The organism is Bacillus thermozeamaize, from assembly GCA_002159075.1.
Classification (GTDB): Bacteria; Bacillota; Bacilli; order ZCTH02-B2; family ZCTH02-B2; genus Bacillus_BB; species Bacillus_BB thermozeamaize.
This window is the reverse complement of sequence record LZRT01000004.1, coordinates 1-40,752: the sequence shown is the minus strand read 5'-3', so window position 1 is coordinate 40,752 and position 40,752 is coordinate 1. Positions and strand designations below refer to the sequence as shown.

Here is a 40,752-nt window from a genome sequence, read left to right as displayed (position 1 = left end):
TTGTGTTATCATGGGAGTGAGCCATCGGTAATTCCTCCTGTTATGAAGGTTTTCGTCGACTTAATCATAACGGAATTACCATGGCTTTTGTTTATTTCTTTTGTTGCATTTGATTTTACAATGAACCAAAATATTACTTTAAAAAAGGGTTTCTCGTCAAGCAGCCTCAGAGACTATGATAAAACAAAAAAAGGAAAAAGGTGCCGCACCTGCCGAAAAAAATTCATTCTCAAGCCTTCATTGCCCTTACCGGACATGATATAGTATGAGGTGGATGATTGTTGGAGCGAACACACGCAGAAGGGGGAACACCATCTTGAAACTTCAAAAGTGGTTGTACAAAGCATCCGTTTGGTGCATGGCTGGGGCACTTGCATTGACGATGTCGGCAACCTCTGCGCAAGCTGAGACCAATGAATTGTGGACCAAAGCCGCACAAAAGGCCCTCGCAGAGGCCAATAAGGTAGAGCCGGAACAGGTGAAGATCTCCGAATGGACCGTGGTGCCCAATGACACCACAGCCCTTGAACAGGAGGCCCGGGACAAACAATCCCAAAAGCAGGCTGATCTTCAGGCCAAGCGGCAAGAACTGCGTGAGGCCGAACTGAAACTGCAATCGGTGCAAAACGAGTTGACCAGCATCCAGCAAGCCACCCTTAGCCAGGAGAGCAAAGCCCTGCTCACGGAAACCTACTCCAAACAACTGGATGAAGCCAAAAAGGCTGTCGAATCCTTGCAAAAAGAGATTGAAAGCCTGGAAAACGAACTGAGCAAGCCGGCGGAAACACCGGACTATCCGAAAGAAATCGCCTATGCCGTCGCTTCGATCAAACATTTCAGCTATACGCTGCATAAGCTGGTCTATGTGGATCCTTCCAACGGCAAAGTGATTCCGGAAGCGCAAGCCAACAGTTATCAGGCGGTCAAAGAGATCAATAAGCAAGTCAAAAATCCCGACGCAGGCTGGAAGGACTCCTCGCTCAATAACGGCATGGCCGTCACCTATCTTCTCATCTTCCTGATCGCCTCGTATCTCCTGCTTTTCCGCACGGAACGGCACAGCCGCCAGTCCGAGGCGCTCATCCGCGCACGGGGCGGCGTCCACAGCAATACGTTCACGGCGTGAAGGCCGCAACTTAAACATCGACGTAAAGACGCCAACATGAAAAGGGCCACCCCCAGTGGGGCGCCCTTTTTATTATTGTCTCCCGGGAATGAAGGTTTCACTTTTTCAAACGATGGTTCATGCAGTACAATAGAAAAACGGATACCGTTTCGATTGGGTATGATCAAACAGATGACAGGAGGTTCACCTGATGCTGTACATCAATGGAGAGTGGATCAGCACCTCAAAAACCTATCCGGTCACCAATCCGGCTACCGGACAACCAATCGCCGAAGTAGCGGACGGCCAACAAGCGGACGCCGCCAAAGCGATTGATGCCGCGTCTGAAGCCTTCCGCTCTTGGTCGAAACTGACCGCATACCAGCGTTCGCAATACCTCTACCGCGCCTGGGAAATCATGATGAAGAAAAAGGAACATCTGGCCCGCACCATGACAGAAGAACAAGGGAAGCCGCTTCGGGCAGCCCGCAATGAAGTGCAATATGCAGCCGATTTCCTGCTCTGGTACGCGGAAGAGGCCAAGCGGGTCTATGGCGAATGGATCCCTGCGCCGCGGGCCGATCAGCGCTTTTTGGCGATCCGCCAGCCCGTTGGCGTCGTAGCCGGGATCACGCCGTGGAATTACCCGATCTCGATGATCACCCGGAAAGTGGCGCCCGCGCTGGCAGCCGGCTGCACCTTCATTTTGAAACCGGCCGAACAAACGCCGCTTTGCGCCATCGAAACCTTTAAAGTATTCGAAGAAGCAGGCATCCCGGCGGGCGTCGTCAACCTCGTGCCGACCAGCAACCCGGTGCCTATCGGCGAGGAATTCCTGAACAACCCGAAAGTGAAAAAATTGACCTTTACCGGCTCGACCGAAGTGGGCAAAATGCTCGCTGAAAAAGCTGCCCGGCAAATGAAGCGGGTGTCGATGGAGTTGGGCGGGCACGCGCCGTTTATCGTCTTTGAGGATGTCGATCCGGTTCACGCCGCCAAAGGCGTTTCGCTGGTCAAGATGCTCAACACCGGTCAAGCCTGTATCAGCCCCAACCGGATCTTTGTCCATAAATCCATCGTCGAACCCTTTACCGAAGCGCTTGTCGCCAGCATCCGGAAGATGAAGGTGGGCAATGGACTGGATGAGGAGACCCGCATCGGCCCCCTGATCGACGAAGCGGCGCTGGCCAAAATGACCCGTCAGGTGGAGGACGCGGTAAGCAAGGGAGCCCATCTGGCATTGGGCGGTAAGCGATTGACGGAAGGCGGACTGGAGCGCGGCCATTTCTTTGCCCCGACCGTCCTGACCGGGGTGACGCCAGAGATGCTGATATACCGGGAAGAGACGTTTGGCCCCATCGCGCCGGTCATCGTCTTCGAGGATGAAGAGCAAGTGCTTCAGATGGCCAACGACACGCACTACGGCCTGGCCGCCTATGTCTACACCCGAGATCTGAGCCGGGCGATGCGGATGTTTGAGGGCCTGAACTTCGGCATCATCGGCATCAATGACATCAACCCGACCGCTGCCGCCGCGCCATTTGGCGGAATGAAAGAAAGCGGCCTGGGCCGGGAAGGCGGCAAAGAGGGAATTGAAGAATACCTTGAGACGAAACTGGGCGGATTTTCCATCTAGTCGGCATATGGTCATCTTCAAATGAATCATTTAATCATTTTGCCGGGGGTGCGTTTTGCGGCCTTCATCACGCAAAACGGCACCCCCTATCCGTCCCATCTATCCCTGCTCACACCCTCCTCTGCATATCACCGCTTGCATAAAACCGTTTGCCTGCCCACAGGCCGGACTTTTTCAAGCCTCCTCTCCGAACCGCATCTGCCCGCTTTTTTCCCTCACGTAGGCATCGTTATAATGGGCCATCATGTCATCACCCGGCAGGCAGCTGTCCAAGGGCACGACATGATTCAGGCCTCTTCCCCGCAAAAACACTTCCCTGTGATCCAAATACCCCACAACGTCTGTCTGATCCGGTCCGTTCCAAGATTCAATGTCCAAGATCGTCATCCCGTTGTCCCCGGCAATAAATTGGGTGGCCAAGCCGCTTCCCGCCGGTTTCACAACGATATCCCCTGGTTTCAGGGACGCGTTGCCGTGATTGGTCCGCAAGATCCCGGTTCCCTCCAAAACCACGTACATCTCATCGACATCCGAATGATGATGAAGCCGGTTGCCTGAAGCATGGGGAGCCAAACGGTATACTTGCGAAAAAAGCCGGTCCGATCCGAGCACTCCCGTCAGCCAGGTAAATGCTCCGCCGCCTTTCGTCTTACTCGTGCGTTCCAACAATGGGGTGCCGGCATCCGTTACGTTGACAACGGGGGCGATCCATCTTTCCTGGATGCGATCCACCGTTTCCCCTTGCAAAAACCGTTCCACCTCCTCCAAAACCGGATCCTCCGCGTTTTCAGCCGCATCCAGCACTCCCACTCCTCCAAAATAGATGGACATCATGCGGATCACGTATTCCAAAGCCGCAGGGCTACAGGAGCGGATGATGCCGATCACCGGCCGCTGCTTTTGAACGAGGGCATCTGTCAGCCCGCCCAACGTCTGCCGCACCCACAAGTGAAGCGAAAACCACTGAGTACGCGGATTGCCCGGGGGCAGATCCAATTGCCCCGCCTTATTTCTCCCTGCCTTCCGCAAGAATAATTCCCACGCCAAGTCAAAGCGGATGATCTCCGCCTCATATCTGTTTTCTAAAATTTCAAATAATGAATCTTGGGGCGCGTTTCTGGCAATGAACAATAATGGCTTCATCTTTCGGACCCCCCTTTTCAGCGTGATATGGACTAGCAATCTCATCCATTTTAGCATCAATCATCCGCTTTGGCATCCATCCTCCTCACCATGATATCCGCTCGGAAAGATCCGCCCTATTTCAGATCAAGACGGAGGGATACACGCCAAACGTGTATCCCTCCGTTTGCGCTTACCTAGAAGCACGCGATAAACTCCGCAAATAGATATTCCTCGTCAGCAGAAAATACACCAGTTGCAACAAGAAAAACACGGAAAAGATGGTCAACCCTGACATCCACAGCGTTCCCCAGCCGTCCATCGATCCACCCAGGATCATCAAGAGGTTCCCTATGGCCTTATAGGCAAACACGGCATGGACCACGCCAACAAAAAAGGGGATGAAGAACAGGAGCGCCACTTGAGACGTGACCACCCGCTTCAATTCTTTGCCTGTCATGCCCAACCGGTTCAGCATCCGGTACTGGCTGGTGTCATCCGGCAGTTCGGTGATCAATTTGAAATAAATCAGGCTGCCTCCGGCGATGAAAAAGAGCAGGCTGACAAAAGCGCCGATAAACAGCGTCAAGGCGTTGGCTTGCTTGCTAGACAGATAGAACTGAACGCCTGATGCGAAATGGTCACGCTTATCTTCCGGAATCTGCGCCAAGATTTTATCGATCGTCGGCTGGGCCGTTTGCCAATTTTTCAGTTCATAGGCATAGACGGCGTATTTCTCCTGTTCAGGAATCACCTGCATCCAGCGCTGGTAATCCGCATCGGAGAGGATTAAAAAGAAGCCGGCCCCGCGCCGGCCGAGTTCCGGAATGGTCAACAGCGGAACCCCAATCCGCTGGACCAGCCGGAAGGTGGCGCGCTCGCCCATGATCTGCGTGGTCAGCTGTTTCTCCCCTTGATCGAACGTGAGATAATCGGGCAGCACATAGCCTGCCTCTCCCGGTTTCAGCACCAATGGGACAAGTTCTGGCCTGTTGGCCGCCAGCCGGTTGTAATCCGAATTGGACATGACCGACAACTCCACATCCACCGATTTGCCGGACCACATATTGTCCGCCATGGTATTCTTGAGCCTCGCCGGAACGGCAAAGATCACCTGTTTTGTCTCGTAGGCCACCTCCGCCCCGTCCTCCTGCAGGATGGCTTTCACCTTCTCGGGGCGAATCACCTGATGGCTGCCTGCCCCTTTCTCAACAAAACTGAAGGTTTGAGGATACATTCCACGGTGCTGCCGTTCAATATCCTGATACGTAATGTACACCGCGCCCGTGGCGGTCAAAACCACCGCGTTGATGATCGACACCAGAAACAGGACACGCGCGTTGTCCCGCAACTTGAAGATCAGCTGGGAGATCGTGACGAGGCGCGGGCCCTGGTACGCAACATGGCGGTTTTTCCGCAGCCACCGGAAAAAAGCCACGCTGGCCTGGGTGTAGAGAAAATAGGTGCCCACCGTGGTCAAGATGACAATCGGCAGCACCAGGACAAGGGCGCTCATCAGCGTCACCGTGTACGCCATCGTATACCCGGCTCCGATGCAGAGCACCGCCACCAGCACGAGCCAGACGGAAAAAGCAGGCAGCGGGCGCATTTTGCGGGATTCCTTGAGCAGCTCCACCACTTCCTGCCGGCGGATGCGAAACAGCATCACCAGCGTGATCAGCTGGTACAGAATGAAATACCCTGCCGCTGTCAAGATCATCGCCTTTGGCACCAACTGAAAGCGCAGCGGGGCTTCCACATCCAGCAATTCCGTCATCCCCATCAAAAACAACTTCAAAAACAGCGTTCCCAGTGCCAAGCCGGCGAGAATGGCCACCGTCGAAACCAGCGTGTTTTCGTAATAAATCAGTTTCTGCAGCTGCCTGCGGGTCATGCCGAACAGCGTCAGGAGGCCGAATTCTTTTTTCCGCGAACGAATAAACGCCTCATTGGAATACAGGACAAAGAAAAACGAAAAAACCAGGATCACGACCTCGGCCGCCACCATCCCCTGCTGCACCAAAGCTCGGCCGCGGATTTTGCCGGCAATCACGTCCGGATGCAAGATAAAGGAGGCATACAGGTAAAAGACCGTCACGGCGAACACGCTGCTGAGAAAATAGGTGAGGTACCGTTGCCAATGTCCCTGGACGTTTTTAAGGGCGAACCGGCGAAAGGTCATCGAAGTTCCCCCCTAGCAGGCTCAGGACATCCAGAATCTGCTGGAAAAAAGCCTGGCGGTTGGTTCCCCGGCGGATTTCCGAAAAAAACTGCCCATCCTTGATGAATACAATCCGCTGGCAATAGCTGGCCGCAAAAGGATCGTGCGTCACCAGCAGGATGGTGGCCCCCTGTTCCTCGTTAAGCTGTTGCAGTGACGTCATGACTGCCCGGGCCGACTTGGAATCCAGGTTTCCCGTCGGCTCATCGGCCAGGATGATGGCCGGCTTGTGGATAACGGCACGGGCGCAGGCGGCCCGCTGCTGCTGGCCACCCGACACTTCGTAGGTCCGCTTGTCAAGGATATCGGTGATGCCCAGCAATTCGGCTATCTCGTTTACCCGTTCCTCCATCTCGCGAAAACTTTTTCTCTCCAGCACCAGCGGCAGGAGGATGTTTTCGCGGATCGTCAACGTGTCCAGCAGGTGAAAATCCTGGAACACAAACCCCAACCGGCGTCGCCGGAACAAGGCCAGTTCATGATCCTTCAGCATTTTGGGGTTGACCCCTTCGATCCAGATTTCTCCGGACGTGGGCGAGTCGATGGTGGCCAACAGGTTCAGCAACGTGGTTTTGCCGCTCCCGGAAGGCCCCATCACGCCGACAAATTCCCCCGCATCCACCTCCAGATCAAACTGGTTCAACGCCCGGTGAAACACTTTTCCTTTTTCGGCATGGTACACTTTGGTCAGCTTGTAGGCCGTCAGTACCTTCAACGCCTCTCATCCTTTCCACTGCGCCATCATCTGTTCCTGCACATGATGATACAGGGATCAGCCGCATGCTGCGATCGATTTGGCTTACAAATCAAGGGGGTCTTCTTACAAATTTGTCACCTGAGGGCCCCCTGGTGCAGGGTTGTGGATGAAAAGCGCACCGTGAAAGTGGTTCCCCGCCCGACTTCTGACTGCACAGTGATGTCATGTCCCAGCCGCCGGCACACCTGTTTGGCCAGGTACAGCCCCATCCCGGTGGATTGGCGGGTCAGCCGGCCGTTTTCTCCGGTGAAAAAAGGCTCAAAGATGCGTCCAAGGTCCTGTTCCGGGATTCCGATCCCCTCATCCGTCACCTGCACTTCCACCCCGTCCGGCATCTGCCGGACAGCAATCGTCACCGTTTTCCGGGCCATCTCGCCAGCCATATCGTCCTGTTCCACAGCCAGCCGCGAATACTTGATGGCATTGTGAATCAACTGCTGAAAGACAAAGCGGATCCATTTCGGATCCGTCTCCACGAACACTTCATCCTGCTCGGCAATCAGCCTGGGATAGAGACGGTGGCGGATCCACAACGTCCGTTCCTCGTTGATCACACTGCGCAACAGACCCAGCAATTCCACCCGCCGGGGGAGCAAATCCCAGGAAAATTTCTCGAGGCGGGCCAGATGAAGCATCATCTCCAGCCCGCGGGCCAGACGTTCATATTCCTTTTCCACGTTGTCAAACAATTCCCGGTACATCTCCTGCGAATGGGCATGCTGCGCCTGCTGCACCAGCAGATAAAGGACAGAAACCGGCGTTTTCATGTAATGCGCCCACTGGTTCATCAAATCCAGATGAAGCTGCTGCCGCTCCTGAAGGCGCGACAGCTCTGCCTTGTACAACTGATAATGCCGCTCGAGCAGGTTTTGAAAGACGATCTGTTCACGCGTGATTGGCCGCCCCAGATGAACCGCGAGATCAAGAGCAGGTTGCTGGAAAGCCTCTTCCACCCGCTTCCGGAAGGGACGCTGCCGCAAGTAATCGACCGTACAAAAGAGCAGGAGAAAAAAGGTGGAAAGCAGGAAGAGATAGAGGATGTTTCCCATGCCCAACGAACGGTCCTGCTGACGCATCGCCAGTTCCACAACCAACACGATCAGGAACAAATGGAAATAATACAGTCCGGCAAAAGCGAGCCGATCCCGAAGGTAAGAACGAAACATCATGCTTCCCCCTGCCAAGTCACCCGCAGTCTGTAGCCCTGCCCGCGCACCGTCTCGATGGCATCGGCAATCCCAAGTTCCGCCAGTTTCTTCCGCAACCGGGTCACATTCACCGTCAGCGTGTTATCATCCACAAAATCCGTCTCATCCCACAGCGCCTCCAAAAGCTCCTCTCGCGTCACCACGCTTTCCGCCTGCCTGATCAGGCAGTCCAGCAAACGGCACTCTTTCGGTGTGAGGGGAACTTTTCGGTCCTTCCAGGAAATCTCCTGTCTGTCTCGGTGGATGTATAATCCCGCCAGTTCCTGGACATCTGACAACGGGCGTGAGCCCGCATATTCCCCGTAAGCTCTCCGCAGCACCCCCTTGACCTTGGCAAGGAGCACTTCCAAATGAAAGGGTTTGGTGATGTAATCATCCCCGCCGCATTCAATCGCCAATACCTGGTTCATCTCATCCGACCGGGCCGAGAGGTAGATAATCGGAACGTGGGAGACCGCGCGGATCTGACGGCACCAGTAAAACCCGTCATAATACGGAAGATTGATATCCAGGAGCACCAGATCGGGCTTGACATCGAGAAACTCCCGCCGGAGATCTTGGAAATCCCGGGCGCACAAGGCCCGGTACCCGTAACGCTGAAGGTGTTCCTGCAGAATCGTGGCAATGGATACATCGTCCTCCACAATCAGAATGGTGTACATAGGAAACCACCTTTCATCATCCGTCCCCACTACCCATCCGTCCGGCAGCCAAGCCATCATGATGTCGCCCGGCCAATCCGTCCTGTCCATATCATCCAGACGAACATCACTTCTTGAATGTTTCATTCCGCGTATCCATCCAACATGCCATCCCATGCCGTTCGCCGTTCAATGGATCCCCTTCATCGAAAGGGATACCCGTCCCCTTTTCAGATCCACTTGAATGACGCGCACCCGGACAATATCGCCAATCACCACCACATCCAGCGGATGACGGACATAATGATCGGCCAATTCCGAGATATGGATCAGGCCATCCTGCTCCAGGCCAATGTCGACAAAGGCCCCGAAGTCCACCACGTTTCGCACCGTTCCCTGCAAGATCATCCCGGGCTTCAGTTCCTCCATGCGCATCACGTCAGTGCGAAACAGAGGCGGCGGCAATTCCTCCCTCGGATCACGCCCCGGCTGTTTGAGCGCAGACACAATGTCCCGCAAGGTGGGTACGCCAACCCCCAGCTCTTTCGCCTTGGCCGGCACATCCATTTCCTCCAGCTTTTGCCGGAGCATACGCCGTCCCTCTTTATCTCTCAACACCTCCGGGGAGAAGCCTAACTGTTCCAGCAGCTTCACCGCCACTTGGGTTGACTCGGGATGAATGGGCGTATTGTCCAACGGCATCTCGCCATCCGGAATGCGCAAAAAACCGGCCGCCTGCTCGAAGGTTTTGGGACCGAGACGGGGCACCTGCAGCAGTTGCTCGCGGCGGGTAAACTTTCCTTCCCGTTCCCGCCAAGCCACAATTTCCCGGGCGACAGCCTTTGTCAGGCCGGCAACATACGACAAAAGGGACACCGAGGCGGTGTTCAGATCTACCCCCACCGTATTGACGGCCGATTCGACGACAAAGGTCAGCCGCTCCTCCAGGCGCTTTTGCGACACATCATGCTGGTATTGGCCCACGCCGATGGATTTCGGATCGATTTTCACCAGTTCTGCCAGCGGATCCTGCAGACGGCGGGCGATGGAAATGGCGCTGCGTTCCGATACATCCAGGCCGGGGAACTCCTCAACCGCCAAAGGAGAGGCGGAATACACGCTGGCTCCCGCCTCCGAGACCACCGTATACACGACCTGGCGCGAACATTCCGGAAGCAATGAAGCCACAAACCATTCCGTCTCCCTTGAAGCGGTCCCGTTGCCGATGGCAATCACATCCACCGCGTGACGGCGGATCAATGTCAAAAAAACCTCCTTTGCCTCTTCCAGCCGGCGATGGGGCGGGTTCGGATAGGCCACCGCGATATCCAGCACTTTGCCTGTCTCATCGACGACGGCCAGCTTGCAGCCGGTTCGATAGGCGGGATCCACGCCAAGCACAACCTTTCCCCGCACAGGCGGCTGGAGCAGGAGATGACGGAGATTTTCGCCAAAAATCCGAATCGCCTGTTCTTCCGCCTTTTCGGTGAGCATGGCGCGAATTTCCCGTTCCACGGCGGGCGCAATCAAGCGCTTATAGGCGTCATGAATGGCGGCGGCGAGTAAGGAGCGGGCCTCGGATGATGCGCCTGCAGCAGCCATCTTCGCCAGATTCCGCTTTTCCAGAGACTGCAGCACCTCTTCGCCGGGAACTTCAATCGATACCTTTAACATCCCTTCCCGCTCTCCCCGGTTGATGGCCAGAATCCGGTGAGGGGGGATTTTCTGCACGGCCTCCTGATAATCATAGTAGTCCTCATAAACCGACTCTCTGTCCGGTTCTGCCGCGCGGCAGACCAAAACGCCCCGTTTCCACGTCCACTCCCGTACCCACTTCCGGTTTTCCGCGTCGTCAGATACCATCTCGGCGATGATATCCAGCGCTCCCTTCAGGGCTTCATCCGGCGTATGCACCGCTTTTTCCACAGAGAGGTACTGGGCAGCCACAGCCAGAAGATCTCCCGTACCATCCTTGATCAGCCATTCCGCCAAAGGAGCGAGCCCCTTCTCCCGAGCTGCAGCGGCTCGCGTCTTCCGCTTCGGACGGTACGGCCGGTACAAATCTTCCAGTTCCGTCACGCTTGCGGCCCGTTGAATCGCCGCGGCCAGCTCCGGCGTCATCTTTCCCTGTTCATCAATCAGCCGGAAAATCTCTTCCCGGCGTGCATGCAGATTCCGCAAACCTTGGTACCGTTCCTGGATCATCCTGATCTGCTGTTCATCCAACTCACCCGTCATTTCCTTTCGATACCGGGCGATAAAGGGAATTGTATTCCCACTGTCCAGCAGTTGTATGGTTTTCTCTACCTGGGTTTTGCGCAACCCCAGTTCTTCGGCTATCTGGAAAGCAAAATCTGGTGCAGCCATCGGTGTGCCCTCCGTTTCCACGCCCATTTTAACATAAGGCACATCAGTCCGGAGATGCCCACCCGCTCCAGGAACCTTCCAAAAACGGCAAAATCGATCCAAAAACGGATGGACAGAATAGACTGACTGGTCTACCATGTTAGAAGTTAGAATAATTAGGATAGAACGATGATAGAAATGGGGGAAATCATGAAGCCATCCCATATCCTCGCCCTCGATCAAGGCACCAGCAGTTCCCGCGCCATTCTCTTTGACCGGTCGGGACGGATGATCGGCATGGCACAGAAGGAAATCCGCCTGTCCTATCCGCGGCCTGGCTGGGTGGAACAGGACCCGATGGAAATTTGGGGCACCCAAATCAGCGTCGCCAATGAAGTTCTGGAAACCACTGGCGTTCGCCCGCAAGAGCTGGCCGCCATCGGCATCACCAATCAACGCGAGACCACCATCGTCTGGAACCGACACACCGGCAAGCCGATCTGCCCGGCCATCGTCTGGCAGGATCGCAGAACAGCCGAAATCTGTGAGACATACAAAGCACAGGGATGGGAGCCTGCCATCCGCCAGCGAACCGGCCTGGTTCTGGACGCCTATTTTTCGGCGACCAAGCTGAAATGGATCCTGGATCATGTGGAAGGGGCTCGGGAGAAAGCCGAAAACGGCGATCTGCTCTTCGGGACCGTTGATGCCTGGCTGATCTGGAACCTCACGCGCGGCCAAATCCATGCCACCGATCCTTCCAACGCCTCGCGGACGCTACTCTATAACATTCACGAAAAGCAATGGGACGACACGCTCTGCCAACTTTTCGGCATCCCCATGTCGATGCTGCCAGAAGTCAGGCAGTCCAGTGAGATCTACGGCTTGGCCGATGTCCAGCTGTTCGGAGGCGCGGCCATCCCGATTGCCGGAGTGGCAGGGGATCAGCAGGCTGCGCTCTTCGGACAAACCTGCTTCGAACCCGGAATGGCCAAAAACACCTACGGCACCGGTTGCTTTCTGCTGATGAACACAGGAGAAAAAGCCGTCTCCTCCCATTCGGGGCTCCTGACCACCATCGCCTGGACGATCGGCGGCAAAACCACCTATGCCCTGGAAGGCAGCGTGTTCATCGCCGGTGCGGCCATCCAATGGTTGCGGGATGGCCTGCGCTTGTTCAACCGGGCGGCTGACTCGGAAGTAGCTGCAAGAAAAGTTCCGGATGCCGACGGCGTCTATGTGGTGCCCGCCTTTTCCGGGCTGGGCGCTCCATACTGGGACATGTACGCCCGCGGCGCCATCTTCGGGCTGACGGGACGGACGACCAGGGAACACATCATCCGGGCCACCCTGGAATCCCTGGCCTACCAGACAAAAGATGTCCTGGATGCGATGGAAAGGGACGCGCGGATCAGGCTGCAGTCGCTGCGGGTTGACGGAGGCGCGGTGAAAAATGAGCTGTTGGTGCAGTTTCAAGCCGATCTGCTTGGCGTGCGCGTCCTCCGGCCCGTGATCACCGAAACCACGGCGCTTGGCGCCGCCTACCTGGCAGGCCTGTCCTCGGGATTCTGGACGATGGACGACATCACAGACAGGCATCAAATCGACATCATTTTCGAGCCCCAAATGGATGAACCGACCAGAGCCTCCCTGTACCGCGGATGGCAAAAAGCGGTCAAGCGTACATTGGGGTGGGCCGCCGAAAACTGATCCACGCCGAAACCTGATTCAAGCGAAAAAAATCCGCGCTCCGCCTCGACGAGAAGCGCGTTTCCCGGGAAATGAAAAAGGATTTTGGCTTTTCGTGTCACATTTGCAATAACCTGGACATGAAAGCCCACAGGCTTCAGACACGGGAGATGGTCAGGTCAATCCCCTCGAGTTCGGGAAAAACATTTTGCATTGTTCCAACTTTAAAGATTGATCATCTGTGGTAGAATACTTCTGAATCCGACCTGAAAGAAGCAACCTGAAAGGGTGATGTGAAAATGTCTCTTCTGCATGACATTCTGGAATTCAACCGGAGCTTCGTCGAAAATCGGGAGTACGAAGGCCTGCGGACGACAAAATTCCCGAACAAGAAAATGGTCATTCTTACCTGCATGGATACCCGCCTGATCGAACTGTTGCCGCGGGCGATGAACCTTCGCAACGGGGACGTCAAGATGATCAAAAACGCGGGCGCCACCGTCTCCCATCCTTTTGGCAGCATCATGCGGAGCATCCTTGTCGCAGTCTATCAATTGAACGCCCGCGAAGTGGCTGTGATTGGCCATCACGACTGTGGGATGATCGGATTGGAAGCAAACACCATAGTGGAAAAGGCGCGGGAAAGCGGGATCCCGGAAGAGACCTTCCAAACCCTGATCCGCGCCGGAATCCCTATCAAACAGTGGCTGACGGGGTTTTCCAGTGTCGAGGAAAACGTCACCCACAGCGTCCAACAGATCAAACAACACCCGCTGTTTCCTTCCCATATCCCGGTTCACGGCCTGGTCATCCACCCCGAAACCGGCAAGCTGGATCTGGTGGTGGACGGATACTCGATGGAATGAAAGGTGCCTGAGATTGAAACCGACAGAATCAAAAAAACGGCAACTCTAAATCAAAGGCGAAAACAACCGGGCAAAGGAATTCCGGAACCGCACCCACCACGGCATCCGGATCAATTCATCCAGCGTGACTTCCCGCGCGTGCCGCAAATCCTGGGAAAACTGGGTGCGCAATACCAGAATGTCTTCGGGGCTGTAAAGCAGCGCGTTGATCTCAAAATTGGTATAGAGGCTGCGAAAATCCAGGTTGGCGGAACCCACCGAGGCCACCAGGTTGTCACAGACCATGATCTTGGCATGCAGGAATCCCCGCTGGTATAAGTAGATTTTGACCCCCGCTTGCAGCAATTCGTAAAAATACGAGGAACTGGCCCAATAGACAAACAGGTGGTCAGGCCGCGCGGGAAAAAGCAGCTTCACCTCAACGCCTCGCAGGGCGGCTGTTTTCAGAGCCATCAGGATGGCATCGTCGGGGATCAGGTAAGGGGTGGTGATGAGCAGCTCCTCTTGTGCCTCATTGATCATGGCAAAATAGGCCTGGGCGATGCTCTCCCATTTCTGGTCAGGCCCGCTCGGCACAATCTGGACGCCGCGCCTGCCCTGAACCTCTGGCAGCGGGAAGTAGGTGGGTTCAAACAAATACTCCTTTGTGGCGGTATACCAATCGATTAAAAAAACCATCTGCAGCGAATGGGCAGCCCCTCCGTGAATCCGCAACTGCGCATCCCGCCAGGCAGAAAACCGCCCTCCCGCCACGTATTCATCGCCAATATTCATGCCGCCCGTATAGGCGATCTCCCCGTCGATGACAACGATTTTCCGGTGATTCCGGTAGTTGATTCGGATCTGGATGAAGGGAATCCGCGTCGGGTAAAACCAGGAAAAAGAAACGTTGGGATGAACCAGCAGCGGCTTGAGAAAGCCACGGTCCAGATAGGCAATACGCCAACATCCGAGCCGATCCAGCAAGATTCGAATCTGCACGCCTTCCCGCGCCTTTTCCAATAACGCATCCCTGAGCAAAAGTCCGGTCGCATCCGGTTTCCAAATAAAAAATTCCAAATGAATGTGGTGCTTGGCTTGCCGAATATCGCGCAGCATCTGCTTCAGCCAGGGTTCACCCGAAAAATACAGTTCCGTCTGGTTTTGGTAGGTCACCGGCTGAAAGCAACTGCGGTAGACAAATTGCTCAAACGCCGCCGACTTGCGAGTGGAATCATAGCTCTTCGCATCCTGCATCGGATTGCTCATGTCAGGAAAAATATTGGCGTCAAACAGCTTTTGATACAGGCGGTTTTTGCGGTAGTTTCTGCCAATCAAGAGATACAGGATCAAACCGATAAGCGGAACAAAAATAATCACAATCAGCCAGGCGGTCGTGGCTACGGGGTTTTTATTGTTGGATATGACGACCACACAAACAGAACCAACGATGAAGAACAACAGGATAGAGAGGAACAATTCCATCTTTTCACCTTTCAAAAAAATCGTTAAAAAGCCACCTTGACTCTATTTTCCCTTGCCTCCGGAAAAACGTCAAGGTGGCCTTCGTCAGGCGATTCAGTTATTCGTTAATCACTTCTTCTGCCTTGCTCCGCATCGAATCGGTGATCGTCACGCCCATCTTTTTCGCAGCCTCGGCATTGATCACCAGTCCCAACTCATCCGGGTATCCGACCGGAATGTCTCCGGGTTTCTTCCCGTTTTTCAGAATGTCGACAGCCATCTTCCCGGTTTTGTAACCCAGTTTTACATAATCCAGACCATAGGAGGCCAGTGCCCCTCTCTTCACGGAGTCCGTCTCGCCGGCAAAAATTGGCACCTTTTTCTCCTCGCCGACCTGAAGGACTGATTCGAGCGCTTGCACGACGGTGTTATCTTTGGGAATGTAGATGGCATCAACGCGTCCCACCAGGGATTCAGCCGCCTGTTTCACTTCCGCGCTGGAGGCCACGGTCACCTCTTCAGACTTCAGGCCAAGCTTTTGCAGCTCTTCCTTGGCGCGCGTCACGTTGACAACCGCGTTCTGTTCCCCGGCATTGTAGATCATTCCCACTGTTTTGATGTCAGGAAACTCTTCCTTGATGAACTTCATCAGGAGAGGAATGGCATCCGGGTGCGTATCGGAGGTCCCGGTGACATTTTTGCCGGGCTTCTCCATGTTGTCCACCAGTTTGGCGCCCAAGGGATCGGTAATGGCCGTAAAGAGAACCGGGATGCCTGCAGGTTCCGCTTCCTTCACCACCGCTTGAGCGGTTGAGGTGGCGATGGCGAGAATCAGATCTTTTTTGTCGGCGACAAATTTCTGTGCGATGGTGGTATTGTTGGTCGGTTCGCCCTGCGCCAGCTTTACCTCGATATCTTCTTTACGAAATCCGTTGTCCAACAGGGCCTGAATAAATCCTTCCCGTGCGGCATCGAGGGAAGGATGCTCCACCAATTGCGCAATCCCTACTTTAAATGACGTTTTGTTGTCCCCGGACGCATTCTCCTTCTCCTGTTCCTGCGATTGATTTCCGTCTGGCTGCCCGGCGCCACAACCGGCGAGAAGCAGCGCAAGGCTGAGGCCGAGAATCAGCCAAACCCCCCATCGATTTTTCTTCATCCTGTTCCTCCTCTGTCTTCATCGTTGCATTTCTTTAATGCGGCAAAACATTAATCTGGTTTTATGTTATAGGGAAAGAAAAATTCTGTCAACTGCTTTCTTGCTGGGCAGATCGCGGCAATACCACATCCATCATCTCCCGGTCAAAAGTCTCCTTGTCGCCGGGAAAGATCACTTCAACATTGGGATACACCTTCTTGGCCCGGAAAGTTCCTTTCAGCGAAACGGTTGCCTTCGTGCCGGAACGGGTACCCACTTCCGAACTGTACACATCCCCTTCCGCGTAAATCTCGGAAGCCCTGATGGTACCCTGACAGTGAACGGAGCCTCGGGCATAAATCCGGCTGTAATAGACCGACTCCTTCACCTGGACATCCCCGCTGGCCTCGACGGTGGTGTTGTTGAGACTCCGGACGAACACCGACCCCTTCCGCCTGATTTCATCCGACACGGCTTGCAGGCGCTCACTCATCTCATCCGCAAGTTGGTCCAGATTCAGGCGATCCAGCATGGATAGGGCGGCAGGTTTGGCGAATCCTTGCAATTGATCCTCCAGCCCGGCGCTCCACTCCTGCAACAGGGCATTGTTCCTGACCATTTGGCAGAATTGGTCCACAAGCTTTGGCAATTGCCGAAACTTATTTTCGATCAACAGGAAAGCCAATCTGCCGTCACCTTCCCGAACCACCTCAGGACGATGCATGCGCAAGTGCTGAATGCTCTGGCGCAACTGCAAGATCTGCTGGTGGATCTGCTTCAGCAGCTGTTCCGCCTGCAAGAGCGCCTCGGCAGCCACCCCGGCGTTCAGTCTGCCGCCGAACACTACCTTCTCCGCATGGATGTCGCCCTGCGCCGCAATCCTGGCGTGGCTGACGTTTCCATAAAGGTATACGTTTCCCACCGCCTCCAATTCCACGCCGTCCAGGACATCCCCCTGAACCACCACGTCTCCTTGAAAGCGAATGCCTCCCTCTTTAAAGGTCAAATCCCCGTTTACCGTATGAACCGGCAGGATACTCACGGTCGTCCGGTTAAGTATAGGCCGGCCAGACATTTCCGCAATCGCTTCCGTCCCCTCCTCGTTGAGCCGCACCCCTTTTCCGGCTTTCATCTGGATTTCTTTCCCTGGCGTGTGCGGAATCACTTTCCCGGTAACCGTCTGACCGTCCCGGCCCGGCTGCGGGGGGTGCAAACGTGCCACTACCTGCCCCTGTTCCGCTGATTCAATTTCCCGCACCATTTGTTGCCGAAATGGAGAATCCGGGCTGTTCAGCATCCGGCGTGGCGCCCGATGGTAGATCAATTCAATCCGTCCGTCCACGCCATGCATCGGCGGCACCCCTTCCGCGACCACCACCCATTCCAGAGAACCTTCCTGTGCCAAACGTTCCAGCCTTTCCTCCAGAATCCCCACCGTAACACCTTTTGCCATGAGCGCCGCTCGAAGTTCCTCCACACGAAAGCGTTCCGGTTCCACTTCCTGAATCTCTGCCCGCAAGGTCAGAACTGCCCGTGGTTCAGGCTGTTCCAGCAAAGCGGCCGTATACCCTTTGATATACTCCACGCGCATCAGCGCCTGTAACTCATCCTTGGAAAGTTCCACGTCAACCCGGCGCTCCGGTGCTTCTTCCACTGCCTGGACGATGACCTGCCGCTGGCCATCGTATATAAACGGAAAATCCTCAACAACCTGGCCATCCGCAATCAGCTGCACCCCTTTTGCGACGCGAATGGACGGAAAACGCCCCTTGCCCACCGGCGCCACAAAGCGCAACTGTCCATCGACAAAACTCAACGTGCCATCCCTGTCCATTTCCAACGCGGGTTCCCCAGCCAATGGCTGGGGATTCCCCTCCTCCGGCTGACGCGCCTCCGCTTCACCCGAAACCGCTTCCGATGCCGCAGCTGAAGGAGCTTGACGCAGGTGCAATTCCACCTCCACCCACCTGGGACCAAAGAGGCTTTTCTTCTCTTTGATCACCCTCACTTCCACATCCTCTTGCTTCCATCCCGTCTGGGCAAGCCCCTGTTGCACCGCTTCCTCCACCGTTTTTGCCCTGACTTTCAATACCATAACAGCACCCCCTCTTTCCATTTCATCGCCGCAGCACGCCCTTTATCCATACATGTTCATTACATGTTCATTTGAACCTGCCGTCCCTTTTCCCAACCCCATTCCCATCCAACAGCATAGCTATCCGAATCAATCATGGCGCTTTCTCGTATAATCATAGCATGACGAACACCCGTTGTGGCATTTTTATCCACTTAATTTTCGAACATTCACGGCATGCTCCTGCCGCCTTTTTGACGTCACATGCTTCTAAAGTTGATTCTCCCTATTCCGGCTGTTACAATGACGATGATCAACGGGTCTGGAAAACTCAAGCCGTCCATAAAGGGGTGTGACGGGTCATGCAACGCGAAAAACACGCGGCCCAGTCGACCGGAAAACAAGTCGTCCAACCGCGCAAAACCCAGCTGATCAACCGCCTCAAGCGCATCGAGGGTCAAGTGCGGGGCATTCAGCGGATGATCCAGGAAGACCGGTATTGTGTAGACATTCTGGTGCAAATCGCCGCCATCAAGTCGGCCATTGAACAGGTGGCGCTGGTGTTAATCGAGGATCACACCCGTCATTGCGTGAGCCAGGCCATCCAAAACAACCAACAAGAACAGGCCATCTCCGAATTGATGGATGTCATCCGGCGCCTCACCAAGTAAACAGAACCAGATTTTGCGGAAATCGACCCGTTTCACCCAAAAACGTGGCGCAATCATTGGGCTGCCCTCAACCGGCAGCATCTTTTTTGATCCATTTTAACGCCGTCAAAGGCGCCTGACGGGGGAAATGTTGGAGAAATATTAAAAAGAGCGTGACATGATTGTTGCACAAAAAAAGAACCGCCCTTTGCCGGGCAGTTCTGTGGTTCAGCAAACAGGCCACGGAACCCGTGGGCTTCGATCAGCCCATTCATGAAAAGCCGGAAGCGGCACCGCAACAGACAGGCCCTTTGACGTTGGCTTTGAACACTTGCTCCTTCTCCTTGCTGCCGCAGGAAGGACAAGACACTTCGTCCCGTTTGTCAAAAGCGACCATCTCCTGATACTCGGTGCCACACTTCAGACAACGAAAATCAAACAGCGCCATCTCCCCGTCCCCCTCCATTCGCGTGAAACTATACCCTATCATGTATATTATTACATGTCGGCACCTGGTTCAAGCCGGTTTCAAATCATTGCCGGAGAGAATATGGCCAGGCATGTCCAATTTTTTTTGCACCTGGATCCGGATTCGCGACCGCAGGGTTTTCATGATCCATTGCAGGAGCAACTCCCTCTTTTCCTGGTCACTCAAATAATAGCGATCTTTGGCGGTTTCACGAGCCCGTTTCGTCACTTCTTGCAGGACCAGGGCCGCTGCCACGGAAATATTGAAGCTTTGCACAAATCCATACATGGGAATGTAGAATTTCCCATCCGCCAGGCCGGCCGCTTCCTCCGAGATTCCCTTGTGCTCGTTGCCGAAAATGAGCACGGTGGGCTTGGAAAGGTCGATCTCCTGGACCGGGACCGCTCCCTCGCCGAGATAAGTGGCGTATATCTGATAACCCTTTGATTTCAGATCTGTGATCGCCGATTGCAGACCCGGCCGCTCCTTGATCGTCAGCCATTTGTCGGCGCCTTGGGTCACCTTCTTGTTCGGTTCAAACGGTTTGTTCCCGGCGACGACGTAAACATCCTGGATGCCGAAGGCATCCGCCGTCCGCAGCACCGCCGCCTGGTTGTGCCCGTCGTCAACCGCTTCCAGCAAAACCGAGAGATATCGCGTCCGTTGATTTAACACCTGGTAAAACCGCATCAATCGCTCAGGTTGAACCATCTCGCAAATCCAACGTTCTTTTTCCTGCAATAAACCCGTTTCGAACAGCCTGTGAATAAAGTCCACATTGCTGACACGTTCCACTTCTATCACCCCTCTCCCAAATCTTTCATGCACGCTGCTGGACGGATTGGGCTGAATAGAAGTTGTGACCACTGAAAATCTACTACAATTTCTTGATTTGCGCAAATACAGTTTCTGTATCATGAAAAAATACGTCCATTGTCCATCCGTTACAGGCCCATCTTACGGATAAAATAGGCATCTTCCAAGGTTGGTTCAACTGGTTGAAAGGAGGGAGAGGGAGGCTGTGGCGCAATCACCCTGATCAATATCCGGTCTGGTGAGGGTGTGGAGCGTATGATGCGTGCCGGGGGGAACAGCTTCAGCTCCTCCGCTTTGATCTTACCCTCCCAAACATGCAACACGTCCGCGTGCTTCCACTGTTCAGGCGAACCATAAAAACGCACGCGTCCCTCATCCATCCACAGCACATGATCGCAGCAGCCTTCCCATTCTTGAAGGTCATGGGTGACCACTACCACTACCCTGTTCCGGCTGTAATGCCGTCTCAAGATTGAGATCACGCGCCTTTTCTCCATACTGTCCAGAGACGTGAACGGTTCGTCCAGGAACAGAAAATGAGGCCGGCCCAACAAGGATTGGGCAATGGCCACCCGCTGTTGAGAGCCCTGAGATAAGTGCTTTAGCTTGTTATTTTGAAGAGGTTCCAAATCAAATAACTGCAACAGCTTTTCCATTTCATTTTGCCGTCCGGCTTTATCCAGACCTTTTAACTCGGCCAGATAGGTTAGTAATTGGTTCACCGTCATCTCCTGGTACAGTTCAATCCCCGCCGGCAGAAATCCAATCTTGGAACGGATCAGCGGCAAGGGGCAATCGGGGTCATGGGCATAGATGATGCGCCCCCGATCCGGTTCCAAAACAGTCGCCAGGATATGGAGAAAGGTCGATTTTCCTGCGCCGTTTTGGCCGACGACGAGAGTGGTTCCCGGGGCGAGGGTGAGATGATCCACACGAAGCTGAAAATGGTTCAGTCTTTTGCTTAAACCATGTATTTCAATCATAGCCTGGTGCTCCTCAGATTTGTTTCATTTCAGCAACAAATGGTCAAGTCTGTACAGGGTCAGCCCCTTCTTGTAAGACAGCCACATGAACCCGATGCCGCCCATCAACAAGAAGAAATGTTCGGCTAACAAAAGAGTTTCCCGCAACGCAAGGTCCCCAATCAGGGCGGGGTGCGCTGCCCATGCCGCCCACAACATAAATGCAATCACAAATCCGGTTTTTATCCCTTTCCAAAACATCACATAAGCCAAAACCCCCAGCAAGAAAAAGGCCGGGGCTATCCAACTCAATAAAAAGGCAGATAGTGGAATTCCTTCAGCCCGCAACGTCCAGTAGAGCGAACTGATCAATCCCAAACACAAATTGTTGCCCAATACGATCAACAAACGGCTGTAGATCAACAGTGCCGGTGGATAGGGGGTGATCATTTCCACCAGGCGCATTTCCCTGTTCCACGCCTGAAAATGAAACAGCGCACCGACCAGGATAAACAGCGGGACAAACAGGACAAAAGGCTGGTTCGCATACTTTATGGAGGAGCGGGACGGATCGGACATGAACGTCAGCATGGCGAACACAGCAATACTGATCATCCACAGGGGCCATTTATAAATGTGCAGCTGGCTGCGGCACAAGCGCCAAAGGGACGGCCGCGGAAGAAGGGGAGATGGATACCTGTCCAGCTCTCCTTCCAGTTCGGCCAACAGTCGTTGGGTATCTCCCGCTGAGACCGGTTTCACCTGATACCTTGACAAGGTTTCCGCCAGCTCCTTTTCCAGCTGCTCCAGCTCCAGGTCAAGAGGTTCTCTCTTCACGCCGTGCCCCCTCCTTTCCCTCTTCCAATCTGAATTTCAATGCTTTTAAGGCCCGATAGAGATAGGTTTTCACGGTGCCAAGGGGAATGTCGAGCGTCTCGCTAATCTCTTGCAGCTTCAGATCCTGATAAAACCTCAGGATGACAATCTGCTTTTGAATGTCAGGCAATTGATCCAGCGCCCGAATGATTGCCTGCCGTTCTTCCTGACGTTCACAGAGTTCGATGACGGAAGCGTTGGTGTCTTTTTGTTCGGGAATCTGCTCCAGACCCATGCTTTCCAATCGATAACCCGCGCTGCGCCAATAATCGCGGCACAAGTTGAGTGCCACCCGGTATATCCAGGGCCTGACCCTGACGGGCAGCTGTCCCTTTTGTACATGGCGGATGATCCGTATGAACGTCTCCTGCACCAGGTCTTCCGCCAGCTCTGCATCAAGCAGCATGCGCTGCAGAAAACCGAACAGGGGGGCGTGATAGCGGTAAACAAACGCTTCAAAGGCAGCTTTGTCCCCGCGCTTGAACGATAGGAGCAATTCTTCGTCTGATACCATGCACCCATCCCCTTTCTAGTTCGGCTCATCTGTAACGATCCACTTGTGCCGCTGGTTCGCCCAATAGATCGAAAACGCCAAGAGCGCGCTGCCTATCGCCAAAAGCAACATCCGGTTGACGGCAAATGGGATATCTTCCGGGAGATAAACGGTATACAGCGTCAAGGAATGCAACATTTCTCCCTTGGACAGCCCCTCCAGGAGCCACAGGGAAAATCCGGCCGCCAATCCCCCGTATATTTTCTTGGTGATCACCATGCCCGATAATGTCAGCATGATCATCACGACATAGGCCGGATAACTCTGGCTGATTAATTGGAGCCAGCTGATCTCTCCAAAATACGGCGCATCGCCGCGATAGGAATAAACGAGCGATTCCATTTTACCGAATGCCCCTAGGTAAATCGATGCCCAGGAAAAGTGAAATGCGGCAATGAACACCATCAACTGCCACAATTTGCGCAGGATCATCCGTGTCATGGAAACGGGCAACGTCGCAAAAATTTCCGAAAAGGTACTACCAAACTCCCGTTGATAAAACATGACGGTCGCCATGATGACCAAAGGCAGCATAAACATTTCATTCAAGAAAAACAAAAACAGATCGTGAGGCTCACGGGATGTGACGATCAGGAGCACATAGCACAGGTAATAGCCGACGATGGCAAGGAAAAAGGGGCCTTTTAACCCTTTTAAGTCCTGAACCAGGTTACTCATTCCCCATCACCTGCGCCCATTTTTCCTGCCATTCTTTCAGTCCAATCACCGGGTATGGAGTTTCAGATTTTGCAGATGCCATTTTCGCATAAAAATAGCCCAGGATTGATTTCAGTTCAGCTGTCTTGCCCTGCATCAAAGCATCGACAACCTTCCTTCTCACAAGCGCATCGGGATCCTGGCCGGCGTCATTGCCCGATCGTTCGTCCAGGTGTTCATATGGCTCAAGATCCGGTTCAACCCAGCGCATGAAAGCTTCGTTGTTCAGATGCAGCCCATCTTTCAAGTACAGGTAATAAAAGGCATCACTGATCGCCGGAGCGATGGTTTGATCACTTTGGACATAGCCACGAAAATCGAGGCCTTTAAACAGCCGGAAATAAATTATATCCTTTAAGGCTAAGGCGGCGTGTCTGTTCCTTGCGTACCGCTCGTCATGAATGGAATAAAGCCCCGTATCCTCTCTGACAATCAACGCATCATCCATCGCTTTTATGATTGTGCCGGCATATCTTTCCACGCCGATCGAATCAAAGGGAAGATGAAAGATGGTGCGGGAGACGGCAGGCATCTTCTCAAGCCATTGGCTGAAGTAGGCTTCCATTTGCTCCATATCCTTCAGAAAAAGATTGACATGTCCATCATACAGCGGAGAAGAGACGACGGTATATGCTCCCCCGGTACCGATCTCGGTTACATGGCCGCCAATCAGCGACACCCTCTCCGCCTTTTCAATGTAAAAGTGCTGCAGGTTGTTGTGGCGGTCACGAACGCTCTCTTTCGCTGCGGCTGTGGTATAAACGTCTCCCTTAAACCCCCGCAGGGTAATCGTAAACCCAGCAGCAGACACCCCGGGGTAAAACCCATCAGATGCAATTACCCGTGTGTCAGGCGCCTGCAGGTAATATCTTTGCCGGCCGATGATCCGGAACAACCTTTCATCATCTGGGAGGGGGCTCCGTTCAAAGATCGGTTGTTTTCCGGGCAGGGGATACCAGGCCAAATGGGCAGGCAGAAAAACATGCTCCCCTTTCACAAAGCCGTGCATGACTTCATTGTGATGATCAAATCCCCAGAGGAAAAATGACCCGGCATATTCAAGGCTCAAGACTTGCTGTTTCCTTTGCCAGTCAAGCGCTTCAGGCCGGATCAGCAGGGTATCGCCTTGCCGTTCAACCTCCACTTCCTGTCCGTTCAGTTGTACCTTTTCCACACGGAAGAGCCGGTTCAGCGTAAAATACAGGGGTTCTCCCTCAGGCAGACCTGTCGTTGAAAACGCGAGCGAGGCCTTCACATGCAAGTCGTCCCGATTCTTCTGTTCCATCTGAATGTCGTAGGATTGAACGTCAACGCCGTTCTGGAGGGCACTTGCTTCCCCGCTGTCCTCTGCAAGAAACCCCTCCCGTACAAACGAATGGTGAACGGCAAACCGCTCCTGCCACAAGCGGCCATAAGGAACAAAGGCCAGAACGCTCAACAAAATCGCGGCTGCAGCGGAGATGAGCCATATCTTTTTCCCTGCGGCCGGTCTTCTTTTGACCCCAATTGCGATGATCCATAGGATCAGCATTCCCGTAAACGCCGCTACAAAAAGGCGGGAGAGCCATATTTCCGAGCTGAACAGCTTCCATCCCCACACCTCATTATTCATCATCGAATCTATTGTAAACTGATTCAAATGAAAAGTTTTCAAGAAATACAACTGAGACCGGGAGATCAGAAAAATATCCATAAAGAAGGTCCCAAACATCCAGGCACAGAATCCAATCAAATACGCAATCCGTTGTGTGATGGCCGAGGCCAGAAACATGGCCAAAGCCAGCGTAACGGCATATGACCACTCATATTGCAGCGCATCATGCGTCAGGACATCCAATACGTCAGGCCATGGCACCCTCTTGTGATAAGCCACCCCGGAAAAGACAACGGCCATCACCATCGTAAAAGTGGATAAATAAAGCCACCCCGCTACAAATTTTGCGGTGACCAGCATAAAGGAAGATACCGGCAGGGAGCCGAGCCAGTCATGGATGGCCGGGCCGGCATCCCTCCGGATGATCAGCATCCCGAGCAACATCGCTGCCCCAAGGGACATGGTATGCCCCAATTTGTGAAAATCATAGGCATTCAAAACCAGGTTGTTCGGTTTGTAAAAGGGTACATTCAGCAAATGATGCAGCATCCATACGCCAAATAGCACCGGCAAAATTACAAAAAATTTGTTGCCGAAAATCAGCCTCAACTCCAACTGGAACTGACGCACCCATTTACGCATTTCTTTTTCCTCCAATCAAAGCCATATAACCCTCTTCCAGAGATGGCGATAGGGAGGTGGCTGAAGGAGCTGGTTTTCCCTCGGCGATCACTTTGATGCGCAATCCGCGATCCGTCCGTTGGGTCGAGACAATCTGGTGTGGTTGATAGCGCTCCAGCTCTCGTTCTTCGATTTCAAGTTCCCACACCTTGCCGGTCGCCTGATGGCGCAGTTCCTCCAACGTCCCCGTAAGAGCCAAGCGCCCCTGGCACAAAACGGCAAGGGACTGGCAACTGCTCTCAATGTCAGCCACGATATGGGTAGACAAAATCACGATCCGCTCCATTCCCAGACGGGAGATCAGATTGCGGAAGCGGACCCTTTCCTCCGGATCCAACCCGGCGGTGGGCTCATCCACAATCAGGACAGCAGGATCACCCAATAGAGCCTGGGCAATGCCCAACCTTTGCTTCATCCCCCCGGAAAACGTCTTGATTTTTTTATGGGCCACACCCTGTAAATTCACCTCTTCCAACAGGCGTTGGATCCGGGCGTCTCTCGCTTTTTTCTCCTTGATCCCCTTCATCACCCCCACATAATCCAGAAAATCATAGGCGGTTAATTGAGGGTATATTTGAAAATGCTGGGGGAGATAGCCGATCAGCTTCCGGATCTCATCTGGCCGCTTCGTTAAGGAAATGCCGTGTACGATAACCTCACCCGCTGTGGGTTTGAGCAGCGTGGCCAAGATGCGCATCAGCGTTGTTTTACCGGCCCCGTTGGGTCCAAGAAGACCGAAGATCCCTTTATCTATGTGGAGATTGATTTCATTCAGGGCGACATGCTTTTTGTATGCTTTATGAAGTCTCTCAATCTGAATCATGTCCTTATATCACCTCAATACTGAATTCCTTGCGGCATGCTCTATCCATATCACGAATATCTGCCAAAAAAAGTTTTGGCTCAATGAACACTGCTCATCTGTTTTTGCAAATAAAAAAGGGAACTCCCTAATGGGAAGTCCCCTTTTCATTGCGTCAGTCAAATGGGCAACAATGCGACCGAATCTTTCGCTTCCAGTTGTTCAATCATCTCATACCAGGTCTTCGGTTTGTTGGACAGTACCGAATAGTAGCGTTTCAAAAACGTCACGATCAGATCGGTTTCCACTCTGTCGACCTTCTCGTCTATCGGGAGGAAACACAAATCGAGCCCTGTCACCGCCTCCCCGTCATTCTTCCAGGATGGATGCACATAAGGAAAATCAAGACGCTTAAATCCCAGGTGGGACAAGACTTCGCGCCGGACGAAAGGATCCATGGGCTTGATCCCGCCAAATTCATGATCCTCAACTTGATAAGGATCATAAATTTCGGCAAAAACCCCGTATAACTGCTTTCCGTTTGCTTTCGCCAAAGAAAGCAAATCCTCCTGCCTCTTGAGGAACAAGAAACGGCCGATGCCCAATCCGGGCTTGCCAATGATCGTAAAATCGGTCATCGCCACGTTCATATCCTCGTAATAGCGGTACTCCGTCGCTCCGACCACTTCACCTTCATGAACGGCGACAAAGACGCGGATTCCCGGATCCGCCAGCGGCTCTTTCCACAAATCGAAGGCCAGCACTTCCTCGGGCGGGAATACTTCTTGCATCAGTTGGTGCATCTTTTTAAACAAAGGGTCTTCGATGCTTGTGATTCTCCGATATTCCATCCAAATCCATCTCCTTGTCCCGGCTTATTTTAAGTTGCGAAAAGGATTCTTCCATTCCATCAGCGCTCCATAATTGCAGGATTCTTCGTCCTCCAAGTAGTTGGCGACCACCTTGACGGGAGTCCGGCCGCAGCGAAGCAGGAAGGTGATCACCGGATCCTTCAGTTCGCCTTTCACGACCGCTTCAAGATATTGTTCCGCCGTCATCTCATGGGCTTTTTTGTGATAGCCCGGCATCCTGCCCCCGCCCAGCAAACGGTCCAGTCCCTTGTGCACGACCACTTCATACATGGACAACATCAGCCATTTTCCCAAACCCAGTTTGCGATAGGAGGGACGCACGCTGATATCGACGACGTAAAGGGTGTTTCCGTTCGGGTTATGGTTGCGGATATACCCGCCATCCGTTGCCTCTTCCCAGGTGTGATCCGGATGGTTGGGATCAAAATCGACCAAAAGACCCGTCATCGAGCCGGCCAGTACACCGTTTACCTCGACGCACAAGGCCCCTTCCGGAAAAAGCGTCACATGGTTCTGCAACTGTTCCTTGTTCCACCACAATTCAGACGGGAACGGCGGAGGAAAACATTCCTGCTGGATGCGGATCAGTTCATCAAAATCCTTTTCTTGGTAATTTCGAATCACCGCCGGAACAGGGCGGTCCTGGTCGAAAACATAAAACGCTTTTCGGTACATGCCAACCCCTCCTCGCATGGTGAATCCGCCTCATCTTTACTTCCAGTCGGGATAAAGATCCGTCCGCCGGTCGCGCCAAGTGGTCACCGAACCGCTCTCACGGACTTGATACAACAACGCCAGATCCAAATCGGCCGTCACCACCATATCGTGGTTAATTTCTCCCTCCGCCAAAATGCCTCGGGGCGGAAAAGGGATGTCGTTCGGGGTGATCACCGCGGCCTGGCCATAGTTGGCCCGCATAAAATCAACCGTGGGCAGGGAACCGACCGTCCCCGTCGTGACCACGTATACTTGATTTTCCACCGCCCGCGCATGGCTGGTATACCGAACCCGGTAAAAACCGTGCCGGTCATCGGTACAGGACGGACAGAAAATGACGTCGGCACCCTTGGCCCTGGCCATGCGGACGATTTCGGGGAATTCAATGTCATAACACGTCAGCATGGCAATCGTGCCCTTCTCGGTCTCGAATACCTGAAGCCGATCGCCGGGAGACATGTTCCATTCCTTGACCTCTGTTGGCGTGATGTGCAGTTTCGGCTGCTCAGCCACGCTTCCGTCCGGATAGAACAAATGGGCGACATTGTACAATTTGTCTCCTTTGCGGATGACATGCGTTCCCGCGATAATGTACATGCCGGTTTGTTTGGCCAAATCCGTAAACAATGAACGATATTGTTCGGTAAAATCGGGCAGGTCCTGAATCGACAAGGGTTCTCCCCGATCATTGCCCATCGACATCAACTGGGTGGTAAAAAATTCGGGAAACAACACAAAATCGGCGGCGAATTCCGCTGCCGTTTTGACATAATGCTCCACTTGCCCGGCAAAATCTTCAAAACGTTGTATGGTATGAAGATGATACTGGACAGCCGAAACCCTGAATTTCATTCATATCCTCCTTATTGCCGCGTTTTTCAGCGACATCATATGATCTTCATTGAGTATACCACAAAAAAAGAACCGCCCTTTAGTCGGGTGGTTCTGCACTTGAGGAACCTATATGGCACGTCCAATCTGATTCCCTTCCAGTATCGCCCGCATGGCATCCAACTCCGCAGCCTCTTTGGCCCCGCCAATTTTATACACCGGTATCTGACGCAGTGCCTGAAGCTGTTCACATAACCCGTCATCCGGAATCTGCCCGGCAGAGATAATCACCGTATCAGCCTCGACCCTTACTTCCTGGCCCGCTTTTTCAACAACGACAGCCTCGCGGTTAATTTCCCGATACGCCACCTCAGTCAAAAATTTGACCTGGTGATTGCGCAAAAGCTGCATGGTAATCCAGCGGGTGGTCTTGCCCAATCCTTCGCCAATGATTTTTCCGCGGCGCATCATCGTCACTTGGGGCACTCTTTTCCGGATGTAATGCTGCGCCGGTTGCAATCCTTTTCCCTTTTGCAAGTCAGATACCTGATAGTAACGGAGAAATGCTTCCGGATCGTCGTGCAGGCTGGCAGGTGTGGTCAAAAAGTGGGCCACATCCACCGCAATCCCGCCGCCACCAATGATCGCTACCTTTTCACCCACGGACACTTTTCCCTGCAACACATCGACGTAACTGGCCACATGCGGCAGATCGATCCCTGGTATTTTAGGCAACCGCGGTCTGACGCCGGAACTGATAACCACGGCATCCGGATTCACTTTCAGAATCTCGTTTACTCCCGCTTCGCAATGCAACATCAGGTTTACTCCCAATTTTTTAAACTGCGCTTGGTAGTAACGGATCGTTTCACCAAATTCCTTTTTGCCAGGTATCCGGACAGCAAGATTCAACTGCCCGCCAATGCGATCCCCTTTCTCAAACAAGTGGACCTGGTGCCCCCGCTCCGCAAGGACCCTGGCCGCCTCCATCCCTGCCGGTCCCGCCCCCACGACAGCCACCGTTTTTCGCTTCAGAGCTGGCAGGATCGCAAACGCTCTTTCCCTGCCAGCAGCTGGATTGACAAGGCAGGTAGCCGCCCGGCCGTCAAAAATATTGTCCAAACAGGCTTGATTGCAGCCAATACACGTGTTAATCTCGTCCAATCTCCCTGCTTTCCCTTTAACCACCAGGTACGGGTCAGCTAAAAATGGTCGGGCCATCGACACCATATCAGCGTATCCGTCCGCCAACAGTTGCTCGGCGATTTCCAACTTGTTAATCCGGTTGCTGATCACCACCGGCTTATCTAAATCTATCCTCGCTTTTATCTTCTTTGCGATGTCTTTAAACGCCGCCCTGGGCACCCCCATGTAAATGGTAGGCACCATGGATTCGTGCCAGCCAATTCCTGTATTGATGGCGTCTGCACCGTTAGCGGCCAATAATTCCGCGTAACGGAGCGTTTCCTCTTCCGTCGTGCTCCCCTCCATCAGATCCATGGCAGACATTCGGAAGATCACAGGAAAGTCCGGGCCTACCACGCGGCGGATGGCTTTTAGGATCTCGATGGAAAAGCGGGCTCGATTTTCAAAAGGACCGCCCCACATGTCCGTACGCTTGTTCGTCAGTGGCGAAAGAAACTGATTGATCAGGTAACCTTCCGAACCCATAATTTCAACACCGTCAAAACCAGCTTCTTTCGCCCGCCGTGCCCCTTGGGCAAATGCATCGACCAGCTCCCAAACCTCTTGCGAGGAAAGTTCCCGGGGTTTATAGGGATTAATCCGGGCCTGAAGCGGCGAAGGCGCCACGGGTTCAAGTTTGGTTTGATCTGTTCTGGCGTAGCGGCCACCATGAAACAGCTGAAGTGCCACACGCCCCCCTTCCTCATGCACCGCATCCGCAATCTTGGCCAGCTTCTCGACCTGGGAATCATCCCATACGCCCAGCCCCTCTTCGCCAAAAGAACCCTCCGGGGAAACCGCCGCTCCCCCAGTAATGATCAGCCCCACTTCCCCCTTCGCCCGCTCTCTGTAAAAGTCTATCGTCCTTTGAAAACCGTCCGGTTCGTTCTCCAATGCCAAGTGCATGGACCCCATGTAAAAACGATTCGGAAGTGTTAAGCCAGCGATTTGTATGGGTTGATAGAGGTGCTTGAATTCCACCGTCGCCCTCCTAAGTATGAAGGTTGTAAATTTTTCTGGGGACACTACCTTATTTTTTACACACTCTCAAATACCTAAATAGGCAGACTTTACTTCATCATTTTCCTTCAGTTTGCTTGATTGACCAGATAATGTGATCTCTCCCGTTTGAATCACATAACCATAACTTGCTAAATCCAAAGCCATATGTGCGTCTTGCTCCACTAATAATACACTCACACCCTCTTTGTTAATATCCTTGATGATTTTCCCTATTTCTTGCACCACTTTTGGAGCCAGTCCAATCGAAGGCTCGTCCAACAATAACAATTTGGGTTCTGCCATCAGTGCCCTACCAATTGCCACCATTTGTTGCTGACCACCGCTCAGCCTGGAAGCTACTTGAGTTAATTTCGGTTTTAAGTCGGGAAAAAAAGTCAACACTCTTTCAAGGCTACGTTTGACACTTTTTTTATCTTTTCTCAAATATGCCCCGAGTTCTAGATTTTCCAAAACAGTCATTTCAGGAAACAAACGTCTTCCCTCGGGTACGTGAGCAACGCCCCGTGCTACAATTTCAGATGGGATGCAGTTATCGATTCTCTCTCCCATAAAAATAATTTCTCCCCTTGTTGCCCTGAGCAAGCCTGAAATTGTCCGAAGCAAGGTCGTTTTCCCAGCACCATTCGCACCAATTAAAGTTGTAATCTCTCCTTCCGCAATGGTAATACTCACATCTCTTAATGCTTCAGCTTTTTCATAATGAACCCATATGCCCTTAATATCAAGAATCGGTTTTGGCGGTTTTGCCAAGGTATGCCCCGATGACCTCTTCATTGTTCCTCACCTCCTCAGGGGTGCCTTCAAACAACTTTTTTCCATAATTTAATACAACGATTCGATGACATAATGTCATCACGGCACGCATGTTATGTTCTACAATCACAATCGTTATCTTCATTTCCGTATTTATCTTTTGCAAGATCTCGACAGCCCGGTCGATTTCAACCGGATTCATGCCTGTGAGTGGTTCATCCAGTAAAAGCAATTTTGGTTTCGTAGCCAAGGCAACGCCAATGCCTAACATTCGCTGATAGCCATGAGACAAATTTTTCGCTAATTCATTCTTGACTTCATACAAATCTAAGAAATGTAATATCTTATCTACCTGTTCAAGCCTGGCAGCTTTTTTATCACCAGACATGAGGGCACCCAAATACAAATTTTCCGAAACGGTCATCGAATCGAACAATACATTACTTTGAAAGGTCCTGACAATTCCTTGCCGATTCAAATACTCAGGGGGCCGGTTTGTAATCTCAACACCATGGAAATATACTTTTCCTGTTGAAAGTTTATAGAAACCGGAAATTAAATTAAATGTTGTGCTTTTCCCCGCTCCATTCGGACCGATCAATCCCAGAATCTCGCCTGTCTTAACCTGAAAAGACAAGTCGCTAACAGCAGCCAGCCCACCGAAATTTATCCCAATATTTTTCACATCTAGGAGAACTTGACTCAAATCTAAGCCCCCTCCCTCTTGCGCGTCTGAACAACCGTTATTTTTAGCATTGATAATGCTTGTCCCAGCTTACCAACCAGACCGTCTCGGAAAAATAACATCGTAAGAATAATCGCTAATCCATAAGCTAACCGCTCATATGGTCCGATTCCTCTAATAAATTCAGCAACAAGACTTAATACAATTGTGCCTACAATTGGACCAAGAAAGCTCTTCTGACCACCGATGATGACAAACGAAACTAGCATGATAGAAAAGAGAAAGGTAAAATCCAATGAACTAATTACGGCATTAAAGTGTGCAAACATCGACCCTGCAAGACCAGCAGCAAAGGATGCAATTGTTAAAGCCAGGACTTTAAATTTCATGACATGAATGCCAATCGATCTCGCAAGTTGATCCGAATTTTCGATTGCCATTAACATTTTTCCTAAATCAGATTTCTCCAGGAAATAAAATGCCAGAATAATCAACACTGCAATAATGGTAACAAAACCGTTGTAGGCTTCCATTGGTTTTGGAATGCCAATAATACCGTTATGTCCTCCCAAAATTTCCTTCCAAAAGTTTTCGAAAATCAACCTCATAACCTCGGCTAACGCAAAACTGACCAGCAGAAAATAAGCGCCTTTTAGACGAAATGCTATTACACCGAACAACATACTGATCAGAGCTGTTAAAACCCCACTGACCAAAAATGCGATGAAAAACGGCCAACCGAAATGAACGGTTAATACCGCAGACGTATAAGCTCCCACCCCAAAAAAACTCGCATGCGCCAAGTTGATCTCACCAATTAACATGACAAAGCGAAGCGAAACCGCTAACACAGCATTTAAACAAATCCAGATAAAAAAATGAGATGAATAAGGATCTGTATTTAAAAAACCGTATGCCACCAATGCGATTAATACCGCGCCAACGAATACTGCTTTCAACTTATTTTGATACATTTCCCATCAGTCCTTTTGGCCTTAATAAGAGCATTATCATTACGATCACGAATGAAAGAATGGTTGCAAAAGCTACGTCAAAGTAAAATGCACCGAAACTTTCTATAAAACCCAACAAAAAGCCCGCTAAAATACAACCCGGAATACTCCCTAATCCGCCCAAAATAATGATAATAAACGCTTTCATTAAGTAAGTACTTCCAATAAAAGGTTCAACAATCGAAGCAGGCGCAACCAATACGCCAGCAATAGCTGCTAAAATAGCTCCTAATGTAAACCCCGATGCTGAAATAAAATTGTAATTTATTCCTTGCAACTCAGCTGCTTCTCTATCTTGGGTAATTGCTCTCATTGCTTTCCCTAATTTTGTTTTCTGAATAATCAAATATAAACTTGCAGTTAATAACAACGCAATAATAAAAATTATTATTCTTTCATTTGAAACAGTTCCTCCTAGAATATTGGTTGTTCCCTGAAAAATAGTAGGAACTTTTTTCGGATTACCACCCAGGATAATAAGCAGAACGGTTTGAATCACCATTGATAAACCCAGTGAAATAATAAGTCCTGATGTCATATCTCCTCTAAATGGCGAAAAAATATACTTTTCAATCAAAAGCCCAAATATCCCTATTGTTACCGTTGCAATGATAAATGTGAGAATATACATTACAAAAATGTTCGTGTTTAAACGACTTGAAAGGTCCCATTCTTGTAACAAAAGATATGTGATAAACGCTCCTGCTGTATAAAATTCTCCATGAGCGAAATTGACCACCTTCATCACACCAAATACCAGTGTAAGACCTAGTGCAAAGATGACATATATAGCTCCAGTCTGAAGCGAATTAATGATTAATTGTGTCATCGTATTCATTTTATCACCCGCTTTTTTATATATCTGATGGGGATGAATCATATTCACCCCCATCTTAAGCAAGCTAACACTATCCAATCTTTTCTTTTAATTCCGTAGGAATCACTCTTTCTACTTCCACAACCTTACCATTTTGAATCTGAGTAACAGTTACCGGTAACAAGAGCTGTTGGGGTGAACCATAATATGTTTCAGAACCGAATGCCGCCTTCCCATATGAGGTTTCATAAATGAGGGTGGGAATCACTTCCCTTAGTTTATCTGGTTCAAAAGTTCCTGCTTTTTCCAATGCGGTTTTGAGGATTGCAATGGAATCCCAAGGTTGGATGGATATAGCGTTTAATTGTTCATTGATTTCTTCTTTCGCTCTTTTTGCCAACTCGCGTTGGATGTCAGTGGCCTTCTCTCCCTCGAAATCTGGTGCCAGTCCTAAAAATACACCTTCAGCCGCCTCACCTGCCGCCTCAAGCAACTGCGCACCCGATGTTCCAGCTACCATAATTTTTATCCCGTCCCATCCCTGCTCTTTTAAAGCTTTCAAGATTAAACCTGCCTCACCAGGTGAAGAAGCTCCTAAATCCACTATATCTGGTTTTTGGCTTATGATTTTCGTAACAATTTGGGAAAATTCTGTTGTTCCTCTTTCATAGAACTCATTGGCTACAACATCCACGCCTTTAATCTTCCATATTTCTTGCGACACATTTGCTGTATCTGTTCCGGTAGCATCATTTGGGTTAATGATTGCTACTTTTTTGGCGTTAGGGTTGTTTCCGAGAATGTATGAATATAATGGTTCAACAACTTCCACCGGTGTGTTGAGGGTTGTAAATGTATATGGATATTTCGGTCCTTTCATATCTCTGGCCCAAGCGGTGGTAAAATGAATCACTTTCGCCGGCTCACTGATAGCTTGTAATGCCTTTGTCGGAGCACTACCAACTGAACTAATGATAAAGTCAACCTTATCTCGATGAATAAGCTTTTGCGCAACTTGCGCTCCTTCTGCAGAATTATATTTGTTGTCGTAAGCGATTACTTCAAACGTATATTTTTTTCCGTTAACTGTGACCCCACCTTGTTCATTGAAATATTTGGCTGCTTGTTTTGCAACCCACTCTGCAGTGATTCCCCAACTGGCTGCAGCCCCTGACATTGGAACACTCAAGCCTAATTTGATCACGTCACCTTCCTTTGCACCTTCAGAAGTACCTTCAGAGGATGGTTGACCCGTCTGATCCGATGAAGCAGGATTTGAACACGCGCTGAAAAACAAGATCATTCCAATCAGAAGTAGAAACGTTAAATTTTTAACTGTGATTCTATAAAAATTCATCACATTACCCCTCCTTAACAATATTTTTAATAATATCTACTAAATTCGCCTTCCAAAATCTCCCTAGTGAATATTTGTTTAATTTTAAATTTCATTCTCCAGTAAAATTCGGTGAACGTTTTTCCATAAACGCCTGCACGCCCTCCGCGCGGTCCTTGGTCTTAAATACGGAGAGGATAGACTGAACCTCCATTTGACGGGCGGAGTATACGTCCACCTGGACAGCATGCTGGGAGGACTGCTTGAGCGCTTGGAATGCCCAAATCGGTTGCTGGGCTATTTTTTTGCAAAACGCTGTCGCTTCACTTGATAAACTTTCCCCTTCAATCACCCGGTCGACCAATCCCATTCGAAAGGCCTCATCGGCTGTGACCGGTTCACCCGTATAGAGCATCATCTTCGCTCTTGAAAGCCCAATCAATTTGGGCAATCGGTATGTGCCACCCGCCCCCGGAATGAGTCCCAGTTTGATTTCCGGCAGCGCAAACTTCGCATCCGGCGAAGCAAATCGAAAGTCGCATGCCAGCGAAAGTTCGCAACCGCCGCCGTACGCATACCCCTTTACAGCTGCCACCGTCAATATGGGGAGGTTTTCAAGCTGCCACAACAATTCCTGAAAGAGGTGGATATACGACTGGAATGCATCCACATCCATGTCTGCAATGCCTTTCAGATCGGCGCCCACAGCAAAATGGTTGCCGACACCAGTCATGATCAGCGCGCGGCAGTGTTTTTCCGACTTGGTTTTTATGATTTCCTGTGTCAGTTCAAGAAGCAGTTGCTGGTTTAACGCATTGAATTGACCAGGCCGGTTCAAGGTGATGGTTTTGACGTTGCCCGACATTTCAACCAAAATGGTTTCATACATCGCTTTAGCCCCGCTTTTCGTTTCATTTCTGAAAACATGTTATCTACACCATGGTTAAACCGCCGGAAACGCTCAGTGTCTGACCCGTGACATAAGCAGCCTCATCCGATGCAAAATAACAAACGGCATGTGCGATGTCTTCCGGCTGAGCCAGCCGGCGCAACGGGATGGCTCTCTCAAGCGCGTCCGCAATTTTCGGATTGTAAGAGGAAATTTCCTGAAACAAAGGGGTATCTGCCGGACCCGGACAGACCACATTGACGTTGATCTTGTGGCGGGCCATTTCTCTCGCCAATGTTTTGGAAAACGCAATCACGCCGCCTTTTGCCGCAGCATACACGGCTTCTCCGCTGGAACCGACCCGCCCGGCATCCGATCCAATATTGACGACCTTCCCGTAACCCTGTTCGATCATGATGGGCAATACGGTCTTGCATGTGTAAAAAACGCCCTTCAGGTTGATGGCCAATACCTTGTCCCAAGTCTCCTCGGTGCTGTCCAAAAAGGGTTCCACCTTGTCCCAACCGGCATTGTTCACCAACACATCAATGCGCCCAAACGTCTGTTTTGTTTGCTCAACCATTTTCTCCACATCTTCCAGGATTGTCACATCCACTTTGATCGCCATGGCGTTCCCGCCATCTTGATGGATGGCACCGGCTGTGGCTTGCGCATGATCCAACAACAGGTCGGCAACCACCACTTTTGCCCCTTCACTTGCCAGCTTCTTGCAAATGGCTTCCCCGATACCTCTGCCTCCTCCAGTCACAATGCATACCTTATCTTTTAGCCTCATCCGTTTTCCACTCCCTTTTCCATCTGGAATTAAGATTCTGAATCAACTCTGCTGCAGCATCCTTGGAGCATCCCGTCATGTGGCGTCCTATCCTACTTTCTAAATTTGGAAAAATCAGGGGTGCGTTTCTCGATAAACGCATTCCGGCCTTCCATCGCTTCCTCCGTCCGGTAAAACATGGCCAGGGAAGCCATGGACAACTGCGTAATGCCTTCAATGCTGGCCGAGTCGGCGTTAAATGAGTACTTTAACATCTTCAGCGCCGTCGGGCTTTTGGCCAGGAGTTTCTGACACCAGTTCTCCACCTCTTCCATCAATTTCTCGTGCGGCACCACCTTGTTCACCAGCCCCATCTCCAACGCCTCTTGTGCCGTGTATTGCTCGCAGAGGTACCAAATTTCCCGCGCTTTTTTCTCGCCCACGATCCGTGCCAGGTACGCCGTCCCAAAGCCGGCATCGTAACTCCCCACGCGAGGTCCTGCCTGGCCAAACTTCGCTCTGTCCGAAGCGATCGTCAAATCGCAGATCACGTGAAGGACATGTCCCCCTCCAATCGCATAGCCGTTGACGGCGGCAATCACCGGTTTGGGAATGTTGCGAATCACGGTGTGCAACCCTTCGACCTCCAGTCCAATGCCTCCTTCCAGTCCGCCTCCTGTGCCCGTGTACCCTTCACCGCCCCGATCTTTTTGATCCCCGCCTGTACAAAACGCCTTGTCGCCGGCACCGGTCAGCACGACGACGCCAATGGTATTGTCATCCCAGGCATCGCGAAAAGCAGCAATGAGTTCTCTGACAGTCAAGGAACGAAAAGCGTTGTACACCTCCGGCCGGTTAATCGTGATCCAGGCCACACCATCTTTTTTGGTATAAAGAATATCTTGATACGTCATGACGAAACCTCCTTAATTTTGTTCAAATTTATATGACTTTAATAAGGCTTAAATTCTTTTCCCAATAGTTCTCTTGCTATAATGATTTTTTGTATCTGGGCTGTTCCATCGCCGATTTCCAGACCGATGACATCCCGCAAACGCTGCTCAATCGGCATTTCTTTTGTGTAGCCGTAATGTCCGTTCAAAAGCAGGCACTCGTGAATGGCCTTGGCGGCAATCGAAGGACCGATCCATTTGCACATGGCCGCCTCTTTGGTATGTGACAATCCTTGATCACGCAGCCACAACGTCCGGTAACACAGCCATCTGGCCATCTCCAGCCAGGTGTGGGTTTCAGCGATCGGAAAGGACACGCCTTCAAACTTGGCCAGCGGCTGGCCAAATGCATGACGTTCCTTGACATGCTCCATGGTTTCCGTCAAGGTCTGCTCGGCTGCCCCGATACACTGCAGGGCAATCAGGACCCGGCTTAAATCAAACCCATTCATGATCTGGTAAAATCCTTGATTCTCTGCACCAATCCTGTATTCAACGGGGACGCGAACCTGATCGAGAAAGACAGAACCCCTCCCAATCGGCACATTCCCCATATCCTCATACCCCTGAATCTCAATCCCGTCACTATTTCGCGGCACCAGAAACACACTGACACCCCGGGCTCCTGCATCCGGATCTGTTTTGGCAAAGATCAGGAAGGCATGGGCGACCCGTGCAAGTGAAATGCCTGATTTTTCTCCCGAGATGACGTACTCATCTCCTTTACGAACGGCACGCGTCTTGATCCTTGCAGCATCCGAACCGGCTCCCGGTTCGGTGATGGCAATGGCAAGGAGCCGGTTTCCCTCAGCCATCGGCTGAAGCCATGTTTTTTTCACATGCTCTGTTGCATGTGCCTGCAAAATTTCACCAATAAGCCCGTTTAGCATCACAGCGTAAGCGGCATTAAAGTCCCCCTTGCCAACCTCTTCTGCGGCAATCCCTGTGGTGATACAGTCTGCACCAATGCCGCCGTATTCAGAATGAACGCGCAGTCCTGTCAGACCGAGTTGGCCCATCTTCTTCCATGTTTCAAGCGGGAATGTTTTCTCCCTGTCCCACTTTGTATAATTCGGAAGCAGTTCTTTCTGAGCAAATTCCCGCAGTGTCTTGCGCAACTGTTCCTGTTCTTCCGTAAAGGCAAAATTGAGCATGTTATCCCTTCTTCACTGTAATGTGAGGCCGCCGTCCACAACCAACGTTTGTCCAGTGACATATTCTGAAGCAGGGGAGCAAAAGAACTGGATGGCATCCGCAATCTCATCCGGTGTGGCCAGACGGCCTTTTGGGATCTGCCGGCTCCAGGACACGACATTCTCTTCCCAATGCTCTCCGGAATAAATGCGTGCCGAATCGGTCTCCACATACCCTGGACATACACCATTGACGTTGATTCCTTTTTCCGCCAGCTCACAAGCCCAATAACGCACCAGATTTTCCATTGCGGCTTTGGCCGCACCGAGCAGTCCATGATGTTTGATATAACGGAAACTGTCAAACCCTGATACCGCGACAATTCTTCCACCTCTTTCCATCAACGGGACGGCATGCTGGACACATTGGATAAATCCTTCCACAGTGATGGCAAACGTGCGCTGGATATGATGCGATCGGACCTCCATGAGCGGCTTAAACGCTGTGGCGGCGGCATTGGCAACCAAAATGTCCAACGAACCAAACACCTCACGAACTTGCGCAAACATGTTTGCGATCTGTTCAGTTTCTCCCAAATCCGCTTGGCATAGCATCACTTCCGAACCTAATTCTTGAATCTGCTTTTGTACTTGTTCCGCAGCTTCTTGATTTTTTCGGTAATTGATCACAATCTTTGCCCCTTTTTCGGCCAGCTTGATGGCCAAGGCTCTGCCAATCCCTCTGGAAGCACCTGTAATCAAGGCAATCCGATTTCGAAGCACATCTTCTTTCATCCCGCATCCCCCTGTTCAGACAGGCGTCTCTGAATCTCTTCCCTGAGCTTGTATTTCTGGATTTTGCCGCTTGGCGTCCGGGGAAATTCCTTCACAATCTCCAACCGCTCCGGCCAATACTGCTTCGCCACGCCTTTTTCTTGCATGAACGTTTGCAGCTGCTCGAAAGTCAACGTGGCGCCTTCCCTCAATATCACAAATGCACAGGCCCTTTCCTGCAGTCTGGGGTCCGGCATCGCTACCAGAGCCGCCTGTTCAATGTCAGGATGCGAATGCAACACATTTTCTACATAAGCCACCGGAATGTTCTCCCCTCCGCGGATAATCACGTCCTTTGCCCGGCCCTGAATGCTCAAGTAACCCTGCTCATTAAGCACGGCGATATCGCCTGTCTTGAACCAGTCGCCGTTGAATTCGTTTTTGGTCATTTCCAACCGTTTCGCGTATCCAACGAACAGTGACGGACCTCTTACTTCCAGGTTCCCTTCCACCCCGGGAGGAACAGGTTCCCCCTGGGCATTCACGATCCGGATCTCCATTCCCTCAAGCGGAAATCCATCCGTCGTCGTAATAATATCCACCGGATCATCCACACGGCTTATTGTCACC

Annotated in this window: 34 protein-coding genes and 2 pseudogenes; 5 read left to right on the top strand and 31 right to left on the bottom strand. The window is 51.7% G+C overall.

What is annotated here, in order from left to right; genetic code table 11:
• Positions 1 to 316 precede the first annotated feature (316 nt).
• On the top strand, positions 317 to 1,126 hold the full coding sequence (locus BAA01_09750; protein ID OUM91165.1) for a hypothetical protein: 810 nt from the start codon (positions 317 to 319) through the stop codon (positions 1,124 to 1,126).
• 193 nt (positions 1,127 to 1,319) lie between these two features.
• Positions 1,320 to 2,741, top strand: coding sequence for a succinate-semialdehyde dehydrogenase (NADP(+)) (gene gabD / locus BAA01_09745; GenBank protein ID OUM91168.1), 1,422 nt, complete (start codon positions 1,320 to 1,322; stop codon positions 2,739 to 2,741).
• Between the two features lie 174 nt (positions 2,742 to 2,915).
• Here the strand turns inward: gabD and BAA01_09740 are convergent, their stop codons facing one another.
• From BAA01_09740 to BAA01_09715, 6 genes are all read right to left on the bottom strand, one after another.
• Complete coding sequence (locus BAA01_09740) at positions 2,916 to 3,884, bottom strand: hypothetical protein (protein OUM91164.1); 969 nt, start codon at positions 3,882 to 3,884, stop codon at positions 2,916 to 2,918.
• A 172-nt stretch (positions 3,885 to 4,056) separates the two neighbouring features.
• Complete coding sequence (locus BAA01_09735) at positions 4,057 to 6,045, bottom strand: hypothetical protein (protein OUM91163.1); 1,989 nt, start codon at positions 6,043 to 6,045, stop codon at positions 4,057 to 4,059.
• On the bottom strand, positions 6,020 to 6,799 hold the full coding sequence (locus BAA01_09730) for a bacitracin ABC transporter ATP-binding protein (protein ID OUM91162.1): 780 nt from the start codon (positions 6,797 to 6,799) through the stop codon (positions 6,020 to 6,022). The genes BAA01_09735 and BAA01_09730 overlap by 26 nt, the downstream gene beginning before the upstream one ends.
• A 116-nt stretch (positions 6,800 to 6,915) precedes the next feature.
• A complete protein-coding gene (locus BAA01_09725) occupies positions 6,916 to 8,010 on the bottom strand; it encodes a hypothetical protein (protein OUM91161.1) in 1,095 nt (364 codons plus the stop codon).
• A complete protein-coding gene (locus tag BAA01_09720) occupies positions 8,007 to 8,711 on the bottom strand; it encodes a DNA-binding response regulator (GenBank protein OUM91167.1) in 705 nt (234 codons plus the stop codon). The genes BAA01_09725 and BAA01_09720 overlap by 4 nt, the downstream gene beginning before the upstream one ends.
• A 168-nt stretch (positions 8,712 to 8,879) precedes the next feature.
• The gene (locus tag BAA01_09715) at positions 8,880 to 11,084 is read right to left on the bottom strand and encodes an RNA-binding transcriptional accessory protein (protein ID OUM91160.1); all 2,205 of its coding nucleotides are present in this window, start codon (positions 11,082 to 11,084) and stop codon (positions 8,880 to 8,882) included.
• Positions 11,085 to 11,246: 162 nt separating this feature from the next.
• Here BAA01_09715 and BAA01_09710 point away from each other — a divergent pair, with 162 nt between their 5' ends.
• Complete coding sequence (locus BAA01_09710; GenBank protein OUM91159.1) at positions 11,247 to 12,746, top strand: glycerol kinase; 1,500 nt, start codon at positions 11,247 to 11,249, stop codon at positions 12,744 to 12,746.
• A gap of 278 nt (positions 12,747 to 13,024) precedes the next feature.
• On the top strand, positions 13,025 to 13,591 hold the full coding sequence (locus BAA01_09705; GenBank protein ID OUM91158.1) for a carbonic anhydrase: 567 nt from the start codon (positions 13,025 to 13,027) through the stop codon (positions 13,589 to 13,591).
• 45 nt (positions 13,592 to 13,636) lie between these two features.
• Here the strand turns inward: BAA01_09705 and BAA01_09700 are convergent.
• From BAA01_09700 to BAA01_09690, 3 genes and pseudogenes are all read right to left on the bottom strand, one after another.
• A pseudogene (locus BAA01_09700) lies at positions 13,637 to 15,143 on the bottom strand (cardiolipin synthase).
• A gap of 9 nt (positions 15,144 to 15,152) precedes the next feature.
• Positions 15,153 to 16,193 carry a sugar ABC transporter substrate-binding protein gene (locus BAA01_09695; GenBank protein ID OUM91157.1) on the bottom strand — a complete coding sequence of 347 codons (1,041 nt, stop codon included), beginning with the start codon at positions 16,191 to 16,193 and terminating at the stop codon, positions 15,153 to 15,155.
• A gap of 88 nt (positions 16,194 to 16,281) precedes the next feature.
• Positions 16,282 to 18,267, bottom strand: a complete 1,986-nt coding sequence (locus tag BAA01_09690; protein ID OUM91156.1) for a hypothetical protein — start codon at positions 18,265 to 18,267, stop codon at positions 16,282 to 16,284.
• A gap of 341 nt (positions 18,268 to 18,608) precedes the next feature.
• On the opposite strand from BAA01_09690, the gene BAA01_09685 reads away from it, so the two are divergent.
• Positions 18,609 to 18,917 (top strand): transcriptional regulator, encoded by a 309-nt coding sequence (locus BAA01_09685; GenBank protein OUM91155.1) that lies wholly within the window; start codon positions 18,609 to 18,611, stop codon positions 18,915 to 18,917.
• A gap of 496 nt (positions 18,918 to 19,413) precedes the next feature.
• Here BAA01_09685 and BAA01_09680 read toward each other — a convergent pair whose 3' ends face one another.
• From BAA01_09680 to BAA01_09575, 22 genes and pseudogenes are all read right to left on the bottom strand, one after another.
• Positions 19,414 to 20,160: an RNA methyltransferase gene (locus BAA01_09680; GenBank protein OUM91154.1), complete on the bottom strand. Its 747-nt coding sequence runs from the start codon at positions 20,158 to 20,160 to the stop codon at positions 19,414 to 19,416.
• Between the two features lie 149 nt (positions 20,161 to 20,309).
• Positions 20,310 to 21,164 carry a hypothetical protein gene (locus BAA01_09675; protein OUM91153.1) on the bottom strand — a complete coding sequence of 285 codons (855 nt, stop codon included), beginning with the start codon at positions 21,162 to 21,164 and terminating at the stop codon, positions 20,310 to 20,312.
• Between the two features lie 24 nt (positions 21,165 to 21,188).
• Complete coding sequence (locus BAA01_09670; GenBank protein ID OUM91152.1) at positions 21,189 to 21,980, bottom strand: hypothetical protein; 792 nt, start codon at positions 21,978 to 21,980, stop codon at positions 21,189 to 21,191.
• Entirely contained in the window at positions 21,961 to 22,533 is a 573-nt protein-coding gene (locus BAA01_09665; GenBank protein ID OUM91151.1) for an RNA polymerase subunit sigma-24, read from the bottom strand. The genes BAA01_09670 and BAA01_09665 overlap by 20 nt, the downstream gene beginning before the upstream one ends.
• 15 nt (positions 22,534 to 22,548) lie before the next feature.
• The gene (locus BAA01_09660) at positions 22,549 to 23,250 is read right to left on the bottom strand and encodes a hypothetical protein (GenBank protein OUM91150.1); all 702 of its coding nucleotides are present in this window, start codon (positions 23,248 to 23,250) and stop codon (positions 22,549 to 22,551) included.
• On the bottom strand, positions 23,243 to 25,525 hold the full coding sequence (locus tag BAA01_09655; GenBank protein OUM91149.1) for a hypothetical protein: 2,283 nt from the start codon (positions 25,523 to 25,525) through the stop codon (positions 23,243 to 23,245). Before BAA01_09655 ends, BAA01_09660 begins: the two co-directional genes overlap by 8 nt.
• The gene (locus BAA01_09650; GenBank protein ID OUM91148.1) at positions 25,518 to 26,387 is read right to left on the bottom strand and encodes an ABC transporter; all 870 of its coding nucleotides are present in this window, start codon (positions 26,385 to 26,387) and stop codon (positions 25,518 to 25,520) included. Before BAA01_09650 ends, BAA01_09655 begins: the two co-directional genes overlap by 8 nt.
• Positions 26,388 to 26,545: 158 nt before the next feature.
• Positions 26,546 to 27,217: a GNAT family acetyltransferase gene (locus tag BAA01_09645; protein OUM91147.1), complete on the bottom strand. Its 672-nt coding sequence runs from the start codon at positions 27,215 to 27,217 to the stop codon at positions 26,546 to 26,548.
• Between the two features lie 24 nt (positions 27,218 to 27,241).
• On the bottom strand, positions 27,242 to 27,913 hold the full coding sequence (locus tag BAA01_09640) for an acetyltransferase (GenBank protein ID OUM91146.1): 672 nt from the start codon (positions 27,911 to 27,913) through the stop codon (positions 27,242 to 27,244).
• A 36-nt stretch (positions 27,914 to 27,949) separates the two neighbouring features.
• Positions 27,950 to 28,807 carry an acyltransferase gene (locus BAA01_09635; protein OUM91145.1) on the bottom strand — a complete coding sequence of 286 codons (858 nt, stop codon included), beginning with the start codon at positions 28,805 to 28,807 and terminating at the stop codon, positions 27,950 to 27,952.
• A gap of 108 nt (positions 28,808 to 28,915) precedes the next feature.
• Entirely contained in the window at positions 28,916 to 30,952 is a 2,037-nt protein-coding gene (locus BAA01_09630; protein ID OUM91144.1) for an NADPH-dependent 2,4-dienoyl-CoA reductase, read from the bottom strand.
• A 66-nt stretch (positions 30,953 to 31,018) separates the two neighbouring features.
• Entirely contained in the window at positions 31,019 to 31,768 is a 750-nt protein-coding gene (locus BAA01_09625) for an ABC transporter ATP-binding protein (protein ID OUM91143.1), read from the bottom strand.
• Positions 31,716 to 32,453 (bottom strand): hypothetical protein, encoded by a 738-nt coding sequence (locus BAA01_09620; GenBank protein OUM91142.1) that lies wholly within the window; start codon positions 32,451 to 32,453, stop codon positions 31,716 to 31,718. The genes BAA01_09625 and BAA01_09620 overlap by 53 nt, the downstream gene beginning before the upstream one ends.
• Positions 32,454 to 32,455: 2 nt before the next feature.
• Positions 32,456 to 33,406 carry a hypothetical protein gene (locus BAA01_09615; GenBank protein OUM91141.1) on the bottom strand — a complete coding sequence of 317 codons (951 nt, stop codon included), beginning with the start codon at positions 33,404 to 33,406 and terminating at the stop codon, positions 32,456 to 32,458.
• Positions 33,393 to 34,283, bottom strand: a complete 891-nt coding sequence (locus tag BAA01_09610; protein ID OUM91166.1) for a hypothetical protein — start codon at positions 34,281 to 34,283, stop codon at positions 33,393 to 33,395. Before BAA01_09610 ends, BAA01_09615 begins: the two co-directional genes overlap by 14 nt.
• 70 nt (positions 34,284 to 34,353) lie before the next feature.
• Positions 34,354 to 35,619 carry a hypothetical protein gene (locus BAA01_09605; GenBank protein ID OUM91140.1) on the bottom strand — a complete coding sequence of 422 codons (1,266 nt, stop codon included), beginning with the start codon at positions 35,617 to 35,619 and terminating at the stop codon, positions 34,354 to 34,356.
• Between the two features lie 91 nt (positions 35,620 to 35,710).
• On the bottom strand, positions 35,711 to 36,487 hold the full coding sequence (locus BAA01_09600; GenBank protein ID OUM91139.1) for a hypothetical protein: 777 nt from the start codon (positions 36,485 to 36,487) through the stop codon (positions 35,711 to 35,713).
• Between the two features lie 43 nt (positions 36,488 to 36,530).
• Positions 36,531 to 37,283, bottom strand: coding sequence for a 2-hydroxycyclohexanecarboxyl-CoA dehydrogenase (locus BAA01_09595; GenBank protein ID OUM91138.1), 753 nt, complete (start codon positions 37,281 to 37,283; stop codon positions 36,531 to 36,533).
• 92 nt (positions 37,284 to 37,375) lie between these two features.
• Positions 37,376 to 38,176 (bottom strand): 1,4-dihydroxy-2-naphthoyl-CoA synthase, encoded by an 801-nt coding sequence (locus tag BAA01_09590; GenBank protein OUM91137.1) that lies wholly within the window; start codon positions 38,174 to 38,176, stop codon positions 37,376 to 37,378.
• 38 nt (positions 38,177 to 38,214) lie between these two features.
• The gene (locus BAA01_09585) at positions 38,215 to 39,369 is read right to left on the bottom strand and encodes a cyclohexanecarboxyl-CoA dehydrogenase (protein OUM91136.1); all 1,155 of its coding nucleotides are present in this window, start codon (positions 39,367 to 39,369) and stop codon (positions 38,215 to 38,217) included.
• Between the two features lie 12 nt (positions 39,370 to 39,381).
• Positions 39,382 to 40,143 (bottom strand): hypothetical protein, encoded by a 762-nt coding sequence (locus BAA01_09580; GenBank protein OUM91135.1) that lies wholly within the window; start codon positions 40,141 to 40,143, stop codon positions 39,382 to 39,384.
• Positions 40,140 to 40,752, bottom strand: a pseudogene (locus tag BAA01_09575) (cyclohexanecarboxylate-CoA ligase). The gene BAA01_09580 and the pseudogene BAA01_09575 overlap by 4 nt, the downstream one beginning before the upstream one ends.

Coding starts and splice junctions, on each gene's coding strand:
- BAA01_09740 (OUM91164.1), bottom strand. CDS start 3,884: ATGAAGCCATTATTGTTCATTGCCAGAAACGCGCCCCAAGATTCATTA.
- BAA01_09735 (OUM91163.1), bottom strand. CDS start 6,045: ATGACCTTTCGCCGGTTCGCCCTTAAAAACGTCCAGGGACATTGGCAA.
- BAA01_09725 (OUM91161.1), bottom strand. CDS start 8,010: ATGATGTTTCGTTCTTACCTTCGGGATCGGCTCGCTTTTGCCGGACTG.
- BAA01_09720 (OUM91167.1), bottom strand. CDS start 8,711: ATGTACACCATTCTGATTGTGGAGGACGATGTATCCATTGCCACGATT.
- BAA01_09715 (OUM91160.1), bottom strand. CDS start 11,084: ATGGGCGTGGAAACGGAGGGCACACCGATGGCTGCACCAGATTTTGCT.
- BAA01_09710 (OUM91159.1), top strand. CDS start 11,247: ATGAAGCCATCCCATATCCTCGCCCTCGATCAAGGCACCAGCAGTTCC.
- BAA01_09705 (OUM91158.1), top strand. CDS start 13,025: ATGTCTCTTCTGCATGACATTCTGGAATTCAACCGGAGCTTCGTCGAA.
- BAA01_09695 (OUM91157.1), bottom strand. CDS start 16,193: ATGAAGAAAAATCGATGGGGGGTTTGGCTGATTCTCGGCCTCAGCCTT.
- BAA01_09690 (OUM91156.1), bottom strand. CDS start 18,267: ATGGTATTGAAAGTCAGGGCAAAAACGGTGGAGGAAGCGGTGCAACAG.
- BAA01_09685 (OUM91155.1), top strand. CDS start 18,609: ATGCAACGCGAAAAACACGCGGCCCAGTCGACCGGAAAACAAGTCGTC.
- BAA01_09675 (OUM91153.1), bottom strand. CDS start 21,164: ATGATTGAAATACATGGTTTAAGCAAAAGACTGAACCATTTTCAGCTT.
- BAA01_09665 (OUM91151.1), bottom strand. CDS start 22,533: ATGGTATCAGACGAAGAATTGCTCCTATCGTTCAAGCGCGGGGACAAA.
- BAA01_09660 (OUM91150.1), bottom strand. CDS start 23,250: ATGAGTAACCTGGTTCAGGACTTAAAAGGGTTAAAAGGCCCCTTTTTC.
- BAA01_09655 (OUM91149.1), bottom strand. CDS start 25,525: ATGCGTAAATGGGTGCGTCAGTTCCAGTTGGAGTTGAGGCTGATTTTC.
- BAA01_09650 (OUM91148.1), bottom strand. CDS start 26,387: ATGATTCAGATTGAGAGACTTCATAAAGCATACAAAAAGCATGTCGCC.
- BAA01_09645 (OUM91147.1), bottom strand. CDS start 27,217: ATGGAATATCGGAGAATCACAAGCATCGAAGACCCTTTGTTTAAAAAG.
- BAA01_09640 (OUM91146.1), bottom strand. CDS start 27,913: ATGTACCGAAAAGCGTTTTATGTTTTCGACCAGGACCGCCCTGTTCCG.
- BAA01_09635 (OUM91145.1), bottom strand. CDS start 28,807: ATGAAATTCAGGGTTTCGGCTGTCCAGTATCATCTTCATACCATACAA.
- BAA01_09625 (OUM91143.1), bottom strand. CDS start 31,768: ATGAAGAGGTCATCGGGGCATACCTTGGCAAAACCGCCAAAACCGATT.
- BAA01_09615 (OUM91141.1), bottom strand. CDS start 33,406: ATGTATCAAAATAAGTTGAAAGCAGTATTCGTTGGCGCGGTATTAATC.
- BAA01_09610 (OUM91166.1), bottom strand. CDS start 34,283: ATGAATACGATGACACAATTAATCATTAATTCGCTTCAGACTGGAGCT.
- BAA01_09605 (OUM91140.1), bottom strand. CDS start 35,619: ATGAATTTTTATAGAATCACAGTTAAAAATTTAACGTTTCTACTTCTG.
- BAA01_09600 (OUM91139.1), bottom strand. CDS start 36,487: ATGTATGAAACCATTTTGGTTGAAATGTCGGGCAACGTCAAAACCATC.
- BAA01_09595 (OUM91138.1), bottom strand. CDS start 37,283: ATGAGGCTAAAAGATAAGGTATGCATTGTGACTGGAGGAGGCAGAGGT.
- BAA01_09590 (OUM91137.1), bottom strand. CDS start 38,176: ATGACGTATCAAGATATTCTTTATACCAAAAAAGATGGTGTGGCCTGG.
- BAA01_09585 (OUM91136.1), bottom strand. CDS start 39,369: ATGCTCAATTTTGCCTTTACGGAAGAACAGGAACAGTTGCGCAAGACA.
- BAA01_09580 (OUM91135.1), bottom strand. CDS start 40,143: ATGAAAGAAGATGTGCTTCGAAATCGGATTGCCTTGATTACAGGTGCT.